This is a genomic window from Desulfovibrio legallii (assembly GCF_900102485.1).
Taxonomy (GTDB): Bacteria; Desulfobacterota; Desulfovibrionia; order Desulfovibrionales; family Desulfovibrionaceae; genus Desulfovibrio; species Desulfovibrio legallii_A.
This window is the reverse complement of record NZ_FNBX01000005.1, coordinates 113,468-157,834: the sequence shown is the minus strand read 5'-3', so window position 1 is coordinate 157,834 and position 44,367 is coordinate 113,468. Positions and strand designations below refer to the sequence as shown.

The 44,367-nt window shown below is 64.6% G+C and carries 33 protein-coding genes and 1 riboswitch; of the genes, 23 read left to right on the top strand and 10 right to left on the bottom strand.

What is annotated here, in order from left to right:
* Positions 1-53: 53 nt before the first annotated feature.
* The 7 genes from sucD to BLS55_RS04890 all read right to left on the bottom strand — a co-directional run bounded on the left by sucD (position 54) and on the right by BLS55_RS04890 (position 6,618).
* Positions 54-929 (bottom strand): succinate--CoA ligase subunit alpha, encoded by an 876-nt coding sequence (sucD, locus tag BLS55_RS04920; RefSeq protein ID WP_092153124.1) that lies wholly within the window; start codon positions 927-929, stop codon positions 54-56.
* Positions 926-2,098 (bottom strand): ADP-forming succinate--CoA ligase subunit beta, encoded by a 1,173-nt coding sequence (gene sucC / locus BLS55_RS04915; protein ID WP_092153123.1) that lies wholly within the window; start codon positions 2,096-2,098, stop codon positions 926-928. Before sucC ends, sucD begins: the two co-directional genes overlap by 4 nt.
* A 215-nt stretch (positions 2,099-2,313) precedes the next feature.
* Positions 2,314-2,871 (bottom strand): 2-oxoacid:acceptor oxidoreductase family protein, encoded by a 558-nt coding sequence (locus BLS55_RS04910; RefSeq protein ID WP_092153122.1) that lies wholly within the window; start codon positions 2,869-2,871, stop codon positions 2,314-2,316.
* A 4-nt stretch (positions 2,872-2,875) separates the two neighbouring features.
* Positions 2,876-3,673, bottom strand: a complete 798-nt coding sequence (locus tag BLS55_RS04905; protein WP_092153121.1) for a 2-oxoacid:ferredoxin oxidoreductase subunit beta — start codon at positions 3,671-3,673, stop codon at positions 2,876-2,878.
* A gap of 1 nt (position 3,674) precedes the next feature.
* The gene (locus BLS55_RS04900) at positions 3,675-4,826 is read right to left on the bottom strand and encodes a 2-oxoacid:acceptor oxidoreductase subunit alpha (RefSeq protein WP_092153120.1); all 1,152 of its coding nucleotides are present in this window, start codon (positions 4,824-4,826) and stop codon (positions 3,675-3,677) included.
* Complete coding sequence (locus BLS55_RS04895; protein ID WP_092153241.1) at positions 4,823-5,044, bottom strand: indolepyruvate ferredoxin oxidoreductase subunit alpha; 222 nt, start codon at positions 5,042-5,044, stop codon at positions 4,823-4,825. The genes BLS55_RS04900 and BLS55_RS04895 overlap by 4 nt, the downstream gene beginning before the upstream one ends.
* A 47-nt stretch (positions 5,045-5,091) precedes the next feature.
* Positions 5,092-6,618 (bottom strand): SLC13 family permease, encoded by a 1,527-nt coding sequence (locus BLS55_RS04890; RefSeq protein ID WP_092153240.1) that lies wholly within the window; start codon positions 6,616-6,618, stop codon positions 5,092-5,094.
* 248 nt (positions 6,619-6,866) lie between these two features.
* Between BLS55_RS04890 and BLS55_RS04885 the strand changes: the two genes are divergently transcribed.
* Both BLS55_RS04885 and BLS55_RS04880 read left to right on the top strand, forming a co-directional pair.
* Positions 6,867-8,741 carry a sensor histidine kinase gene (locus BLS55_RS04885; protein WP_092153239.1) on the top strand — a complete coding sequence of 625 codons (1,875 nt, stop codon included), beginning with the start codon at positions 6,867-6,869 and terminating at the stop codon, positions 8,739-8,741.
* Positions 8,738-10,099: a sigma-54-dependent transcriptional regulator gene (locus BLS55_RS04880; RefSeq protein ID WP_092153238.1), complete on the top strand. Its 1,362-nt coding sequence runs from the start codon at positions 8,738-8,740 to the stop codon at positions 10,097-10,099. Before BLS55_RS04885 ends, BLS55_RS04880 begins: the two co-directional genes overlap by 4 nt.
* Before the next feature lie 96 nt (positions 10,100-10,195).
* Here the strand turns inward: BLS55_RS04880 and BLS55_RS04875 are convergent, their stop codons facing one another.
* Positions 10,196-11,392, bottom strand: coding sequence for a pyridoxal phosphate-dependent aminotransferase (locus tag BLS55_RS04875; protein WP_092153237.1), 1,197 nt, complete (start codon positions 11,390-11,392; stop codon positions 10,196-10,198).
* A gap of 88 nt (positions 11,393-11,480) precedes the next feature.
* On the opposite strand from BLS55_RS04875, the gene sfsA reads away from it, so the two are divergent.
* Positions 11,481-12,338, top strand: coding sequence for a DNA/RNA nuclease SfsA (sfsA, locus tag BLS55_RS04870; protein ID WP_092153236.1), 858 nt, complete (start codon positions 11,481-11,483; stop codon positions 12,336-12,338).
* Positions 12,339-12,488: 150 nt separating this feature from the next.
* On the opposite strand, the gene BLS55_RS04865 is transcribed toward sfsA, so the two are convergent.
* Positions 12,489-13,406 (bottom strand): sirohydrochlorin cobaltochelatase, encoded by a 918-nt coding sequence (locus BLS55_RS04865; RefSeq protein ID WP_092153235.1) that lies wholly within the window; start codon positions 13,404-13,406, stop codon positions 12,489-12,491.
* A 34-nt stretch (positions 13,407-13,440) separates the two neighbouring features.
* A riboswitch (cobalamin riboswitch) is annotated at positions 13,441-13,653 on the bottom strand.
* Positions 13,654-13,791: 138 nt separating this feature from the next.
* On the opposite strand from BLS55_RS04865, the gene BLS55_RS04860 reads away from it, so the two are divergent.
* The 10 genes from BLS55_RS04860 to BLS55_RS04815 all read left to right on the top strand — a co-directional run bounded on the left by BLS55_RS04860 (position 13,792) and on the right by BLS55_RS04815 (position 27,884).
* The gene (locus tag BLS55_RS04860; protein ID WP_092153234.1) at positions 13,792-15,507 is read left to right on the top strand and encodes a 30S ribosomal protein S1; all 1,716 of its coding nucleotides are present in this window, start codon (positions 13,792-13,794) and stop codon (positions 15,505-15,507) included.
* Positions 15,508-15,684: 177 nt separating this feature from the next.
* On the top strand, positions 15,685-16,251 hold the full coding sequence (locus BLS55_RS04855; protein WP_092153233.1) for a helix-turn-helix domain-containing protein: 567 nt from the start codon (positions 15,685-15,687) through the stop codon (positions 16,249-16,251).
* A 277-nt stretch (positions 16,252-16,528) separates the two neighbouring features.
* Entirely contained in the window at positions 16,529-18,226 is a 1,698-nt protein-coding gene (locus BLS55_RS04850) for an AMP-binding protein (protein ID WP_092153232.1), read from the top strand.
* Positions 18,227-18,850: 624 nt separating this feature from the next.
* Positions 18,851-20,092, top strand: coding sequence for a type III sulfide quinone reductase, selenoprotein subtype (gene sqr, locus BLS55_RS04845; RefSeq protein WP_092153255.1), 1,242 nt, complete (start codon positions 18,851-18,853; stop codon positions 20,090-20,092).
* Between the two features lie 12 nt (positions 20,093-20,104).
* Positions 20,105-20,770, top strand: a complete 666-nt coding sequence (locus tag BLS55_RS04840) for a hypothetical protein (protein WP_092153231.1) — start codon at positions 20,105-20,107, stop codon at positions 20,768-20,770.
* Positions 20,771-20,879: 109 nt separating this feature from the next.
* Positions 20,880-21,530, top strand: a complete 651-nt coding sequence (locus tag BLS55_RS04835; protein WP_092153230.1) for an HDIG domain-containing metalloprotein — start codon at positions 20,880-20,882, stop codon at positions 21,528-21,530.
* Positions 21,493-22,407, top strand: coding sequence for a D-alanine--D-alanine ligase family protein (locus BLS55_RS04830; protein ID WP_092153229.1), 915 nt, complete (start codon positions 21,493-21,495; stop codon positions 22,405-22,407). The genes BLS55_RS04835 and BLS55_RS04830 overlap by 38 nt, the downstream gene beginning before the upstream one ends.
* Positions 22,408-22,597: 190 nt before the next feature.
* Positions 22,598-23,818, top strand: a complete 1,221-nt coding sequence (locus BLS55_RS04825; protein WP_092153228.1) for a glycosyltransferase — start codon at positions 22,598-22,600, stop codon at positions 23,816-23,818.
* Between the two features lie 20 nt (positions 23,819-23,838).
* Positions 23,839-26,361 (top strand): ABC transporter transmembrane domain-containing protein, encoded by a 2,523-nt coding sequence (locus BLS55_RS04820; RefSeq protein ID WP_092153227.1) that lies wholly within the window; start codon positions 23,839-23,841, stop codon positions 26,359-26,361.
* Positions 26,358-27,884, top strand: coding sequence for an HlyD family type I secretion periplasmic adaptor subunit (locus tag BLS55_RS04815; RefSeq protein WP_180365399.1), 1,527 nt, complete (start codon positions 26,358-26,360; stop codon positions 27,882-27,884). Before BLS55_RS04820 ends, BLS55_RS04815 begins: the two co-directional genes overlap by 4 nt.
* A gap of 213 nt (positions 27,885-28,097) precedes the next feature.
* Here the strand turns inward: BLS55_RS04815 and BLS55_RS04810 are convergent, their stop codons facing one another.
* Positions 28,098-28,967 carry a hypothetical protein gene (locus BLS55_RS04810; RefSeq protein WP_092153225.1) on the bottom strand — a complete coding sequence of 290 codons (870 nt, stop codon included), beginning with the start codon at positions 28,965-28,967 and terminating at the stop codon, positions 28,098-28,100.
* 241 nt (positions 28,968-29,208) lie between these two features.
* Between BLS55_RS04810 and BLS55_RS04805 the strand changes: the two genes are divergently transcribed.
* The 10 genes from BLS55_RS04805 (at position 29,209) to recD2 (ending at position 44,288) form a co-directional block, all read left to right on the top strand.
* On the top strand, positions 29,209-32,808 hold the full coding sequence (locus tag BLS55_RS04805; RefSeq protein ID WP_092153224.1) for an FAD-binding and (Fe-S)-binding domain-containing protein: 3,600 nt from the start codon (positions 29,209-29,211) through the stop codon (positions 32,806-32,808).
* Between the two features lie 194 nt (positions 32,809-33,002).
* Positions 33,003-33,251: a hypothetical protein gene (locus BLS55_RS04800; protein ID WP_092153223.1), complete on the top strand. Its 249-nt coding sequence runs from the start codon at positions 33,003-33,005 to the stop codon at positions 33,249-33,251.
* A gap of 344 nt (positions 33,252-33,595) precedes the next feature.
* Entirely contained in the window at positions 33,596-34,405 is an 810-nt protein-coding gene (locus BLS55_RS04795; RefSeq protein ID WP_092153222.1) for an iron-sulfur cluster-binding protein, read from the top strand.
* Positions 34,406-34,594: 189 nt separating this feature from the next.
* Positions 34,595-35,524 (top strand): dihydroorotate dehydrogenase, encoded by a 930-nt coding sequence (locus BLS55_RS04790; protein WP_092153221.1) that lies wholly within the window; start codon positions 34,595-34,597, stop codon positions 35,522-35,524.
* A 2-nt stretch (positions 35,525-35,526) separates the two neighbouring features.
* Entirely contained in the window at positions 35,527-36,687 is a 1,161-nt protein-coding gene (locus BLS55_RS04785) for a hypothetical protein (protein ID WP_092153220.1), read from the top strand.
* Positions 36,684-37,862, top strand: a complete 1,179-nt coding sequence (locus BLS55_RS04780) for an NAD-dependent epimerase/dehydratase family protein (protein WP_092153219.1) — start codon at positions 36,684-36,686, stop codon at positions 37,860-37,862. Before BLS55_RS04785 ends, BLS55_RS04780 begins: the two co-directional genes overlap by 4 nt.
* Entirely contained in the window at positions 37,859-39,883 is a 2,025-nt protein-coding gene (locus BLS55_RS04775; protein WP_092153218.1) for an ABC-F family ATP-binding cassette domain-containing protein, read from the top strand. Before BLS55_RS04780 ends, BLS55_RS04775 begins: the two co-directional genes overlap by 4 nt.
* Positions 39,884-40,231: 348 nt before the next feature.
* On the top strand, positions 40,232-40,627 hold the full coding sequence (locus BLS55_RS04770; protein WP_092153217.1) for a (deoxy)nucleoside triphosphate pyrophosphohydrolase: 396 nt from the start codon (positions 40,232-40,234) through the stop codon (positions 40,625-40,627).
* A gap of 261 nt (positions 40,628-40,888) precedes the next feature.
* Positions 40,889-41,986: a chorismate synthase gene (gene aroC, locus BLS55_RS04765; protein ID WP_092153216.1), complete on the top strand. Its 1,098-nt coding sequence runs from the start codon at positions 40,889-40,891 to the stop codon at positions 41,984-41,986.
* 7 nt (positions 41,987-41,993) lie between these two features.
* Positions 41,994-44,288: an SF1B family DNA helicase RecD2 gene (gene recD2 / locus BLS55_RS04760; protein WP_092153215.1), complete on the top strand. Its 2,295-nt coding sequence runs from the start codon at positions 41,994-41,996 to the stop codon at positions 44,286-44,288.
* Positions 44,289-44,367: the final 79 nt, after the last annotated feature.

Here is a 44,367-nt window from a genome sequence, read left to right as displayed (position 1 = left end):
TGGAAGGCGAAGGGGCGGCATGACAAGGCCCCTCCGCCTGCGGGCCTGGAGGGCTAAGCCCGCAACGTTCCGGCTACGGTTTCGCCCAGGCGGCCGAGCTCGTGGATGATGGTCACGCCCGCAGCCTCCAGGGCGGCGATTTTGTCCTCGCCCCGGCCTTTGGAACCGCTGATGATGGCCCCGGCGTGGCCCATGCGCTTGCCCTTGGGGGCCGTAAGCCCGGCAATGAAGCCGAACACCGGCTTGGGGTAGGCGCTTTCTTTGATGTAGGCGGCGGCCTTTTCTTCCCCGTCGCCGCCAATTTCGCCGATCAGGCAGACGGCTTCGGTTTCCGGGTCTTCCCGGAACATTTTGAGCAGATCCGTAAAGTACAGGCCTGGCACGGGGTCGCCGCCGATGCCCACGCAGGTGCTCTGGCCCAGGCCCTGCGCTGTAAGCTGGTGCACGGCCTCATAGGTCAGGGTGCCGGAGCGGCTGATCACCCCTACGGAGCCGGGCTTGTGGATGTAGCCGGGCTGGATGCCGATCTTGCACTGGCCGGGAGTGATGACCCCTGGGCAGTTGGGGCCCACCAGCTGCGTGCCCGTGTCCTTGAGTCGGGCCTTGACCCGCACCATGTCCAGCACCGGGATGTGCTCCGTAATGCAGATGACCAGGCGCAGGCCCGCGTCTGCGGCCTCACACACGGCGTCCGCGGCCACGCTTGCGGGCACAAAAACCACGCTCACGTCCGCGCCCGTTGCCTTCACGGCCGCAGCCACGGTGTTGAACACGGGCACGCCCAGCACGCTTTGTCCGCCCTTGCCCGGCGTGCAGCCCGCCACCACCTGGGTGCCGTAGGCCAGCATCTGCTCCGTATGGAAGCGGCCTTCGCGCCCCGTGAGGCCCTGCACCAGCACGCGCGTGTCTTTGTTGACCAATATGCTCATGCCGCACCTCCAGCGGTGAGGGCCGCAATTTTGTGCGCCGCCTCGCTCATGGAGGCCGCCGTTTCAAAGTTCAGACCGCTTTCCCTGAGGATGCGCCGGCCTTCTTCCACATTGGTGCCTTCCAGCCGCACCACCAGGGGCAGGCGCAGGTCCACCTTGCGGGCCGCGTTGACCACGCCCTGGGCCACGATGTCGCAGCGCAATATGCCGCCGAAAATATTGATCAGGATGCCCCGCACATGCGGATCGGAGAGCATGACTTCAAAGCCCGCGGCCACCATCTGCTCGTTGGCCCCGCCGCCCGCGTCCAGAAAGTTGGCGGGCGCCGCCCCGGCCTGCTTGATGGCGTCCATAGTGGCCATGGCCAGGCCCGCGCCGTTGACCATGGTGCCCACATAGCCGGAGAGGCGCACATAGTTCACGCCCAGCTCCCGCGCCTTGCGCTCCAGGGGGTCGCCTTCCTCTGGGTCGTCCATGGCGGCCACGTCCGGGTGGCGTTTGAGGGCGCTTTCGTCAAAATCCATCTTGGCGTCCAGGGCCACAATGTCCCCCGCCGTGGTCACGGCCAGGGGATTGATCTCCACCAGCACGGCGTCCTTTTCCACGGCCAGGCGCACCAGGTTCTGCACCAGGGCCGCGCCCTTGCCCACCTGCTCCGGCGTGAGCCCGCAGCCAAAGAAGAGCTGCCGCGCCTGGTACGGCCAGATGTGGTGCCCGCCGTCCAGCCTGGTGGTAAAAATGCGCTCCGGCGTGCGCGCGGCCACGTCTTCAATGTCCATGCCGCCGTCGGGCGAGGCCATGACCGTCAGGCGCTGCGCGCCCCGGTCCAGCACCACGGCCAGGTAGAGCTCGCGGGCAATCTCCGTGCCCTGCTCCACCCAGACCTTGTGCACCTTCTTACCTTCCGGCCCGGTCTGGTGCGTGATGAGCTGCATGCCGATGATGTGCCCGGCCGCGGCCTCCACTGCGTCCAGATTCTTGCAGACCTGCACGCCGCCGCCTTTGCCCCGGCCGCCCGCGTGGATCTGCGCCTTGACCACCCACACCGGGCCCGGCAGGCCTGCCGCCGCGGCGCGGGCCTCGGCCGCCGTGGCCGCCAGCGCTCCCGCGGGCACGGGCACGCCGAACTGGCCCAGCAGGCCCTTTGCCTGGTATTCGTGAATATTCATGGATAAGCCTTTGTTATGTTGTTATTTTGTTGTTTTTTTGTGGGGGAGGGACCCTTTTGAAAAAGGGTCTCCTCCCCCACGCCCCCACCCCCAAAAACTTTTATTCTCTCAGGAAACGCGCTGGGCGTACCCTGAAACAAGCCTTGTGGGACCAGGAGCGGTGAAAAGGGGGTCCAGGGGGGCGTGCCCCCCTGGCCGCCGGAGGCAGTTTCCCCTTACGCCTGGGCCGAAGGCGCGGCCGCGGCCATCTGCGCGCCCAGGTGGAGGGCTTTTTTGTTGCTTTCGTGGAAGGCCGGAGCAAAGCGGTCGGCCAGGGCTTTTTCCAGGGATTCCAGGCGCACGGCCTTGGTCAGGGTAGCCAGGGCCCCCAGCACGCAGATGTTGAAGGCCTGGGTTTTGCCGTTAAAGGCTTCCTTTACGGCGTGGAACAGGGGCAGGCCCACGCGCCGGGCGTCGATGCGGGCCGAGGGGTGCACCAGGTCGCTGTCGTAAAGGCACATGCCGCCGGGCCGGATAAGCGGCAGGTACTTGGCGGCGGATTCGTCGGTAAGGGCCACCAGCACGTTGGGCTGGTTGACCTTGGGGAAGAAGATCTCGCTGTCCGCGATAATCACGTCCGAGCGGGTGGCCCCGCCGCGGGCTTCCGGGCCGTAGGACTGGGACTGCACGGCCACCAGCCCTTCGTACAGGGCCGCCGCTTCGGCCAGCAGGATGGCCATGGTGATGATGCCCTGGCCCCCGGAGCCGGAGAGAAGAAAACGGTATCTTTCCATGGGGCTACTCCTTGTGGGCCTTGGCGATGATTTTGGCGTATTCCTCGCAGTATTCGGGGCGCTGTTCGTCCACGAACACGCCGCGGGGAATGAGGTTGGGGTTCTCCTCCAGCTTTTTGGAGCCCAGGGGGGCGGTATTGTCGCGGTACCATTCCAGCATCTGCACGGCCCCGCCCATCTTGTTCTTGCGCCCGAAGTAGGTGGGGCACTGGGTGAGGATTTCCACCACGGCGAAGCCCTTGTGGGCAAAGGCCTTTTTGAGCAGGCTCACGATCTCCTTGACGTGGAAGGTAGTGGTGCGGGCCACAAAGGAGGCCCCCGCGCCAGTAGCCAGCTTCACCGTGTCAAAGGCGTGGTCAATGCTGTGGTAGGGCGCGGTGGTGGCCAGGATGCCCTCGCCGGAAAGGGGCGAGTACTGCCCGCCGGTCATGCCGTAGATGCGGTTGTTCATGATGATGGCCACCATGTCGATATTGCGGCGGCAGGCGTGGATAAAGTGGTTGCCGCCAATGGCCATGGCGTCGCCGTCGCCCATGGGCACCACCACGTTGAGCTCCGGCCGGGTCAGCTTGATGCCCGTGGCGCAGGCCAGGGCCCGGCCGTGCAGGGTGTGCATGCTGTGAAAATCCACATAGCCGGAAATGCGCGCCGAGCAGCCGATGCCCGAAACCATGCACATGTTGGAGGGATCTATCTGCAGTTCCTGCACGGTGTGCAGCAGGTTGTTAAGGATGGTGCCGTGGCCGCAGCCGGGACACCAGATGTGGGGGAAGAACCGCTCCCGGATATTCTGCACGCTCATCTCAGAACCCCCTTCCTTCAATAACCCGCATGACTTTGCCGATATCCGTGGGCGTGACCATGATGCCGTCCATGCGGTTGACCAGGAACACGCGGTCCGGCTTCTGCACCACCTGCTTCACCTGGGTGGTGACCTGGCCCATGTTCATCTCCACCACAAAAATGTTGCGGGCGTGGGCGGTTTTTTCCCGCACCAGCTGGGCCGGGAAGGGCCAGAGGGTCTGCAGCTCCAGCAGGCCGATGCGGTCGCCCTTGGCGCGGCGGGTCTCCACCAGGTGCCGCGCGCTGCGCGCCGAGGAGCCGTAGGAGATGATGATGTGCTCCGCATCCTCCAGGTAGAATTCCTTCCAGCGGGCCAGCAGGTGGGCGCGGTTTTCGATCTTGTCCACCAGGTGGTAGGCCAGCTTGCTGACCTGTTCCGGATTCTCCGTGGGGAAGCCCCAGATGTCGTGGAACAGGCCCGTGACGTTGTAGCGGTGCACGCCGCCGAAGTCCGACATGGGCAGGCGGCCGTCCTCGCGCGGCAGGTAGGGGTGGTAGTTGACCCCCGCGGCCACGTCCGTACGCAGGCGCTCCACCACGGGCAGCTCGCCCGCCGGCGGGATGAAGAGCTTTTCGCGCATGTGGCCCACCACCTCGTCAAACAGCAGGATGACCGGCGTGCGGTAGGTTTCGGCCAGGTTGAAGGCCTCCACCGTGATGCTGAACACGTCCTGAATGGTGGACGCCGTGAGCACGATGATGGCGTGGTCGCCGTGGGTGCCCCAGCGGGCTTGGTTCACGTCGCCCTGGGCCACCTTGGTGGGCAGGCCTGTGGAAGGCCCGCCGCGCTGCACGTTGACCACCACGCAGGGAATCTCGGCCATGACCGCATAGCCGATGGCCTCCTGCTTGAGGGAAAAGCCCGGCCCGCTGGTGGCGGTCATGGCCTTGGACCCGGCCAGGGAAGCCCCGCACACCGCGCACATGGAGGCGATTTCATCCTCCATCTGCACAAACTTGCCGCCCACGCGGGGCAGCTGCTCCGCCAGGTGCTCGGCCACCTCGGTGGATGGGGTGATGGGGTAGCCCGCAAAAAAACGCACCCCGGCATACAGAGCGCCGCGCACACAGGCCTCGTTGCCCTGCACGAAACGGATTTCGCCCTCGCTCATGCGGCCTCCTTGCCGTTGCCGGCCTTGCTTGCCCTGGCGGTTTTTTCCACCGTCACGGCCAGGTCGGGACAGTACTGTTCGCACATGCCACACTCCACGCACAGCTCAGGATCATGGCAGGCCTTGCCCGCGTCATCCAGAGACAGCGCCTTCTTGGGACAAAAGGCCACGCAGATGCCGCAGCCTTTGCACCATTGGCGATTGATGTAGACGGCCATAAAAAATCGTCCTTTATCCTCTGTTGGGTTGGGGGGTGGAAGAAAGGCTACACATAGCCGAGCCATTTCCAATAGGTGGCGGCCATAAGCAGGATGCCCGCGTAGGCGATGATGGTCAGCGGGATGCCCGTGCGCACAAAGTCGCGCACAGTAAAGGTTTCAGTGCCGTAGGCAATCATGTTCTGCGGCGCGTTGACCGGCAGGATGAAGCCGAAGCTCACCACATATTGCAGAATCATGGTCATGCCCAGGATGTTGACGCCGCCGCCCTTGACCTTGGAAACCTCCGTGAGCACGGAAATGATGATGGGAATCATGGCCGAGGCCAGGGCCGTGGCCGAGGCGAAGCCCATGTGGATGACAATGAGAAACAGGGCCAGAATGGCGAGAATGGTAAAGGGCGTGCTGGCGGCCAGACCGAAAACGCTCACAATGTACTTGGCTAACCAGACGCCTGCCTTGGTGGAAATGATGGCCGATCCCAGGCTGATGCCGATGCCGAACAGGATGATGGTGCCCCAATTGATGCGTTTCTGGGCGTCCTTCCAGTTCATGATGCCCACACTGGGGATCAGCATGATGGTGACGGCCAGAATGGTGCTGACCGCCGTGCTGAAGGGATGGATCTTCTGCGCGCCCATGGCGCCGCCGATGCCGAACATGCCCCAGGTTTTGCCTTCCAGTACCCAGAACAGCAGCAGGCAGATGGAGATGATCATGAGCTTGAATTCAGCGCCCTTCATGGGCCCAAGCTCTTCCAGCTCTTTTTTGATGATGGCGTCACCGCCGGGGATCTGGTCAATTTCCGGGGGCATGAGTTTGAGCAGCACAAAATAAAGGATCACGGACATGAGGATAGCAAAGGGCGCGGCGGCCGCCAGCCAGTCAAGCCAGCTGATTTCCACGCCCAGGGTCTGTCGGATGAAGTTGACCGCAATCATGTTCTGCGCGGCGGCGGTTTTGATGCCCACATTCCAGATGCTGTCCACCTGGGCGCAGGCGATCATGAGCAGACCGGCCAGCTTGCCCTGACGGTTGATGCCCAGCGAGGCGATGATGCCGCCCACGATGGGCACAATACAGGCCACGCGGGCCGTGGTGGAAGGCACAAAAAAGCTGAGGGTGAAACCCACGCCGATGACCCCCAGCAGCAGTCGGCTGCTTTTGGTGCCCACCAGGGACATGATCTTCAGAGCCAGCCTGCGGTCAAAGCCCGTGGTCTGCATGCCCACGGCCAGAAACAGCGCCGCGGCCACCATGGCCCAGGCCCCGTTGGAAAGCCCCTTGAGGCCCGTGACCAAGGCGGCGTTCATGCCGTAAGGCACGTTGGGGTCGGCTACCGAGGGCGAGAACCCCAGCAGCAAGGTCATGGCGGACAGAATGACTGCCGCGCTCACAGGGTAGGAGACGGCCTCGGTCATCCAGAGGATGACCGAAAACACCAGCAGGCCCAGCATGCGCTGGCCGGCTACGGGCAGGCCCTCGGGCTGCGGCAGCAGAACGATGATCAGCAACGCGCCCAGCGCCAGCCAGAGGCCTGATTTCTGGACCAAGGTACGGGAGTCTTCAGCCATACATGTTCCTCCTTGGCGAACGGGTTACAGAAAAGTTACGCCCCCCTGAGCAAAAGCGGTGCCAAGGTGGTATGACAAAGTAACAGCCTTTTGGCGCGGTTACGCAAAGGCCGGGAAGTCGCTGCGCAAGAAACCGCTCAGAGGCGGTTCCTGCCTCGGCGGATTTTTGCCGATGCGGCGCACGCCGCGCGTTGCGCGGGCCCTTTCATGGATGTATAGGAAAAAAAGCAAGGAGCCGTGGAATCGTTATGCAGCACGCCAAAAAAACAGAGCTGTTTTCCACGCAGGTCGTGGCCGTCCTCTCCAGCCGCCGCGCCCTGCTGATTCTGCTGGTCTGTCTGGCGCTGAGCCTGTTGCTGGCCTGGCGCTTCCAAAGCTACGCCGAAAGAGACCTTACGGCCGAGCTGGACCGCGTGACAGGCGAGCGCCTGACCCTCTATGTGGGCACGCTCCACTCCGCCCTGGACAAATACAACTATCTGCCCCATATCCTCGCCAATAATGCCAAAGTTCGGCAATTGCTGACTGAAAATGGCGACCCGCAGGCGGTGAACCTTTATCTGGAAGACATCAATGCCGCGGCCGGATCCCTGGACCTCTTCATTCTGGACAGGGAGGGCAATACCGTGGCCACCAGCAACTGGAACAGGCCTGGGAGCTTTGCGGGACACAAATACCGCTACCGCCCCTACTATCAGGACGCCCTGGCTGCCGGGCGCGGCACATATTTCGGCGTGGGGGCCACCACGGGGCGGCCCGGTTTTTTCATCACCCAGGCGGTCTACGCGCCGGGCGTAGATCCGGCCTGTCGTTTCGGGCGCGCGCACGACAGAGAGCGGGTGGCAGGCGTGGCCGTGACCAAGGTGGACCTCTCCATGCTCCAGCGCGAATGGCGCGCGGGCGGCGAAACCGTATTTATTACTGATGTGCACGGCGTGGTTTTTCTTTCCAGCAACGACGCCTGGCGTTACCGCTCCCTCCGGCCCCTGGAGCCGGACGTTCAGGCCGCCGTGCTGGAGCAGCGGCAGTACGGCCCTACTCCGCCCGCGGCACTGGACGCGCGGTTTTTCCGCCGGTTCCACCTGGACATGATGGCCCTGGGCGGCCAGGACTGGCTCTACGCCAGACGGCGGGTGGAGCCCTACGGCTGGGACATCTGGTTTCTTAAACCGGCGCGGGAAATGACCGACCGCCAGGAGACGCTCTGGCTTATCAGCGCGGGCGGCGTGGCCTTGGTGGCCTTGGCGGCCTTGCTGGGCTACGCCTTTTTTGCCGTGGCCCAGGCCCGGCGCGAAGCCCATGAGGCCCAGCGCATCCGGGCCGTGAACCAGCGCCTGGCCAGCGAAGTGCGGCGGCGCAAGAAGACCGAGCGCGAGCTTCTGGCCGCCCAGGACGACCTTCTGCACGCGGGGCAGCTGGCGGCCCTGGGCCAGGTGGCGGCCTCCGTGGCGCATGAGCTGAGCCAGCCTGTTACCTCCATGCGCATGTTCATCGTCTCCTGCCGCAGGCTGGTGCAGGACGGGCGCTACAAGGAGGTGGAAAGCACCACCGGGCACATCATGGAGCTGGTGCAGCGCCTGGAAGGGCTCATCGGCCAGCTGCGGCATTTTTCGCGTAAGGCCTCCATGACGCTCGGCCCCGTGCGGTTGGCCGAAAGCATTGAAAACGCCTTGAGTGTTCTGCACTTCAGGGCCGAGGCCATGGCCTGCGTGCCCACCCGCCAATGCCCGGAGGACGCCGTGGTTTGGGCCGACGCCCTGCAGCTGGAGCAGGTGCTCATCAACATTATCCACAACGCCCTGGACGCGCTGGACGCCGCCCGCAAGGCCGCCCCGGCCGAAGCCCCGCCACCCGCCATCGACATCCGCGTGCGCCGCGACGACACCTGGTGCGTCATCAGCATTGAGGACAACGGCCCTGGCATCCCGCCGGAGGCCCGCGAGCATATCTTCAAACCCTTTTTCAGCACCAAACGCTCCGGGGAGGGCATCGGCCTTGGCCTTTCCATTGTGGATAAGGTCATCCGCGCCCTGCACGGCGAGATCCGGGCGGAGGACGTGCAGCCGCACGGCACCCGCTTTGTCCTTCGCCTTCCCCGCGTCCACAACGGTACCGGCCTATGAGCAAGCACACGGTCTTTTTTATTGATGACGACAAAAGCCTGCGCCTTTCTGTGGGGCAGCTGCTGGAATATTCCGGCTTTACGGTGAGCGATTTTGACAGCCCCGAGGCGGCCCTGCCCGCGCTGGATTCCCGTTTTGACGGCGTGGTGCTTTCCGACGTGCGTATGCCCGGCATGGACGGCATGGAACTTTTGCGCCGCATTATGCGCATTGACGCGGATATTCCGGTCATCCTCATCACCGCCCACGGAGACGTGACCACCGCCGTGGAGGCCATGCACCAGGGGGCTTACGATTTTATCGAAAAGCCTTTTAACGAAGACACGTTGTGCGATATCCTGAGCCGCGCCCAGGAGAAACGCCGCCTGGTGCTGGAGCTGCGCCGCATGAAGCAGGATCTGGCCGCGGCCCAGGGCCTGGATGCCCGGCTGGTGGGCGCGCACCCGGCCATGCGCGCCGTAAAGCGCAAGATTATGGACGTGGCTCCCACCGCCGCCGCCGTGCTACTGCTGGGCGAAACAGGCACCGGCAAGGAGGTGGCGGCGCGCTGCCTGCACGACTGCAGCCCTCGCGCCGCCAAACCCTTTGTGGTGGTGGACTGCACCTCCATTCCCCTTTCCCTGGCGGAAAGCGAGCTCTTCGGCTACGCGCGCGGGGCGTTTACAGGCGCGGACCGCCCCCACACCGGCAAGCTGGAGGCCGCCGCCGGGGGCACGCTGTTTCTGGACGAAATCAACAGCATGCCCCTGGAGATGCAGGGCAAACTTTTGCGCGCCATGCAGGAAAAATGCGTCACCCCTCTGGGAACCCACAGCCCCCGGCCGGTGGATTTTCGCGTTATGGCCTCCAGCAACGAAGACCTGAAGGAAAAATGCCGCCAGGGCCGGTTTCGTGAGGATCTTTACTACCGGCTGGCCACCTTTGAACTGCTGCTGCCCCCCCTGCGCGAACATAAGGAGGACATCCCCCTGCTTTTTTCCCTGTTCACCGAATACGCGGCCGCCAACTATGGCCGGGAGGCCGCCACACCCGACAGCGAAGACATGGCCTTGCTTATGGCCCACGCCTGGCCCGGCAATGTGCGTGAACTCAAAAACATGGCCGCGCGCTATGTGCTTTCTGGCAGTCAGGCTCTGGAAAGCCTGCGCGCCGGCGGCGAACAGGGCGCGCCGGACAGGGCGGGCCTGCTGGACCATGTGCGGGCCTTTGAGCGTCAGCTTATCCTGGACGCCATTAAGCGCCACAAAGGCGATATGCGCCTGGTTATGGAAGAGCTGGGCCTGCCCCGCCGCACCCTGAACGAAAAAATGGCCAAGCTGGGCATTACCCGCGCCGCGTGCATAGACAAATTTTTATAGCGCGCCCCAGACCGAAGACAAAAGCGGCGCGGAACCTGCTTGCGGTTCCGCGCCGTTGGCGTTTTTTTTCGCATAACCGCAATGCGGTCCGGCGGTTCAGCCCCGCGCGGCTTCGGCCGCCAGCACGGCCAGCTCCGCGCCGATGCGGTCCAGGGCTTTGGCCAGCACGTCGTCAGCCACGGCATAGGAAAAGCGGATGCAGTTGTCGTCCCCGAAAGCCGCGCCGGGCACCACGGCCACATGGGCTTTGTCCAGCAGTCTGGTGCAGACCTCCGTAGAGTTGGCGGCCAAGCGGCCGAAGCATTTGCGCACGTCCACAAAGAGGTAGAAGGCCCCGTCCGGCCGGGGGCAGACGGCAAAGGGCCAGTCCGCAATGATGTGCATGGCCAGATCGCGGCGGCGCTGGAAGGCCTGGCGCATTTCCCGCACGCCGTCCATGGGCCCGGTAAGGGCCGCAAGCCCGGCCTTCTGGGCGATGGAACAGATGTTGGACGTGCTGTGCCCCTGCATGGAGGAGATTTTTTTGATCAGATCCGGGTGCGCAGCCAGAAAGCCCACCCGCCAGCCGGTCATGGCGTAGCTTTTGGAAAGGCCGTTGAGCACGGCCACCTGCCGGGGGTATTCGGCAAACCAGCCGATGGCGCTGGTCATGACGGCCGGCGGGAAGACGAGCTGGTCGTAGATTTCGTCCGAAAGCACAAAGATGTCCTGGCCCAGGGCCCAATCCATGATGGCCGTGAATTCCGCCTCGGTGTAGACGGCCCCGGTGGGGTTGCTGGGGGAATTGAGGATAAGCAGGCGGGTTTTGGGCGTGCGGTGGGCCTCCAGCATGGCGGGCGTGACCTTGAAGCCCTGTTCCGGCCCGGCGGCCACGGGCACGGGCACGCCTTCCGCCAGCATGATCATGTCCGGATAGCTCAGCCAGTAGGGGGCGGGCAGGAGCACTTCGTCCCCTGGATTGATGGTGGTCTGGATAAAGTTGTAGAGGCAGTGCTTGCCGCCCGCGCCGATGATGATGGATTCGCGCGGCACGGGCACGCCGTAGGTGCGGCCGAAGTAGTCGCCCGCGGCCTTGCGCAGCTCAGGGATGCCGGGCACGGCCGTGTAGTGGCAGAAGTTGGCGTCAATGGCCGCTTTGGCCGCGGCGCAGACGTGCGGCGGCGTGGGAAAGTCCGGCTCGCCCACGGCCAGACTGGTGACGGACACCCCCTGGGCTTTGAGTTCCAGCGCGCGGCTGTTGACGCTGAGGGTCAGGGACGGTTTGATATTGCTCAGACGGTGCGATATCTGCATGGGGGCTCCTTGCGGCCGGGAAAGGGGGCGTTTGCGGCCCGCGCCCGCGGACCGTGGGCAGTTTTATCAATTTCGCCGGGGGGTGTAAATGCGTGAGACGCAAAGCGTGCGCGGGAATATTCCACAGGCGGCGGCAAGGCCGCCTTTGCTGCCGCTGCCGTCGGGCTGTCTTCTGGGGGCCTTTGTGCAGCGGCGCAACCGCTTCAGCGTGGAGATCCGCACCGCGCAGGGCTCAGTCTGGATCCACAGCAACAATTCCGGCAGCATGCTGGGGCTGACCCGGCCCGGCGCGCCCGTGCTGGCTTCTCCGGCGGCCAATCCCGCCCGCAAGCTCAAATACACGCAGGAATGCGTCTGGCTGGCGCAGACCGCCGTACCGCAGCGCCCCGGCGCGGAGGGCGGCCCGCAGGCCCGCACCGGGGCCCCGGCCGCGGCCTTGGCTCTGCCCACGGGCCATTGTCGGGACAGCGGATTCTGGGTGGGCGTCAACACTTCCGTGCCCAACAGGATGCTGGAAGCGGCCTTCAAAGCCGGGCGGCTGCCGTTTGCCGCGGGCTACACGCAGCTGACCCGCGAGGCCCGGCGCGGGCAGAGCCGGCTGGACGGGCTGTTTACCGCGCCAGGGCTGCCGCCCCTGTGGGTGGAATGCAAGAACGTGACCCTGGTGGAGGACGATGCGGCCTGCTTTCCGGATGCGGCCAGCGAGCGCGGCCGCAAGCATCTGCGGGAGCTGATGGATATTACGGCCCACGGCGAGCGGGCGGCCATGTTTTATCTGGTGCAGCGGCCGGACGGACGTTGTTTTGCCCCGGCGGACTGCATTGATCCGGAATACGCCGCCCTGTTTCAGGCGGCGCGGGAATGTGGGGTGGAGATGTACCCGTTTCGGGCTCTGGTGAGTCCGGCGGGGGTGGACCTGGGCGCAACGCTGCCCGTGCGGGCGTAGTGCGGGAGCCTCCGGCGGAGCTCTTCCAGCCTGGGTACTTCTTGCGCGTTGTCTGGGGGAAGAAAAGTTTTTTGAAGGATGGGGGTGGTGTGGCGGGGAGGGGAACTTTTGTTCACAAAGTTCCCCTCCCCGCACACCACAAAACGTTCGTTATTTTTTTCTGGGTTCTTTGGTCAGGTCGTCCGTGGCGTTTTTGGCGTGCTGGACGAGGATGGCTCGGGCGCCGGGCACCTGGCCGAGGCCTTTGAGGTTGGCGGTCACTTTGAAGCCGGCGGCTTTGAGCCGCGAGGCCCAGGAGTCGTCTTCGTCGCCGGCCAGGTCGTTGCGGGCGTGGTCGCCGGCCACCAGCATGAGGGGGGAGAGGACCACGGATTTGACCTTGGCGGCTTTGAGCTCTTTGAGCAGGTCGTCGAAGCTGCGTTCGCCTTCCACGGTGGCCATGAAGACGTGTTTGTCCTGGTTGTGGAACAGGGCGCGCACGCCTTCAAAGGTCAGGCCGGCGCGGCCGTGTTCCTGGCCGTGGCCCATAAGCACCAGGGCGGCGTTTTTGCCGCGCAGGGTCTTGGTTTCCGCGTTGACGGCGGCGGCCAGGGCGCGGGCGTCGGCGGCGGATTCCAGCATGGGGCGGCCCAGGTAGACGGCGTCGAAGCGACCGGGATTTTTTTGCAGGTCGATGAGCACGGCGCGTTCCAGGGCGGAGAATTCTTCGCCGGCCATAATGTGCAGAGACTGCACGCGCACGACTTTTGCGCCGTCCTTGGCCAGCTGGGCGAGGCCGTCGCTGATGCCGCCCACGGGGCGGCCCTGGGCGGCGATTTTTTTGCGGATGATCTGGGAGGTGTAGGCCCAGATCACGGGTTCGCCGGGGAAGGCCTGTTTGAATTCTTTGTCCACGGCTTCCATGGCGGGCAGGGCTTCAGGCACGCTGGTGCCGAAGGCCACCAGCAGGATGCCCTGTTTGGGGGCCTCGGCGGCGCGGGGCGCGGCGGGCGCCGCTGCCAGGGCCGTGAGCAGCAGGAAGAGCAGCAGCAGGAGACGGGAGCCCGCAAGGGGCGAAATACGCGACATGGCAACCTCCTCAATGGCGCGTTGACGGGTTGAGAAAGGGCAAAACCGCCCGGCGGGTATTCGGACTTGAGGGGCTGGCCTTGGTTTCGCCTTCAGCGCCGGAGCGCCTGGCTGTCGCGCGCGTCGCCGGTTTGCCGACGGCGCGCGAAGAAACGTCGTACCCTCTTACCGCAGCGCGACTGTTTCCGATTCGCACGGAATTCCCCGCATATTTCGCCTAAAGGATACCAGGAGCGGGCAAAAGTCAAGGCCGCGGGCGGACGCGGGGGCCGGTTTTTCGGCTTCCGGGGCCTGTTTGCGCGGATTTTTCCTTGTTCTTTTGGGAAAATCCTGCTACTACATCACCCTCCCTGGTTGGGGGAAATCATGTTTGGAGGCTGGACATATGGCAGGTTTGGAAACCGGGCACGAAAGCGAAATCAATTTCGAAAGCGCCCTCGAAAACTATCTCAATCCCGATTTTGGCGACCTTGAGGAAGGCTCCATCACCAAGGGCGAGATTGTCCGCGTGGACGACGACACGGTGCTGGTGGACGTGAACTTCAAGTCCGAGGGGCAGATCCCCGCGGCCGAGTTCCGCGACGCCGCCGGCAACATGGCCGTCAAGGTGGGCGACAAGGTGGACGTCTATGTGGTTCGCAAGAACGAGAACGACGGCACCATCACCCTTTCCTTCGAGAAGGCCAAGCGCATGCAGGTCTTTGACCAGCTCGAGGATGTGCAGGAGAACAACAGGGTCATCAAGGGTCACATTGTGCGCCGCATCAAGGGCGGCTACACGGTGGACATCGGCGGGGTGGAGGCGTTTTTGCCCGGTTCCCATGTGGATCTGCGCCCCGTGCCCGATATGGACGCCCTGGTCAACCAGGAGTTCGAGTTCCGCGTGCTCAAGATCAACCGCCGCCGCAGCAACGTCATTGTTTCGCGGCGCGTGCTGCTTGAGGAAGAGCGCGACTCCAAGCGGCAGGAGCTGCTGCGCACCCTGGCCGAAGGCCAGATTGTGCAGGGCAAAGCCAAAAATATTACTGAATACGGCGTGTTTGTGGACCTGGGCGGCCTGGATGGCCTGCTGCACATCACGGACATGAGCTGGAAGCGCATTCGTCATCCCAAGGAAATGATCGCCATCGGTCAGGACCTGACCCTCAAGGTGCTTTCCTTTGACCGCGAGACCAACAAGGTCTCCCTGGGCCTCAAGCAGCTGGTGCCGGATCCGTGGCAGGACATCTCCGCCCGCTTCCCCGAAGGGGCCAAATGCACCGGCAAGGTCACCAACCTGGTGGACTACGGCGCATTTGTGGAGCTGGAGCCCGGCGTGGAAGGCCTGGTGCACATTTCTGAAATGTCCTGGACGCGCAAGCTGCGCCACCCTTCCCAGATGGTCCACACCGGCGACGAGGTGGAAGTGGTCATCCTGGGCGTGGACGGCGACAAAAAGCGCATCAGCCTGGGCATGAAGCAGGTGCGGCCCAACCCCTGGGAGCTGGTGGCCGAGAAATACCCCGAAGGCACCATCCTTGAGGGCGTTATCAAGAACATCACCGAATTCGGCATGTTCATCGGCATTGAGGACGGCATCGACGGCCTCATCCACGTCTCTGACATCTCCTGGACCAAAAAAGTGCGCCATCCCAACGAGCTGTACAAGGTGGGCGACACTGTGCAGGCCAAGGTGCTGACCGTGGACCAGGAGAACGAAAAGTTCACCCTGGGCGTCAAGCAGCTGGTGGACGACCCCTGGGGCCATGTGCCCAGCACCTATCCCGTGGGCTGCACGGTCAAGGGCATTGTGACCAACATCACCGACTTCGGCCTCTTTGTAGAGGTTGAAGAAGGCATTGAAGGCCTGGTGCACGTTTCCGAGCTTTCCAGCAAGAAGGTCAAGTCCCCGGCCGAGATGTACAAGGAAGGCCAGGAAATCCAGGCCAAAGTCATCCATGTGAGCGCCGAGGAGCGCCGCCTGGGCCTCTCCATCAAGCAGATCAAGGATGAGGACGACCGCCGCAAGCCCAAGGAGTTCCACTCCGGACCGCAGGAAGCGGGTCAGAGCCTGGGCGATCTGCTCAAGCAGAAGTTTGAAGAAAGCGAAAACAACGGCTAAGCCGGCTGGAACGCGCTTCGGCGTGAACCGGCTTCGGCATCAGGGTCTGAGCGCGCCGCACAGGCGCGCGCCAGACCAGGAATAAGGCAGGAGGCGCGCCGCAGGCGCGCCTCCTGCCGCATCCTCTCCCCGCCCGCGCGCATCCCGCCACCGCCGTCATAGCCGCAGGAGGCCCCCATGTCCCCCCATACCATCGGTTCCCGCATCCGGGTTTTTCGTGAAGAGCGCGAAATGGATCTGCCGACCCTGGCCCAGCATACGGGGCTGACCGAGGCGTACCTGGAAAAGCTGGAAAACAACACCATTTACCCCTGCATCGGTCCGCTGCAGAAGGTGGCCCGCGCCCTGGGCGTGCGCCTGGGCACCTTTCTGGACGATCAGTTCAGCCGCGACCCCATCGTGAGCAGCGTCCATAAAGAGGGCGAGGCGGACGAGGCCCTGCACACCGGGCGCATTCCCCGCCCCAGCTATGTGTACCACGCGCTGGGCAAGGGCAAGAATGACCGCAATATGGAGCCCTTCCACATCCGCATCTTTCCGGACGGGGGCGAGCGCAAGACAACCTCCCACGAGGGCGAGGAATTTATCTTTGTGCTCAAAGGCCAGCTGCTGGTGGTGTATGGGCGCGAGGCCCATGTGCTTAACCCCGGCGAAACCATCTACTACAATTCCATTGTGCCCCACTATGTGGGGGCGGCCGGCGACGGGCCGGTGGAGATTCTGGCCGTCACCTACAACCCGTAGCAGGGCGCGGGCAGGCCTTCCTTTTTATGGGCCCGCGCAGGCCCTCCTTGCCTGCCTGTTTATGATTGGCCCGCGGCGCGGAACCTGGCCGGAAGCTGCGCCGGTTCTGCGCCGCGGTTCCAGTGCGCGGCCCAGACCAGGGCAAAGCCTTTGCACTCCCATAAAAGAATAACGTTTTTGAAGGGTGGGGGCGTGGTGGAAGGAAACTTTTGTTCACAAACGTTTCCCTCCACCACAAAAACTCCCTCCCCGCAACCTGATGCCTCAGGAGGAAAGCATGGACGAGAAAGTTCGCGAGCGCCAGGCGCAGTTTGAGCTGCGCGAGTGGACCCTGGGGCAGGTGCTGGACCACACGGTGGCGCGGTATCCGGACAATGAGGCCGTGGTCTATGCGGACCGCAGCTACCGCCAGACCTGGCGGGAGTTCGGGGCCATGGTGGACCGCTTTGCCAAAGGGCTCATGGCCCTGGGCGTGAAAAAGGGCGAAAAGGTGGCGGTGTGGGCCACCAACGTGCCCTACTGGGTGGCCCTGCAGTTTGCCACGGCCAAGATCGGGGCGGTGCTCATCACGGTGAACACCAACTACCGCGAGCACGAGCTGCGCTACCTGCTCACCCAGTCCGAGTGCGAGAACGTCTTTCTTATTGATAGCCTGCGCGACCACGACTACCTGGAGACCTTCTACCGCATCGCGCCGGAGCTGCGTTTTCAGTCGCACGAATCTTTTGTCTGCAAAAGCCTGCCCCACCTCAAGCGGGTGTTCTTTCTGGGCGCGGAAAAGCACCGGGGCATGTATTCCGTGCCAGAGGTGCTCTCCCTGGCCGATATGGTGGACGATGCGGATTACCTGGCCCGCCAGGCCTCCCTGGACCCCTGGGACGCCATTAACATGCAGTATACCTCCGGCACCACGGGCTTTCCGCGCGGGGTTATGCTCACCCATGTGGGCGTGGGCCTCAACGGCTACTGGATAGGCAAACACCAGAATTTCGGCCCCAACGACCGCGTTTGCCTGCCCGTGCCCCTGTTCCATTGCTTCGGCTGCGTGCTGGGGGTTTCGGCCTGCGTCAACCACGGGGCCACCATGGTGATTCTGGAATCCTTCAATGCCCTCAAGGTGCTGGCCGCCGTGGACAGCGAGCGCTGCACGGCCCTTTACGGCGTGCCCACCATGTTTCTGGCCGAGCTGGAGCACAAGCTCTTCCGCCGCTTTGACGTCTCCTGCCTGCGCACGGGCATCATGGCCGGTTCCGTCTGCCCGGAGCCCCTCATGCGCCGGGTGGTGGAGGACATGAACATGAAGGAGATCACCATCTGCTACGGCCTTACCGAGGCCTCGCCGGTCATGACCCAGTCGGATATTCACGACCCCATGCCCCTGCGCTGCGAAACCGTGGGCTGCGCCATGCCCGGCATTGAAGTGCGCGTGGGCGATCCGCAGACCTGCGAAGAGCTGCCCCGCGGCCAGGTGGGCGAAATCCTCTGCCGCGGCTACAATATCATGAAGGGCTACTACAATATGCCCGAAGCCACGGCCGCCGCCATCAGCCCCGAAGGCTGGCTGCACTCCGGCGACCTGGGCGTTATGGACGAAAACGGCTATCTGCGCGTCACCGGCCGCATTAAGGATATGATCATCCGCGGCGGCGAAAACGTCTATCCCCGCGAGGTGGAAGAATACCTTATGAGCATGCCCGGCGTGCTGGACGTGCAGGTGGTGGCCGTGCCCAGCCGCAAATACGGCGAAGAAGTGGGCACCTTCGTCATCCCCCGCCCCGGCGTGGACATCCGCCCCGAAGACGTGCGCGACTTCTGCCGAGGCAAAATCGCCTGGTTCAAAATTCCTAAGTATGTGGAAATAGTCTCCGGCTTCCCCCTCACCGCCAGCGGCAAAATCCAGAAATACAAACTGCGTGAAATGGCCGCCCAGCTCTGGCCCGAAGCCATGCAGGATCAAGCGGATCTGCCGAAGTAGCGGAAAGTTTTTTGTGGGGGGGAGGGGAAACTTTTGTGAACAAAAGTTTCCCCTCCCCCCACCCCCCCCCCTTCCCTTCAAAAAACTTTTCTCCCCTCAGGGGACGCGCAAGGCGTACCCTGGGAAGGCGTTTGCACCGCTGTGAAGGGCTGCCGTGTGGGCAGTTTTTCCTTATAGGGCAGCGTACCTTTGAGAATATGCATTCTCGAAATTTATGACCCCCCTCCCTTTTTTCATAATTATGACATCCTTTCCCGGCAGTTGAGCGCGGCATAAAGGGGCGCGGGAGCGCAGCGCCCCGCCCTTGACCCCCTGCACAAAAAACATGTCGCCGTGCCCGCAGGGCAACAATCCTGCGATCAGGTCCGGCGCAACTCCCTCCCTTCGCTCCCCCGCTCCATCAGCTCCTCTGCGCTGCGCGTTTTACCGTCAAAATCATACTATTTTAATAGTATTTATATGCTACTTACCAAATTTTATTGACATATATGGTGCAATCAGGAATTTTTTGTGCTAAGCATAAAACATACTTGCTTGCTATGATTATGTCGTACCGGCCGTTACGACTCGTATCCGGCAAGCCTCTTACGGCCTACAGCCTATCTGCAACGTTTGGTGAATATTATGAAAAAACTGCTTATTCTTGGCGCCGGCGCCGGCGGGACCATGATGGCCACGAAAATGAGAAAACTTCTCAGTGAACGGGAGTGGGAAATAACGCTCCTGGATCGTGACCCCGTCCACCACTACCAACCCGGCTGGCTGCTGGTGCCTTTCGGCGTGGATACGCCCCAAGGCTGCGTCCGCCCCAAGAAAGACTTTGTCGTTCGCGGCGTCCATTTTGTGCTGGATACGATTACCGCCGTGGACGCGACGCAACGGAAGGTCGTCTGCCAGAACGGCACCTATGCGTACGACTGGATTATCATCGCCACCGGGGCCCGGATTGCCCCGGAGGAAGTCCCCGGCCTTATGGACGACTGGGGCGGCAAAATCCACAATTTCTACACTCCCGACGGCGCGGCCGCCCTGTATGACAAGCTGAAGCATTTCAAAAAAGGGCGGCTTGTGCTGCACATTTGCGAAACGCCCATCAAGTGCCCCGTAGCGCCGCTGGAGTTCGTCTACATGGCGGACTGGTACCTGCAGAAGATGGGCGTGCGCGACCATGTGGAAATTGAGCTGGTTACCCCCCTCACTGGGGCCTTTACCAAGCCTGTGGCCAATGAAATCCTGGGGGCGCTGTGCGCCAAAAAGGGCATCAAGGTCACCACCAACTGGAGCGTGGACAGCGTGGATGCGGGCCGTTCCGTCATCGCCTCGGTAACGGGCGATGAAATCCCCTATGACCTTCTGGTGACCATCCCCCCCAATCTGGGGCAGCCTTTCCTTGTGGAATCGGGCATCGCCGACGTGACCGGCTTTGTGGATACGGATAAGGAGCTTCTGCGGGCCAAACAGTTTGAAAATATGTACGTCATCGGCGACGCGACCAATGTTCCGGCTTCCAAGGCCGGATCCGTCGCCCATTTTGAGTCCGATGTCATTGCCCAGAACCTGATGTCCGACATTGAAGGCACAGACAATTACTACCGGTTTGACGGGCACACCAACTGCTTTATCGTCACGGGCTTTGAAAAGGCCTCTCTCATCGACTTCAGCTATGCCGTGGAGCCGCTGCCGGGCATGTTTCCGCTGCCTGGGGTCGGCCCCTTTGAACTGCTGGGCGAAAGCCACATCAATTATTGGGGCAAGCTCATGTTCAAGTGGGTGTACTACAACCTTATGATGAAGGGACATGAGCTTCCTTTTGAACCCAATCTGTATCTTGCAGGGAAAGACACCTCCTTGCTGCGCTCCAAGTAGTCCGGAGGCCGTATGACATCTGAAGAAAAGATTCTGGAGCGCCTGGAGGCCATTGAAGGCAGGCTCGCGGCCCTGCAGGAACGCGGGGAAAACAGCCGGGCCCTCATGGAGCAGCTGACGCCCATCGGCAACCATGCTTTTCGCCTGCTTGTCGAAGAGCTGGAATGCCTCAACGGCAGGGTTTCGCTGGACGACATCCTGGACCTGGGCAGAAAAGGGCTGCTCAGCGTCCCCAAGCTCACCTGGCTGCTCGACCAGCTGGAAAACCTCTCGGACCTGTGGCGCATCCTGCACCCCGCGGTGGGGCCGACCTTCCCGCACGTCATTGCCAAAATGGACGCCTGGGAAAAAGACGGCGTGTTTGAAAAACTCGCCGCCCTCAAGCGCGCGGGTGGCGGCTGGCTGGAGGGTCAGGGCCCGGAGGACATAGCCCGGCTGGGCGCAGGCCTTGCGTTTCTGACCCGGCAGCTGCAGCGCCTTGCCGACCCTGAACTGCAGGCCAGAATAACCCGCCTGCTGGATGCCGCAGGAGAAATTGACCTGGCCCAGGCCAGGCCCACGGGCTTGCTGGGCCTGCTCGCAACCCTGCGCAGCTCGGAGGGCAGGCAGGCTCTGGGCCTGCTGGCGGAGCTGACCAGAACGCTCGGCAAAGCCGGCGGGCAAAGCGCGCCCCAATAGCCGATCCGGGACGGGCCGTGCGGCGGCCCCTGCTGCCGCACGGCCCGTCCCGCGCTTTTGCGCGCCGCCGCGCCTTGCCAGGGCCGGGGCTTGCTGGCATACTCCGGCCATGAATGTCGCAGGTTCTGTCGCGCCCCCCGCCAGCCCGCTGGCCGCGCTGCCCTTTCTGCCCCAGCTGTGCGGCAGAAGCGGGTCTGTTGCCGCGCCCGAAGACGCAGCCTGCTTCGCCCTCTGGGAGAAGTACGCCATGCTGCCCAACATCCGGCGGCACTCCCTGTTGGTGGCCCACATTGCCACAGCCCTGGCGCAGCGGGCCGAGGCTCTGGGCCTGCCCGTAAAGGCCGCCCAGGTACGCGCCAGCGCCTTGCTGCACGATCTCGCCAAAACCTACTGCGTCCGTTACGGCGGCAGCCACGCCCAGCTGGGCGCGGCCTGGACCGTGGCCGAAACGGGCAACTACGCCGTGGCCCAGGGCGTCATGCTCCATGTGTGGTGGCCCTGGGATCTGCCCCAGGGGCGGGATATCTGCGCCCTGCCTTTCTTTGTCATGTATGCCGACAAGCGCGTGCGCCACGACGTCTGCGTCACCCTGGAAGAACGGTACGACGACCTCCTCCAACGCTACGGCCGCAGTGAGGAAGCCCGTGAGGGCATCCGCGCCGCCTACCGACAGGGCAAAACCATTGAAGGCGCTCTTGCGGCGCTGCTGGGATGGTCCTTGCATGAAAATTCTTTTGATTGCGGGCGGTTGGTCCACTGAGCGCGAGGTCTCGCTCAGCGGGGCCGCAGCCATGCGTCAGGCCCTCGTTGCGCGCGGGCACAGCGTCACCCTGTTTGATCTGCTGGAATCCTTCGACAGTCTGCTCCAGACGGCGCAGGCGTATGACTTTGCCCTCATCAACCTGCACGGCGCGCCCGGAGAGGACGGCCTGGTGCAGGCCATGCTGGAGCGGGTGGGCTGCCCCTACCAGGGGGCCGGGCCGGCGGGCTCCTTTCTGGCCCTGAACAAGGCCGCGGCCAAGCAGATCTTCCGCCAGGCGGGCCTGCCCACAGCGGATTGGGAATTTCTGCCCCAGCCTCCGCCGCCGGGCTGGCGGCCCCGCCTGCCCTACCCCCTGTTCGCCAAAAGCAACACCGGGGGCTCTTCCCTGCGTCTGGGCCGCGCCCGCGACAAACAGGAGCTGGACGCGGTGCTTGCGTCCATCTTCGCCGCCGGGGACGAGGCCCTGCTGGAGCCCGTGCTGCCGGGGCGGGAAGTGACCTGCGGCGTCCTGGGCGAGGAGGCCTTGCCCCCCATCCTCATCGAGCCCCTGGCCGGGGATTTTTTTGACTACAAAAGCAAATACGCCAGCGACGGCGCGCGCGAGCTTTGCCCCGCGCCCATCGGGCCGGAACTGACGGCCAGGGCGCAGCGGATCTCCCTGGCCGCCCACCGCGCCCTGGGGCTTGCGGGCTACAGCCGGGCCGACTTCATCCTGGGCCCGGACGACAGCCTGAGCCTGCTGGAGGTCAATACTCTGCCCGGCATGACCGCCACCAGCCTGGTGCCCCGGGAGGCCCGCGCCCTGGGCATGGATTTCGGGCAGCTGCTGGAGCGGCTTATAGAGCTTGGCTTGCGGGAACACGCCCACAGCTGAGCAAAAAACTATTTTTTTACGCAGGCAAGCGCCGCCGGAGGTTTTCCGGCGGCGCTTGCGCTGTGTGGGCCCTTGTTCTTGACCGCTATACGGCATTGGCATAGATTGAACAAGTTTTTCACTGGCCGCAATCAACGAAAACGTATCTGCGCCCGATAGCGCTGGTAGTTTAGCCTGTAGATGGAAGCCTATGAATATTCTTCTGGCCCACAACAATTTCCCCGGTCAGTTCCACCGTCTGGCCGTGGAGCTGGCTGCGGACCCGGCCAATAAGGTGCTTTTTCTTTCCCACTACCGGCGTAAAGACCTCAATGTGCCCGGCGTGGAATGGCGTCAGGTGCCTCTGCCGACGGAAGAAAAAACCCCCAGCTCCCCGCGCAAAAAGTACCTGACCCTGCTTGCGCAGGGCGAGCGCTTTGCCGACGCCATGGTGGCGCTGCGCAAGGAGGGCTACCGGCCGGATCTCATCTACGGGCATGTGGGTTTCGGCTGCTGCATCTACGCGCCGGACATTTTTCCGGAGGCGGCCCACGCCGGTTTTTTTGAGTGGTATTACTCCGCCAATGCGGACACGCGCTTTTTTGCCGGCGACAAGCCCGTGGCGCTCAATACCCGCGCCGAAAACCGCCAGAGCAACATGTGCACGCTTTCGGCCCTTAAGGAATGCGTGCTGGGCATTGCCCCCACGGAATGGCAGCGCACCCAGCATCCGCCGGAATTTCTGCACAAAATCCATACCCTGCACGACGGCATTGACACCCAGTTTTTTGCGCCCCAGGCCAAAACGCCCCTCAGGCTTAAGGGGCTGGACCTCTCGCAGGCCGGGGAAATCGTCACCTACGCCACGCGCGGGCTGGAGCCCTACCGCGGCTTTCCCACCTTTTACCGCAGCCTGCCTTCCCTGCTGGCGGCCCGGCCCAGGGCCCACGTGGTCATTATGGCCGACGACCGCGCGGCCTACAGCGGCAAGCGCAAGGACGGCAAAACCTGGAAGGACGTGCTGCGCGAAGAAGTGACGGTGGACGACAGCCGGGTGCACTTCATCCCCTTTCAGCCTTACGACCAGTACCGGGCGCTGTTGCGCGCCTCAGACGTGCACGTCTACCTCACCGCGCCCTTTGTGCTCTCCTGGTCCATGCTGGAGGCCATGAGCTGCGGCTGCCTGCTGGTGGCCTCCAATACCGAACCCGTGCGCGAAGTGGTGCAGGACGGCGTCAACGGCTTTCTGACGGATTTCTGGGACCATGAGGCCCTGGCCCGGCGCGTGGCCGCCTGCCTGGCCAACCGTGAAAAGCTGGACAGGGTGCGGGCCAATGCCCGCAAGACCATCCTGAACCGCTACGCCCTGCACAAACTGCTGCCCCGCCATGTGGCCCTGCTTAAGGCCGCGTATTACCTGAATCAGGCGTAAGCCCACGCAAAAAGGCAACCATGCAATTTCCTACTTCCGTTGTTCCCTGCCTGGCGCTGGCCGCGCATTTGTGCAAACTGCCCGCGCCCGCATCCGTGAGCGTGCCCCAGAAAGGTTCTGTGTCGGAAGCGGACCTTGAGGCGCTGGGGCAGCGCCTGGGGCTTGGCGTCAATGTGGTGCGAGAGGAGCCTTTGGCGGATATTGCTGCCCGGCCCCTGGCCGGCCCCGTGGCGCTGCTGCTCAAAAACGGCGCTTCCGTGCTGTTTGTGGGCAAGGTGCGCGGCAAGCCCCTGGCCAGCATTATTGATCCGACCCAAAAGCCCCTCAAGCAGATCAACGTCCCCTTTGCCGAGCTGGAGCCCCAGTGCGCGGGCGTGGCCCTGCTGCTGACCCCCCAGCGGCAGCCCCATCGGCATGTGCAGGCCCTGGTGAGCATTGCCCGCCACTACAACAAAGACCTGGCCGCCGACGACCTTATCCACGCCTACCTGCTCCAGAACGGCGAGCCGGACCCCAAACTCTTTTTGCGCATGCTGGGGGACAACGGCTTTCAGGGCCATACGGCAGCTCTGGGCCTGGACGGCCTTATGCAGATGCAGTCCGCCTTGCCGGCCATTTTGCACTGCCAGGGCGGGGGGCTGCTCATCCTCTGGCAGATCCACGAGGACGGCGGCCTGGAAATCGAAAACCCCGACCGCCCCTTTGCCGGGCACGTCACCCTGCCCAGGGCCGAGGTGGAGCCCCTGCTCACCGGGCAGGTGACCTTTGTCAAATCCCTGCATGTGGAAAGCGCCATTCCCCCGCCGCCCAAAAAGTTTGGCTTCTCGTTCTTTCTCAACGAAATAAAGCAGATGAAGGCCAATATGGCCGAAGTGGGCCTGGCCGCCATTGCCCTGCAGGTGCTGGGCTTGGCCATGCCGCTGTTTTTCCAGATTATTATTGACCGCGTGGTGACCCACCACGCGGAAATAACCCTCCACGTGCTGGCCCTGGGCATGCTGGCGGCCATCATCTTTGAGGCCGTTTTCGGCTGGTTGCGCTCTTACCTGCTGCTCTACGCCACCAGCGTCATTGATCTGCGCCTGGCCATCCGCACCTTTGAGCACCTTACCAGCGTGGCCTTGCCGTTTTTTGAGCGCACCCCGGCCGGCGTGCTTATCAAGCACATGCAGCAGCCGGAAAAAATCCGCGAATTTCTCACGGGCCGGTTGTTCGGGGCCATGCTGGACAGCGTCTCCCTCTTTGTGGTGCTGCCCATCCTTTTTGCCTACAGCTGGCGGCTGACCGTGCTGGTGCTGCTTTTTTCCGGCCTTTCCGCGCTGATCATCTTCCTGGCTATGGGGCCCTTCCGCCAGCGCCTGCAGGATCTTTACGCCACTGAGGGCGAACGTCAGGCCTTTCTGGTGGAAAACATCCGGGCCATGCCCACCGTCAAATCCCTCTCGCTGGAGCCCCTGCGCCGTCGCGGCTGGGACAACCGCGCCGCCGTGGCTACGGGCATGCGCTTCCGCGTGGGCAAAATGTCCATCGCCATCAGCACCTTCATGCAGGTGATGCAGAAGTGCATGACCCTGGCCATCATCTGGTGGGGCGTCTACCAGGTCTTTGACAACACCATGACCGTGGGCGCGTTGGTGGCTTTTAACATGTACTCCGCCCGCGTTACGGGCCCCCTGGTGCAGATTGCCGGGCTTATCCAGCAGTACCAGGAAACGGGCATCTCCATGCGCATGCTGGCCCAGGTGATGGACGAACCCCCGGAAGACGGCGGCGCGCGCGGCGTGCTGCCCCGCATTAACGGGGCCATCCGCTGCCGCAACCTCACCTTCCGCTACACCAAGGACGGCGCGCCCGCCCTCTCGGACGTGAGCTTCGACTGCCCGGCGGGCAGCGTGCTGGGCGTTGTGGGGCGCTCCGGCTCGGGCAAGAGCACGCTCACCCGGCTTATCCAGCGCCTGCAGCCCTTGCAGGAAGGCGATATCTGGATAGACAACCACAATATCCGCGATATTGACATGGCCCACCTGCGCCGTTCCATCGGCGTGGTGCTGCAGGAAAACTTCCTCTTCCGCGGCCGCGTGCGCGACAATATCGCCATGACCAGGCCCACGGCCACCCTGGAAGAAATTGTCCACGCCTCCCGCATGGCCGCAGCCCACGAGTTCATTGAAAAACTGCCCGAAGGCTACAATACCGTGCTGGAGGAGGGCGGCTCCAACCTCTCCGGCGGGCAGCGCCAGCGCCTGGCCATTGCCCGCGCCCTGCTCACGGATCCCAAGCTCATGATTTTTGACGAAGCCACCAGCGCCCTGGACCCCGAAAGCGAAGCCGAAATCCAGGGCAACATCAATACCATCGGCAGGGGCCGCACCATGATCATCGTAAGCCACCGCCTTTCCATGCTGCGCCATGCCGACCAGATCCTGGTGCTGGACAACGGCCGCCTGGTGGGCGCGGGCCCCCACGAAAAAGTCTATGCCGAGTGCCCCATCTACCGCGCGCTTTGGGATCGCCAGAACGCCGTTCAACAGGGGGTGCTGTGAGCCTGCCGTCCTTCCTTGCCCTTCTGCGGGCGCGCTGCCTTGCGCTGCTGCCCGCCCGCTTCCGGCCCGCGTCGCCCCCGCCGCTGTCTTTGCCCGTCACGGCAGGCGACGCCCCTGCGGCAGGCGCCGCCCCTGCAGCGGATCAGCCCCAGCAGCCCCAGCAACAGCGCGAGGTGCCGCGCGACATTCTGCGCTTCCAGCCCGACCGCGTCCTGCTGGAGCGCGCCACGCCGCCCCTGGGCGCCCGCTGGACCCTCTTTACCCTGGCCGGCGTGCTCTGCGTGCTCATCATCTGGGCCATTGTGGGCAAGATCGACAAAATCGTCTCCGCCGAGGGCAAAATCGTTACCGTGGCCACCCCGGTGGTGCTGCAGTCCTACAGCATCTCGCTCGTCAAGGATATCCGCGTGGTCATGGGCCAGCGCGTCCACAAAGGCGACCTCCTGGTGGTGCTGGACCCCACCTTTGCCCAGGCCGATCTCTCCCAGCTGCAGGAGCGCATCATCAGCCTCTCCGCCCACGCCGCCCGCCTGCAGTGCGAAATGGACGAAACCACCTACCCCCCGCCGCCGGCTCCGGAGGCCCCGCCCCTCAATGCCTCCCAGCAGCGCGAACAGCGCGTGCAGGCCGATATTTACCAGAACCGGCATGCGGAGTTCGCCGCCCGCATCCGCACCTATGAAGAGCAGGAAAAACGCCTGGTCTCGGAAATTGCCTCCACCATCGAGGACCTCCAGCGCCGCAAGGAACGCCTGAAGATCTATCGCGAATTTGAAGAAATGCGCCGCAAGCTCTATGAGCAGGGCATCGAGGCCCGCGCCGGCTTCCTGGAGGTGAAAAAAGACCGCCTCACCGTGGAGAGCGACGTGCTCCGCCTGGACAGCAGCATCCAGGAGCTGCGCTACGAAGCCGCCAGCGTGGAAGCGGACAAGGCCGCTTACCTCACCGGCTGGCGCAGCAGCACCGCCCAGGAGATGGTCACCGTGCGGCGTGACCTGGACCAGGCCCGCGAACAGCTCAATAAAGCGCAGAAAATGAATGAGCTCGTCAACATCCGCGCGCCCATGGACGCCGTGGTGCTGGAGGTGGCCAAGCGCAACGTGGGCTCCGTGGCCGATGAAGCCGAAGCCCTGGTTACCCTGGTGCCCCTCAACAGCCCCCTGGAAGTGGACGTGGAAATTCAGCCCCAGGATATCGGCTATGTGCGCGTGGGCCAGACCGCCCGCGTCAAACTCGCCACCATGCCCTTCCAGAAGCACGGCAAAATCGACGCCACCGTCCTGGCCGTCAGCGAAGACGCCTTCCTCAAAAAAACCGCCGCCGGCGAACAAAGCGTTTACCGCGCCCGCCTGGAACTGCCGCCGGATCCCCTGTCCAGCATGCGCAGCCTGCCCCAGGGCTTCACCATTCTGCCCGGCATGACCGTCTCCGCCGAAATCAACGTGGGCGAACGCCGCATTATTGAATACTTCCTCTATCCTATCATCGCCGGCTTCGACCAAAGCCTGCGCGAACCCCGATAAGGGGCCGCTGGACAGGAGTTTTTTGTGGGGGGAAGGGAACTTTTGTTCACAAAAGTTCCCTTCCCCCCACACCCCCCATCCTTCAAGAAACTTTTCTTCCTCATGAGGATGCGTCAGGCGTCCTCCTGACGAAGCATGGCAGCAAAGCCCTGACGCTGTCCGTCTTGCCGCTGGTTTGCAGCCCTCAGGGTCAGGTCGCAAAGGCTGCGCGCGTCAGCCGGCAGCGGGAGTGTCCCCGTCAGGTGTGAAATAATTGGTGCCCCAGGTCAGGGCCAGGACGAAAAGCGCGGCGAAAAGGCCGATGGCGGGGCTCCAGAGCGGGCTGGCAGAGAGCGCCAGCCGCATGAGCAAGGTGCCGATGACAAAGCCGGAATTGCGGAATACGGCGTGGAAGGCGGGCATGTAGCGCTGGGCAATAAGCACCAGGGCGATGTCCGCAAAAATGAGCACCGTGTAGAGGGTTTCAAAAAAATTCTGGTCCGCGCCGGTGCGGATAAAGAGGATAAAATCCCGGATGCCGATGACCAGAAAAACGCAGAACAGGGTCAGCGCCAGCAGTTTTTTGCTCAGCACATAGCCCATGCGCAGCTGCGGCGTCTGGATAAAGTGCGGGTGGCGTCTGGCCATGCGCCGGTAAAGCCCCAGGCAAAGGTAAACGCAAAGCGCGCCCGCGCCGGAAACGGCAATATTGTACACGGGCTGCATGCCGTTGACCACGCTCACCGGTTCCGGCAGGTGGGCCAGCTCTTTGAAGGCGTTGCGCAGCAGGATGAGGGTAAGGATCTCAAACTGTTTGCCCATGGATTGCGAAAGCGAACTGGGGATGACCAGAATAAGGCCCATGACCTCCAGCACCAGGATGAGCGTAAAGGCCAGGTGGATGGCGTAAAAATGGCTGGCGGGCGTCATGGCGGCAAGCCAGGGCGGCAGAAGCCCCTGGCGGCGCAGCTCCACGCCCAGCAGGGCCAGCAGGTAGACCCAGAGGATGCAGAAGGCCACGCGGCGCTGGGTGGCGGCGTGCTCCCAGGCCACATGCAGCCAGTCAAAGGCGTCGGTGAGGGGTTGCAGTTTGAGGATCAGCATAAAAACTCTGCACCTCCAGGCGGCGAAGACGCATGCTGCAGCATAGCCGCTCGGTCCCAAATGTCAAAGGGGGGGGGCGGCACTTGCCAAGCGGCGGCTTACAACGTAGAAAAAAGGCTTCCCCCGCAACCGGACGGCTCATTATGGGCCGCGCCCCCGCCGTCCAGGGCGAAGATCGCTCCGCTCGGGCCGCCGCGCCCGGCATGAGCGCACCCCGCCGGAATTCACGAGGTAGCACGTCATGCCCCACAAGGGTCCGCATATTTCCATCGCCCCAGATTATGTGGTGAACCGCATCCTGCGCATCAACATCGACGATTTTGCCGAATGGCCCGAATCGGTGCGCAACCTGGCCATCGCCATTGCCGAAGAGCTCTTCCTGGTGGCCTACAACCCCTTTATCGACGCCGAAACCGTGCGCCAGAGCGTGCGGGAGAGCTTTGAGAAGGAATCCGTCTCCCTGGCCCACTACTATGCCACGGCCATCGGCGAGGGCATCACCATGTTCTGGTCCGCCTACGAGGCCGAGGCGGATTTTCGTGAAAATCTCATTGAGGCCTTGCAGCGCATGCTGCCCGCCGAATGCGTGCTCACCGATCCGGCCGCCCTGGTGGAATCGGCTACGGACGCCACAGATCTGCGCATGGAGCTGCCCCTTCTGGTGGTGGAGCCGGATACGACCGAGCAGGTGGCCCATCTGGTGCGCCTGGCCAACGAGATGAAGTTTGCCCTCATCCCGCGCGGGGGCGGATCCGGCATGACGGGCGGGGCCGTGCCCGCGCGCAAGCGCACGGTCATTGTCAGCCTGACGCGCCTTACCCGCATCGGGCCCGTGGACCTGGAAAACATGACCGTCACCTGTGAGGCCGGGGCCATCACCCAGGCCGTGGCCACGGCCGTGGACAAGGCCGGCGCGCTTTTCTCCGTGGATCCGGCCTCCAAGCAGGCCTCCAGCATCGGCGGCAACGTTTCGGAAAACGCCGGCGGCCCCATGGCCTTTGAGTACGGCACCACCCTGGACAACCTGCTCTGGTGGCGCATGGTCACCCCCACGGGCGAGATCATCACCGTGGAGCGGGAGAACCATCCCCGCCACAAGATCCTGCCGGACGAAACCGCCGTCTTTGTGGTCAAGGACGTGAGCGGCGGCGTGCGCAATGTGGTGCATTTGCGCGGCGATGAAATCCGCCTGCCCGGCCTGGGCAAGGACGTGACCAACAAGGTGCTGGGCGGCCTGCCCGGCATGCAGAAAGAGGGCGTGGACGGCATCATTACCGAGGCCTGCTTCATCATCCACCCCAAGCCCAGGTACAAGCGGGTCATGGTGCTGGAATTTTTCGGCCGTTCCATGCACCCGGCGGCCGTGGTGGTGCGCGAGCTGGTGGCCCTGCGCAACCGCATCCGTGAAGAAGGCGACTACGCCCACCTCTCGGCCATGGAGGAATTTAACGCCAAGTACGTCCAGGCCATTGACTACAAGCGCAAGTCCACAAAATACGAGGGCCTGCCCATCTCGGTAATCATCCTGCAGGTGGACGGCGACGACCCCTACCTGCTGGACAAGTGCGTGGGCGACATCGTGAGCGTGGTGGAGCGCCAGGAAAACGTGGATATCATCGTGGCCGGGGACGACAAGGAGGCCGAACGCTTCTGGGAGGACCGCCACAAGCTCTCCGCCATCGCCAAGCGCACCTCAGGCTTTAAGATGAACGAGGACGTGGTCATCCCCATGGACCGCATCCCCGATTTTGCCCTCTTCCTGGAGCAGATCAACCTGGAATGCACGGCCGCGGCCTACCGCCACGCCCTGCAGGAGGCAGGCCGTCTGCCCGGCTTCCCCCTGGAGGACAAGGACTTCAACCGCGAGTTCTCACAGGTTTCCAAGGCCGCTTCGGGCGACGTGCCGGCGGGCGAAGTTTCCGATACGGAAATGTCCGCCCGCGCTGCGGTTTTTTTGCAGGCCCTGCAGGAAAAATATCCCCACCTGGCCAAAAAAATTGCGGCCATCCGCGACTACATGGAGGCCAGCCGCATTGTGGTGGCCAGCCACATGCACGCGGGCGACGGCAACTGCCATGTGAACATCCCGGTGAACTCCAACGACGCCCGCATGCTGGAGGAGGCCGAGGAAACCGCGGCCCGCGTCATGGCCGAGTGCCAGGAAATGGGCGGCGAGGTTTCGGGCGAGCACGGCATCGGCATCACCAAGATTTCCTTCTTCGGCAAGGATAAAATGGACGCCCTGCGGGCCTTCAAGGAGCGCGTGGACCCGCGCGACGTCATGAACCCCGCCAAGCTCGTCTACCGCGAGCTGCCCGTGCGGCCCTTTACCTTCTCCTTCAACCGGCTCATCCGCGACATCCGCGAAAGCGGCCTGCCGGATAAGGATAAGCTCATCGGCCTGCTCACGGCCATTCAGGTCTGCACGCGCTGCGGCAAGTGCAAGCAGGTCTGCGCCATGTGTTATCCAGAGCGCTCCATGCAGTACCACCCCCGTAACAAAAACATGGTGCTGGGCATGCTGCTGGAGGCCGTTTACTACAGCCAGGTCAACAAGGGCCGCATTGACGAGCGCCTGCTCAAGGCCATGCGCGACCTAGTGGAGCACTGCACGGCCTGCGGCCGCTGCATGGCCAACTGCCCGGTCAAAATTCCCTCGGGCGAGGTGGCCCTCACCCTGCGCGCCCTGCTGGAGCACGAAGGTGCCAGCGGCCACCCCATCAAGGACCGCGCCCTGGAGTGGCTCTCGCGCGATATTGCCCACCGCGCGCCCAAGGCCGCCAAAATGGCTTCCCTGGGCCAGAAAATGCAGAACAAAATGCTGGGCTTCGTGCCGGAAATGTGGAAGCGCCGCATGCAGAGCCCCATGTTCTCCGGGCGGGGGCCCAAGATGGGCTACACCAATCTTTACGAGGCCCTCAAGCTGCACCGCGGCTCTGTCTTCGCGCCCGCCGAGCCCAGGCCCGGCATGCCCTGCGTGCTCTACTTCCCCGGCTGCGGCGGGGCGCTTTTTTACGACCGCATCGGCATGTCTTCCATCCTGCTCCTGCTTAAGGCGGGCTTTGCCGTGGCCGTGCCGCCCCGGCACCTCTGCTGCGGCTTCCCCCTGCTGGCCGCGGGCATGGATACGGCCTTTGAGGACAACCTGGCGCAAAATCGCCAGTACCTGACTTCCATGCTGCGCAACCTGGTCAAACAGGGCTTCAGCGTCAAACATCTGGCCACGGCCTGCGGCTCCTGCCGCGACGGCCTGGAGCGCATGCACATGGAAACCCTCTTCCCGGATCTGACCATCCGCGACGTGGGCCAGATCGTGCTGCCCTTGCTGCGCAAAGAGGATATCCGCGCGCCCCTGCCCGAAGGCGCGGAGCTCATCTACCACGGGGCCTGTCACTGCGAATGGGCCGACGTGCACAAAATCAAGGGCCAGAACCAGATTGTCAGGGCGCTTTCCGATTTCAGCGGGGCGCAGGTGCGCCTCAACCCCGGCTGCTGCGGCGAATCGGGCATGGGCGCGGTGACCTCGCCCCAGATCTACAACCTGCTGCGGGCCCGCAAGCAGGAGCGCCTGGGCAAGGATTTTGAAGGCGGCTACCAGGGCCCGGTAGTGGTGGGCTGCCCCTCGTGCAAGATCGGCATTGCCCGCTGCTGCATTAATATGCATGAGAAGCGCCCGGTGCTGCACGTCATGGAATGGCTGGCCGGGCTTCTGGACGGCGAAGACCGCCGCCAGAGCTTCCGCAAAAAAGTTAACGAAACCCGCGGCGACGTCCGCGTGGTGGACGTAAGCGCCGTGACGCCGGGCGCAGCGGCGGAAGAAGCGCAGGAGGACGAAGCCTGAGCCGCGGCGGCTCTTCCCGGCTGGTCGTCGGGCAAGGGCCTTGCGGCGTGCGCAATGCTGCGAACAGCCCTGGGGCCTTGCGTCCTGGGGCTGTTTTCTGGCCCGCAAATTGCATCTTTCCCGGCGTCCGCACCCTTGTGCGGCAAATTTGACCCCTCCGCCCGCAAGGGCGCGCAAAATGCGAGGACGCCAGCATGGAAATTTCCAGCATCAACGCCGCCAACCCCTTCAATTTCCTTCTTTCGGACAAAGAGAGCGCGGCTTCCGCCGCCCCCGCCGCCGTGCAGGACGTGGTCAGCCTGAGCACCGCCAATCTGCTCACCGATGAAGAAGCCGAGGGCGTGCTGCACGAAACCCAGAACATGATCCTGGGGGACAGCGTGGGCGCGCTGGCCGCGCACAACCTCAGCCAGAGCCGCGTCTTCGCCCTGCTGGGTCTGTAGCGCAGCTTGCCTTTGGGCAGAGGCGTTCTCAAAGGTTGCGCCCCGCCCGTTCCGGCTTTTTGCCGGCATAATGCATTCGCTTGCGTCTGCGCGGCAAACGTCTGCCCGCGCAGGCGTCACGGCATTTCAACGCTGATGGCGTCCCCCTCCCCCCTGCGGGGGCGAACCGGCCCGCCAGTTGCTCCGGGCGGCCGTTTGCGCAGTCGCCGCGCCTGTGTCGCAGCCGCGATGCGCTGCAGTGGGCGCTCCGGCCCTTTGGGGGGCGTTATGGGGCCCGCGCCGCCGCACCGGCCTTTCCGCTTCGGCCTGTTGACCGGGCCGGGCTCTCCGCCTATAGTAGACATATGTCGCAACCAACCTCCTGCGAGCTTGAGGTTCTGGACTTGGTGCCCTTCGGCCAGACAGGACACGAAAGCCGCTTCTTCGCCCTGCGGCTCGCCCGTCCGGAATGGACGCAGTGGAAGCCGGGCCAGTTTGTGATGCTCCGCCCCCACAATTTCGGGCTGGACATCCCCTGGGCGCGTCCTCTGGGCATCTGCCACATGACGGCCCGCCACATGATCTGCTTCTTCCAGGTGCGCGGCAAAGGCACAAAGCGCATGGCCCAGCTTAAGGCCGGGGACAGCGTGCGCGTCTGGGGCCCGCTGGGCAACGGCTTCGTCATGGAGCCGGACACCCCCACCCTGCTCCTGGCCGGGGGCATGGGCATCGTGCCTTTTGTGGGCTATGTGAGCGAGCACCCCAAGCCCTGGAACCTGACCATGCTCTTCGGCCATCGGGAGCCCCTCAGCTGCTACCCCGTGGACAGCATCAACGAACATGTGCCCCTGGACACCCTGCGGGAAACCGTGCCCGGCGATCTGGACAACTTTATCTTCACCCTGCAGGAGCGCATGGGCGAATACGCCGAACAGAAGGGGCTTGTCCTGGCCTGCGGGCCCGTGCCTTTTCTGCGCACGGTGCAGAAATTCGCCGCGGAAACGGGCGTGCGCTGCCAGCTTTCGCTGGAAAACCGCATGGCCTGCGGCGTGGGCGCGTGCCTGGGCTGCGTGACCAAGACTACGGCGGCCTGGCCCGTGCCTGAGAAGCGCGAGGGCTATGTGCAGGTGTGCAACCACGGGCCGGTATTCTGGTCCGATCAGGTAGAACTGTAACGCGGCGCGACCGGCGGCGGTCTTGCGCGCGGCCGCTCCCCCTCGGCGGGGAGCCGCCCAGGCCGGGGCGGACGCCGCTGCGGCCGCGAACCGACCCGGACGCGCCCGAACCGGCCATGCGCGTCGCAGGAGCGCCCCGGCGCGGAGTGCCGCGCCGCGCGCGCCAACGTTGCGGACGGTGGAGAACCCATGGACCTTTCCGTCACCCTTAAGGGACAGAATCACGATCTGACCCTGAAGAATCCTGTGCTCACGGCTTCCGGCACCTTCGGTTACGGGCTGGAGTTCGCCTCTTACGGCGATCTGGCTTCCCTGGGCGGGCTGGTCACCAAGGGCCTTTCCCTCACGCCGCGGCCCGGCAATCCCACGCCGCGCATTGTGGAAACCACGGCGGGCATGCTCAACGCCGTGGGCCTGCAGAACGACGGCGTGGAGGATTTCTGCGTCCGCAAGCTGCCCCACCTGCCCTGGGCGGAAACAGCCGTCATCGTCAATATTTACGCCGCCTCGACGGAGGAGTTCGGCGAGCTTGCCGCGCGCCTCAACCGGGAGGAAGGCGTGGCGGCCCTGGAGGTCAACGTCTCCTGCCCCAACGTGCGGCAGGGGGGGCTTGCCTTCGGCCAGGATCCGGCCATGGCCGCCCAGGTTACGGAGGCCGTGCGCAAGGCCGCGCCGGATAAGCACATCATGGTCAAACTTTCGCCCAATGTGACGGATATTGCCCAGATGGCCCGCAGCGTGGAGGCTGCAGGGGCGGACAGCATCTCGTGCATCAACACGCTCCTGGGCATGGCCGTGGATGTGCAGACCCGCAGGCCCCGTCTGGCCAATGTGGTGGGCGGGCTCTCCGGCCCGGCCATCAAGCCCGTGGCCCTGCGCTGCGTGTGGCAGGCGGCGCGGGCGGTCAAAATCCCGATAGTGGGCGTCGGCGGCATCCTCACCGCCGAGGATGCCCTGGAATTTTTGCTGGCGGGCGCGCAGGCCGTGCAGGTGGGCACGGGCAACTTCTTGCGCCCCGACTGCGCCTTTGCCCTGGCGCGGGATTTGCCCGCGGCCTGCCAGCGTCTGAATATCGACAACCTGGCCGCGTTCTGCGGCAGCCTTGAGCTGGACAGCTAGACATGGGGCTCTGCATTGCGCCCGTGCGGTCGGGAGGGGAACTCGCGACCTTTGTGGACCTGCCCTTCGGGCTTTACGCTCCGGAGTCCCCCTGGACGCCGCCCCTCAAAAGCCAGGACAGCCGCCTGCTGACCCCCGGCCGGCATCCTTTTTGGGAGACGGCCCGGCGCGAGCTTTTTCTGGCCCTGCGCGACGGCGTGCCCGTGGGCCGCATTGCCGCCATTGTGGACGAAAAGTACAACAGCTACGCCCAGGAGCGCTGCGGGGCCTTCGGTTTTTTTGAGTGCGCCGAAGACCGCGAGGCCGCCCACGCCCTGCTGGACGCGGCGCGCGGCTGGCTGGCCCATGAGGGCATGGACTTCATGCGCGGGCCGCTCAACCCCTCCACCAATTATACCTGCGGCCTGCTGGTGGACGGCTTTGAACTCGCGCCCACCATTATGATGCCCTGGAATCCGCCCTACTACGCGGAATTTTTGGAAAGCTGGCGTCTGCGCAAGGAGCAGGATCTTTTTGCCTACCTTATCGAGCGCAGCCGCATGACCCCGCCGGAATGGCTCAGCGCGGAGGTGGCCCGGCTCAAGGCCGAGGCCCGCTTCACCTGCCGCACCTCCAGCAAGGCCACCCTCAAGGACGACATCCGGGCCATGCTGGAAATCTACCGCATTTCCTGGGCCAAAAACTGGGGCTTTGCGCCCCTTTCCGAGGGCGAGGCGCAGGAGCACGTCAAGGAGCTTTCCGGCATTCTGGATCCGGAGTTTTTTGCGCTCTTCTTCCATCAGGACGAGCCCGCCGCGGGCATGGTGGCCCTGCCGGACATGAACCCCCTGCTCAAGCGCCTCAACGGCGGCCTGGGCCCCCTGGCCCCCTGGCACTGGTGGCGTTCCCGCGCGGCCATCCGCAGCGGCTATCGCATCATCCTCTTTGGCATCAAGGAGGAATTCCGCCTCCTGGGCCTGCCTTTGCTGCTTCTGGACTACATGCTGGAGACGGCGCGGCGCAAGCCGGAATTCCAGTGGGTGGAAGGCTCCTGGGTGCTGGAGGACAACGTGGCCGTGGATGAGCTTATTGAGGATTTTTCCGGCCGCATCACCAAGCGCTACCGCATTTACCGGCGGGAAATCACGGCGGAAGCGCCGGACGACGCCGAGGCCGCCTCATGAGCAACGCCCCCGCCGCGTCGCGGCAGCCCTTTCCGGCCGCGGCAGACTGCGCCGCTGCAGCTTCGGCCGCTTCCCACAGTGCGGCAGCCCGCCCTGGCGGCGCGGGGAGCTGCCCCAACGCGCTTGCGGGCAGAAAGGTGCTGCTCACGGGCGGCACGGGCTTTGTGGGGCGGCATTTGCTGCCGCAGCTGCTGGCCGCGGGCGCGCGGGTCACCTGCCTGGTGCGGGCAACCTCCCGTACGGACGGCCTGCCGCAAGGCGCGGCCGTGGCGCGGGCCGATCTGTCCTCCGGGGAGGGGCTCGCGGCGGCCCTGGAGGGGCAGGATATCTGCATCCACATGGCCGCCCTGCTCTTCGGCCTGGGCTGGCAGGACTATCTGCGGGCCAACGCCCTGGCGGCCCGCTCTCTGGCCGGGGCCTGCACGGCCCTGGGCGACGCGGGCCCGACGCGGGTTGTGCTGGTCTCCAGCCTGGCGGCCACAGGCCCTTGCGCCACAGCCCCCGGCGTTACGGAGGGGACGCCCCCGGCCCCGGTCTCGGCCTACGGCTGGTCCAAACTGCTTACGGAACAGATTCTGGGCCGCGCCCTGGGCGCGCGCCTGGTGACGCTGCGGCCGCCCATTATTTACGGCTCCGGGGACAAAGGGCTGCTGCCCGTGTTCCGTGGGGTGCGGCTGGGCCTGGCCGTGAGCCCCGGCGCGGGGCGCGACTTCCCCGTGAGCGCCGTGCACGCCGCGGATATGGCCCAGGCCGTGCTCTGCGCCTGCAAGCCGGAGGCGTGCGGGGTCTATCACTGCAGCGACGGCGCGGTTTACAGCATGGCCGGGTTCTGCCGGGTTATGGGCGCAGCCGTGCGCGCGGTTACAGGGCGGCCCAGGGGCCCGGTGCGCATTCTCCGCCTGCCTTTGCCGCTCATGGCCCTGGCCGCGCTTGCAAGCTCCGGCCTGGCCTGCTGCGCCGACGCCCTGCTGGCCCGCTGGCCGCGCTCTCTGGGCGGCGGGCGGCTCCGGCGCGCCCCCAACTGGAATCTGGATAAATACCGCGAAGCCCGCCAGGTGGGCTGGCTCTGCGACAACAGCCGCCTTTGCCGCGAGCTGGGCTTTGCCCCGCAAGTGGCGCTGGAGGCGGGCATGCGTGAAGCCGCGGAGGGCTATCGCCGCGAGGGTCAACTGTGAAGATCACTATTCAGGAACTTTCCAAATCCTTCGGCGGACGGGACATTTTCAATAATTTTTCGCTGGAGGTGGATTCCGGCGTGCGGCTCTGCGTGTGCGGGCCCAACGGCACGGGCAAATCCACCCTGCTGCGCCTGCTGGCCGGGGTGGAAAGCCCGGACGCGGGGCGCGTTCTGCTGCCGCGCGGCTGCCGCCTGGGCTTTGTGGAGCAGGAGCTTTCCGAAGAAGCTCTGGAAACGCCCCTGCTGACCTATGTGCTGGACGTGCTCCACGACTGGAACGACTTCTGGGCCCAGTGGGAGGACGCGGCGGCCCGCAAGGACAACGCGCTCCTGGCTGAGCTTATGCAGCGCCAGACCGAGCTGGAGGCGCAGTACGGCTACAATCCGGAGCACAGGGCCAAGGCCGTGCTTTCCGGCCTGGGCTTTGCCGAGCGCAAGTGGGGGCGTACCCTGCGGGAGCTTTCCGGCGGCTGGCGCGAGCGTGCCAAACTGGCCCGTGTGCTCACGGCCGGGGCCGACGTGCTGCTGCTGGACGAACCCACCAACCACCTGGACGTGGAAGCCGTGGAGTGGCTGGAATCCTTTCTGCTGGATTTCAAGGGCGCGCTGGTTTTTGTGGCCCACGACAGGGTGTTCATGGACAACGTGGGCAGCCATGTGCTCTATCTGGGGCTTTCCAGGCCCGTGTTCCGCAAGGCCACCTACACCCAGTTTCTGGCCCTGCAGGAGGAATACAACGCCCAGCGCGAACGCGAGGCCCGCGCGTTGCAGGACGATCTTAACCGCAAGATGGCCTTTGTGGAGCGCTTCCGGGCCAAGGCCACCAAGGCCCGCCAGGCTGGTTCCCGCCAGAAGATGGCAAAAAAGCTGGAGAAGCAGCTGGAGGACTACCGGCCGGAGCCCAAGCGCAAGGAGCTCAACTTCACCTGGCCGGAGGCCCCGCACCTGGAAAAGGTGGCCCTGGCCGCGGCGGACCTGGCCTTCCGCTTTGAGGACGGGCGCGAGCTCTGGCCCGCGCTCACCTTTACCCTCTATCGCGGGCAGCGCGTGGCCCTGGTGGGCCCCAACGGCTGCGGCAAATCCACCCTGCTGCGCCTTCTGGCCGGGCGGCTGGAGCGCTGCGGCGGCAATGTGGTCACGGCCCCGCAGCTGCGTCTGGGCTTTTACACCCAGCATCAGATGGACACCCTGCGGCCGGACACCACCGTGCTGGGCGAGATCCGCCGCCTGGCCGATCCGCGCACCACGGAAGAAGAGCTCATGAGCGTGCTGGGCCTCTTTCTGCTGGGGCAGGAGTATTTTGACCGTCAGGTAAGCGCCCTTTCGGGTGGTGAAAAAAGCCGACTGGTGCTGGCAAGCCTGTTCCTCAGGCGCTGCAACTTCCTGCTGCTGGACGAGCCCACCAACCACCTGGACCTGGAAAGCCGCGAGGCCCTTATCAGCGCCCTGCAGAAGTTTGACGGCACCCTGCTCATGGTGGCCCATGACCGCTGGCTGCTCTCCCAGGTGGGCGCGGAAGCCTGGGAGCTGACCCGCCGCGGCCTGGACCTCTACCCTGATTTTTCCTCTTATGATGCGGCCCGGCGCGCGCGTCTGACCCAGCCCGCGGGCGCGGCTAAATCCGGTCCGGGCGCGACGGGCCCCCAATCCGGCCGCGCGGCGGAGCAGGCAGCCCCCAAGGACCAGCCCGCCCTTTCCCGTGAAGAGCAGAAGCGCCTTAAGCGCGAACAGGCCGCGCGCCGCAATGCCCTGCACAAGGAGCTCAGGCCCCTGCAGGAGCGCTATGCCGCACAGGAAAAGGAACTGGCTGCGGTCCTGGAAGAGCAGAGCGCCGTGGAGGCCCAGCTGGCCGACCCGCAGGTTTACGCGGACCACAGCCGCTCCAATGAGCTGCTGCGCGCGTTCGACGCCTGCAAGCAACGCAGCGAAGAGATTCTGGAAGAGATGACGCGCCTTGAGGAGGCCCTGCAGCAGGCGCGCGCCCGCTTCGGGGCGGACGCGGCCGACGGCGAAAAGTAAGCGCCGCTTCCGGGCGGATCTCCCGGCGCGCGGTTCGCGCGTTACGGCAGCGCAAAAGGTTTTTTGAATGGATGGGGGACGTGGGAAAAGGGAAGCTGTTGGTCAGCTTGGAGCAGATTACCTTTGAGATCTGGCATTCTCAAAGTTTACGGCACGCTCGTTTCGGCGCTTAACAGCGCAAATAACTTGCGCTTACGCCTCCACAGCGGGCGTCTGCTCACGCAGCCGCCAGGGCATTTCAAAGTTGCAATGCCCTGGCCCGTTGCAACGCAGGAAGTTACGGGCGAAGACAGCAGCGCTCAAACGATTCCCTTCCCCCGCAACATTCTTTTGCCCAGGAGCGAAGGCATGCGGCAGATTGCGGTGGCGGCGGGCATAGTCTGGCGGGGTGGGCTGTTTCTGGCGGCGCAGCGGCCGGAGGGCAAGCCCCTGGCGGGTTACTGGGAGTTCCCCGGCGGCAAGGTGGAGGCTGGGGAGCGTCCGGAGCAGGCTTTGCGGCGGGAACTGGCCGAGGAGCTGGGCATCGGCGTGCGCCAGGCCGCCTTGTGGCGCACGGTGGAGCACTGTTATGCGGAGCGCGGCCTGCAGGTGCGGCTGCACTTTTTTCATGTGACGGCCTTCAGCGGCGAGCCCTGCCCTGAAGAGGGGCAGCAGTTGCGCTGGATCAGCCCGGCGGAGGCGGCCGAGCTGGATTTTCTGCCTGCGGATGCGGGCGTGCTGCGGCAATTGGCGCAGCCGGAGTAGCCGCATCGGGGCCTTTTGCCGACCGGTTTCGGACCGGGCCCGGATAGGGTATGCTGCCTTGCGGGCGGGCGTTTTTTGCTGCTGACGGCGGCGGGCGCACATCTCCCCTGCATTTGTCCATCCAGGGTACGTCTGGCGCATTCCCTGAGGAGAAAAAAGTTTTTTGAAGGGCGGGGGGTGTGGGGGGAGGGGAACTTTTGTTCACAAAAGTTCCCCTCCTCCCACAAAAACCTCCCTCCCCCCCACAAAGCGAGGACGCATATGGCAGGCAACACTTTTGGGCGCGCGCTGCGCCTGACCACATTCGGCGAATCGCACGGTCCCGGCCTGGGCGGCGTGCTGGACGGCTGCCCCGCGGGCATTCCGCTCTGCGAGGCGGATATCCAGAAAGAGCTGGATCGCCGCAAGCCCGGCCAGGGCCCCACGGCCACCAAGCGCAAGGAGGCGGACGCGGTGCGGCTGCTTTCGGGCGTGTTTGAGGGCGTGACCACGGGCACCTCCATTGCCTTTTACATCGCCAATGAGGACCAGCGCTCGCAGGACTACGGCAACCTGGCCGAGGTGTTTCGGCCGGGGCAGGCGGACTGGGGCTATTTCAAAAAATACAACGGCGTGCGCGATTACCGCGGCGGCGGCCGGGCTTCCGGGCGGGAAACGGCCGCGCGGGTGGCGGGCGGCGTCATTGCGCGCAAGATTCTGGCCCTGCGCGGGGTGGAGGTGCTGGGGGCCTGTGTGGCCCTGGGCGGCGTGGCTGTGCAGGACTGGGCCGCGCTGGACCTGGAAGGCGCGCGCAACCGCCCGTATTGCGCGGCCACGGAGGCCATGCCCGCGCTGTGGGATAAGGTTGTGGCCGCGGCCCGCAAGGCCGGGGACACGCTGGGCGGCATCGTGCGGGTAGAGGCGCGGCAGGTGCCCGCCGGCCTGGGCGAGCCCGTGTTTGACAAGCTGGAAGCCCTGCTGGGCCACGCCATCATGAGCGTGGGCGCGGTCAAGGGCTTCAGCGTGGGCGAGGGCTTCGGCGCTGCGGCCCTGCGCGGCACGCAGAACAACGATCCCCTGCTGCCGCAGGAACCGCCCTGCCCCGGCGCGGCGCGCTTTGCCTCCAACCACGCGGGCGGCATTCTGGGCGGCATTTCCAGCGGGCAGGACATTGTGCTGCACGCGGCGGTCAAGCCCATTGCCTCCATCGCCATCCGGCAGCAGACGGTGGACAAGCAGGGCCAGGCCGCGGAGGCGCTTATAGGCGGGCGGCACGATCTGGCCGCCATCCCGCGTATTGTGCCCGTGCTGGAGGCCATGACCGCCCTGACCCTGGCGGACGCCCTGCTGCTGCAGCTGCGCATGGACCTGACGCGGTAGCCTTACCATGACGACGCCCGACAACGACCTGCCCCTGCTGCGCAATCCCGACGCCGTGGAACTGACCGGCACGGTGGAGCGCGTGGTCTTCCACAACGAGGAGAACGGCTATACGGTGCTGCGCCTTGCGCCCACGCCGCCTGAGGGCGCGCGCGAACGCGACCGGGATGCCGTGACCTGCGTGGGGCATATGGTCACGCCGCAGGCGGGCGTGCAGCTGAAGGTAGGCGGCCGCTGGGTCAATAATCCGCGCTTCGGCCGGCAGCTGGAGTTCTGCACGGCGGAAGAAGTGCTGCCCGCCACCAGCGAGGGCATCCGCCTCTATCTGGCCTCCGGCCTGATCAAGGGCGTGGGCCCGGAGCTGGCCGGACGCATTGTGGCGGCCTTCGGCACGGAAACCATCGCCGTGCTGGATACGGCCCCGGAACGTCTGCTTGCCATCCGCGGGGTGGGCAAAAAGAGCCTGGAGCGCATCCGCGCCTCCTGGGCGGAACACCGCGGCATGCGCGACCTGCTCCTGTTTTTGCAGCCCCACGGCATCACCCCGGCCTACGCCGTGCGCGTTTATCGGGCCTACGGCGCGGAAGCGCTGGATATTGTGCGCGAAAATCCCTATCGCCTGGCCATGGATATCCACGGCATAGGCTTTGTGACCGCCGACGCCGCGGCCCACAAGCTGGGCTTCGCCCATGACAGCCCCCTGCGCGTGCAGGCGGGCGTGCTCTACGTTCTGCAAAAGGCCACGGACGAGGGCAACGTCTACCTCCCCCAGCCCGTGCTGCTGGACAGCGTGTGCGCGCAGCTGGGCGTGGATGCGGACCTGGCGCTGGAGGCCCTGGACGCCCTGGAGGCGGAGGAGCGCATCGTGCGCGAGACCCTGCCCGCAGAGCCGCCCGCGGCCGACCTGGCCGCGCAGGCGGACGACGCCCCTGACGCGGCAGACGCGCCCGCGGCCGAAGAAACCGGCGTCTATCTGCGGCGTTACTACCACTGCGAAGCCAAAACGGCCTTCTACCTGCAACGCCTGCTGCGTTCGCCCAAGGCCGTGCGCTTTGAGAACGCCGACAGCCTGGTGGATGCGGTGGTGGCGGGCCTGGACATCCGTCTGGCTCCGGAGCAGCTGGAGGCCGTGCGCACTGCCGCCCGCAGCAAGGTTATGGTGCTCACGGGCGGGCCCGGCACGGGCAAAACTACTATCATCAACGCCATTATCCGCCTCTTCGGGCAGGTGCGCTCCCGCATCCTGCTGGCTGCGCCCACGGGCCGCGCCGCCAAACGCATGGCCGAAACTTCGGGCCGCGAGGCCCGCACCATCCACCGCCTCCTGGAATACAGCCCCAAGGAGGACGGCTTCGCCCGCAATGAGGATAACCCCCTGGCCTGCGGCCTGCTGGTGGTGGACGAAGCCTCCATGATGGACACCCTGCTTTTTTACCACCTGCTCAAGGCCGTGCCCTTGGGCGCTACCGTGGTGCTGGTGGGCGACGTGCACCAGCTGCCCTCGGTGGGCCCCGGCAACGTGCTGGCGGACATCATTGCCTCCGGGGCCGTGCCTGTGGTGGAACTGACCGAAATTTTCCGCCAGTCGGCGGAAAGCTCCATCATCTGCAACGCCCACATGATCAACCGCGGCGAGGCGCCTTCCCTGGAATCCAGCAAAGACCGCCTTTCGGATTTTTACTTCATCCATCAGAGCGATCCGGAGCGCGCCGCCGATCTTATGGTGGACCTGGTGCGCAACCACATCCCCCGCCGCTTTGGCCTGGACCCCGTGGACGACATCCAGGTGCTCACCCCCATGCACAAGGGCGCTGTGGGCGCGGGCCGCATGAACGCCCGCCTGCAGGAGGCCCTCAACCCCCACGGGCTGGAAGTGCGCCGGGGCGACCGCGCTTTTCGCCTCCGCGACAAGGTCATGCAGGTGCGCAACAATTATGACAAAGACGTTTTTAACGGCGATATGGGCCGCATCACCCATATGGACCCCGAAGACCGCACCCTGAGCGTCACCTTTGACGACCGCGTGGTGCCCTACGACTTCAACGAGCTGGACGAGCTGGCCCCGGCCTACGCCATCTCCATCCACAAATCCCAGGGCTCGGAATACCCGGCCGTGGTCATTCCCATCATGATGCAGCACTATGTGCTTCTGCAGCGCAACCTCATCTATACCGGCGTTACCCGCGGCAAACGCCTGGTTATCCTGGTGGGCGAAGCCCGCGCCCTGCACATGGCCGTCAAAAACAACCGCACCCGCAAGCGTTACACCCGCCTGGCCCGCCGCCTGCGTCCGGAAGGGTGAATGGAGGAAAGGGGAAGTGTTGTGGGGGAGGGGGACTTTTGTGTACAAAAGTCCCCCTCCCCCACGCCCCCACCCTTCA

Bases quoted from the DNA above. Each gene is read 5' to 3' on its own strand.
- sucD (WP_092153124.1), bottom strand. From the start codon at position 929: ATGAGCATATTGGTCAACAAAGACACGCGCGTGCTGGTGCAGGGCCTC.
- sucC (WP_092153123.1), bottom strand. From the start codon at position 2,098: ATGAATATTCACGAATACCAGGCAAAGGGCCTGCTGGGCCAGTTCGGC.
- BLS55_RS04910 (WP_092153122.1), bottom strand. From the start codon at position 2,871: ATGGAAAGATACCGTTTTCTTCTCTCCGGCTCCGGGGGCCAGGGCATC.
- BLS55_RS04905 (WP_092153121.1), bottom strand. From the start codon at position 3,673: ATGAGCGTGCAGAATATCCGGGAGCGGTTCTTCCCCCACATCTGGTGT.
- BLS55_RS04900 (WP_092153120.1), bottom strand. From the start codon at position 4,826: ATGAGCGAGGGCGAAATCCGTTTCGTGCAGGGCAACGAGGCCTGTGTG.
- BLS55_RS04895 (WP_092153241.1), bottom strand. From the start codon at position 5,044: ATGGCCGTCTACATCAATCGCCAATGGTGCAAAGGCTGCGGCATCTGC.
- BLS55_RS04890 (WP_092153240.1), bottom strand. From the start codon at position 6,618: ATGGCTGAAGACTCCCGTACCTTGGTCCAGAAATCAGGCCTCTGGCTG.
- BLS55_RS04885 (WP_092153239.1), top strand. From the start codon at position 6,867: ATGCAGCACGCCAAAAAAACAGAGCTGTTTTCCACGCAGGTCGTGGCC.
- BLS55_RS04880 (WP_092153238.1), top strand. From the start codon at position 8,738: ATGAGCAAGCACACGGTCTTTTTTATTGATGACGACAAAAGCCTGCGC.
- BLS55_RS04875 (WP_092153237.1), bottom strand. From the start codon at position 11,392: ATGCAGATATCGCACCGTCTGAGCAATATCAAACCGTCCCTGACCCTC.
- sfsA (WP_092153236.1), top strand. From the start codon at position 11,481: ATGCGTGAGACGCAAAGCGTGCGCGGGAATATTCCACAGGCGGCGGCA.
- BLS55_RS04865 (WP_092153235.1), bottom strand. From the start codon at position 13,406: ATGTCGCGTATTTCGCCCCTTGCGGGCTCCCGTCTCCTGCTGCTGCTC.
- BLS55_RS04860 (WP_092153234.1), top strand. From the start codon at position 13,792: ATGGCAGGTTTGGAAACCGGGCACGAAAGCGAAATCAATTTCGAAAGC.
- BLS55_RS04855 (WP_092153233.1), top strand. From the start codon at position 15,685: ATGTCCCCCCATACCATCGGTTCCCGCATCCGGGTTTTTCGTGAAGAG.
- BLS55_RS04850 (WP_092153232.1), top strand. From the start codon at position 16,529: ATGGACGAGAAAGTTCGCGAGCGCCAGGCGCAGTTTGAGCTGCGCGAG.
- sqr (WP_092153255.1), top strand. From the start codon at position 18,851: ATGAAAAAACTGCTTATTCTTGGCGCCGGCGCCGGCGGGACCATGATG.
- BLS55_RS04840 (WP_092153231.1), top strand. From the start codon at position 20,105: ATGACATCTGAAGAAAAGATTCTGGAGCGCCTGGAGGCCATTGAAGGC.
- BLS55_RS04835 (WP_092153230.1), top strand. From the start codon at position 20,880: ATGAATGTCGCAGGTTCTGTCGCGCCCCCCGCCAGCCCGCTGGCCGCG.
- BLS55_RS04830 (WP_092153229.1), top strand. From the start codon at position 21,493: ATGAAAATTCTTTTGATTGCGGGCGGTTGGTCCACTGAGCGCGAGGTC.
- BLS55_RS04825 (WP_092153228.1), top strand. From the start codon at position 22,598: ATGAATATTCTTCTGGCCCACAACAATTTCCCCGGTCAGTTCCACCGT.
- BLS55_RS04820 (WP_092153227.1), top strand. From the start codon at position 23,839: ATGCAATTTCCTACTTCCGTTGTTCCCTGCCTGGCGCTGGCCGCGCAT.
- BLS55_RS04810 (WP_092153225.1), bottom strand. From the start codon at position 28,967: ATGCTGATCCTCAAACTGCAACCCCTCACCGACGCCTTTGACTGGCTG.
- BLS55_RS04805 (WP_092153224.1), top strand. From the start codon at position 29,209: ATGCCCCACAAGGGTCCGCATATTTCCATCGCCCCAGATTATGTGGTG.
- BLS55_RS04800 (WP_092153223.1), top strand. From the start codon at position 33,003: ATGGAAATTTCCAGCATCAACGCCGCCAACCCCTTCAATTTCCTTCTT.
- BLS55_RS04795 (WP_092153222.1), top strand. From the start codon at position 33,596: ATGTCGCAACCAACCTCCTGCGAGCTTGAGGTTCTGGACTTGGTGCCC.
- BLS55_RS04790 (WP_092153221.1), top strand. From the start codon at position 34,595: ATGGACCTTTCCGTCACCCTTAAGGGACAGAATCACGATCTGACCCTG.
- BLS55_RS04785 (WP_092153220.1), top strand. From the start codon at position 35,527: ATGGGGCTCTGCATTGCGCCCGTGCGGTCGGGAGGGGAACTCGCGACC.
- BLS55_RS04780 (WP_092153219.1), top strand. From the start codon at position 36,684: ATGAGCAACGCCCCCGCCGCGTCGCGGCAGCCCTTTCCGGCCGCGGCA.
- BLS55_RS04770 (WP_092153217.1), top strand. From the start codon at position 40,232: ATGCGGCAGATTGCGGTGGCGGCGGGCATAGTCTGGCGGGGTGGGCTG.
- aroC (WP_092153216.1), top strand. From the start codon at position 40,889: ATGGCAGGCAACACTTTTGGGCGCGCGCTGCGCCTGACCACATTCGGC.
- recD2 (WP_092153215.1), top strand. From the start codon at position 41,994: ATGACGACGCCCGACAACGACCTGCCCCTGCTGCGCAATCCCGACGCC.